56 protein-coding genes (1 of these 56 running past the window's edge) are annotated in these 55,766 nt (G+C 62.8%); 27 read left to right on the top strand and 29 right to left on the bottom strand.

From position 1 onward, the window contains the following. The 4 genes from gntA to J2T57_RS12695 all read left to right on the top strand — a co-directional run. On the top strand, positions 1-190 hold the 3' end of the coding sequence (gene gntA, locus J2T57_RS12710; protein ID WP_253478862.1) for a guanitoxin biosynthesis heme-dependent pre-guanitoxin N-hydroxylase GntA. Its footprint begins 527 nt before the window's first position; the window shows 190 of its 717 coding nt (coding positions 528-717); its start codon lies beyond the left edge, outside the window; it ends in the stop codon at positions 188-190. Continuing rightward, complete coding sequence (locus J2T57_RS12705; protein ID WP_253478860.1) at positions 187-786, top strand: DUF1989 domain-containing protein; 600 nt, start codon at positions 187-189, stop codon at positions 784-786. The genes gntA and J2T57_RS12705 overlap by 4 nt, the downstream gene beginning before the upstream one ends. Positions 787-932: 146 nt before the next feature. After that, a complete protein-coding gene (locus J2T57_RS12700) occupies positions 933-1,340 on the top strand; it encodes a CopG family transcriptional regulator (protein ID WP_253478858.1) in 408 nt (135 codons plus the stop codon). Positions 1,341-1,410: 70 nt separating this feature from the next. After that, a complete protein-coding gene (locus tag J2T57_RS12695; protein WP_253478856.1) occupies positions 1,411-2,607 on the top strand; it encodes an extracellular catalytic domain type 1 short-chain-length polyhydroxyalkanoate depolymerase in 1,197 nt (398 codons plus the stop codon). Positions 2,608-2,770: 163 nt separating this feature from the next. Here J2T57_RS12695 and J2T57_RS12690 read toward each other — a convergent pair whose 3' ends face one another. From J2T57_RS12690 to J2T57_RS12675, 4 genes are all read right to left on the bottom strand, one after another. Next, positions 2,771-3,160, bottom strand: coding sequence for a CBS domain-containing protein (locus J2T57_RS12690; protein WP_253478854.1), 390 nt, complete (start codon positions 3,158-3,160; stop codon positions 2,771-2,773). A 9-nt stretch (positions 3,161-3,169) separates the two neighbouring features. Next, the gene (locus J2T57_RS12685; protein ID WP_253478852.1) at positions 3,170-3,517 is read right to left on the bottom strand and encodes a P-II family nitrogen regulator; all 348 of its coding nucleotides are present in this window, start codon (positions 3,515-3,517) and stop codon (positions 3,170-3,172) included. Further along, positions 3,517-5,025: a DUF1538 domain-containing protein gene (locus tag J2T57_RS12680; RefSeq protein ID WP_253478850.1), complete on the bottom strand. Its 1,509-nt coding sequence runs from the start codon at positions 5,023-5,025 to the stop codon at positions 3,517-3,519. Before J2T57_RS12680 ends, J2T57_RS12685 begins: the two co-directional genes overlap by 1 nt. A gap of 75 nt (positions 5,026-5,100) precedes the next feature. After that, positions 5,101-5,661 carry a cytochrome b gene (locus J2T57_RS12675; protein WP_253478849.1) on the bottom strand — a complete coding sequence of 187 codons (561 nt, stop codon included), beginning with the start codon at positions 5,659-5,661 and terminating at the stop codon, positions 5,101-5,103. Positions 5,662-5,820: 159 nt separating this feature from the next. Here J2T57_RS12675 and J2T57_RS12670 point away from each other — a divergent pair, with 159 nt between their 5' ends. After that, positions 5,821-6,807 carry an NADPH:quinone reductase gene (locus J2T57_RS12670; RefSeq protein WP_253478847.1) on the top strand — a complete coding sequence of 329 codons (987 nt, stop codon included), beginning with the start codon at positions 5,821-5,823 and terminating at the stop codon, positions 6,805-6,807. A gap of 105 nt (positions 6,808-6,912) precedes the next feature. After that, positions 6,913-8,322 (top strand): DUF3300 domain-containing protein, encoded by a 1,410-nt coding sequence (locus J2T57_RS12665; protein ID WP_253478845.1) that lies wholly within the window; start codon positions 6,913-6,915, stop codon positions 8,320-8,322. Between the two features lie 8 nt (positions 8,323-8,330). Here J2T57_RS12665 and J2T57_RS12660 read toward each other — a convergent pair whose 3' ends face one another. From J2T57_RS12660 to J2T57_RS12635, 6 genes are all read right to left on the bottom strand, one after another. Further along, the gene (locus tag J2T57_RS12660; RefSeq protein WP_253478843.1) at positions 8,331-10,331 is read right to left on the bottom strand and encodes a TRAP transporter permease; all 2,001 of its coding nucleotides are present in this window, start codon (positions 10,329-10,331) and stop codon (positions 8,331-8,333) included. Between the two features lie 106 nt (positions 10,332-10,437). Beyond that, a complete protein-coding gene (locus J2T57_RS12655) occupies positions 10,438-11,475 on the bottom strand; it encodes a TAXI family TRAP transporter solute-binding subunit (protein WP_253478841.1) in 1,038 nt (345 codons plus the stop codon). 147 nt (positions 11,476-11,622) lie between these two features. Further along, a complete protein-coding gene (locus J2T57_RS12650; protein ID WP_253478839.1) occupies positions 11,623-12,111 on the bottom strand; it encodes an FxsA family protein in 489 nt (162 codons plus the stop codon). A 29-nt stretch (positions 12,112-12,140) separates the two neighbouring features. Next, positions 12,141-13,253 carry a nickel/cobalt transporter gene (locus J2T57_RS12645; RefSeq protein WP_253478837.1) on the bottom strand — a complete coding sequence of 371 codons (1,113 nt, stop codon included), beginning with the start codon at positions 13,251-13,253 and terminating at the stop codon, positions 12,141-12,143. Next, positions 13,250-13,903 carry a DUF1007 family protein gene (locus tag J2T57_RS12640; RefSeq protein WP_253478835.1) on the bottom strand — a complete coding sequence of 218 codons (654 nt, stop codon included), beginning with the start codon at positions 13,901-13,903 and terminating at the stop codon, positions 13,250-13,252. Before J2T57_RS12640 ends, J2T57_RS12645 begins: the two co-directional genes overlap by 4 nt. Before the next feature lie 134 nt (positions 13,904-14,037). Beyond that, positions 14,038-14,598 carry a hypothetical protein gene (locus J2T57_RS12635; RefSeq protein ID WP_253478833.1) on the bottom strand — a complete coding sequence of 187 codons (561 nt, stop codon included), beginning with the start codon at positions 14,596-14,598 and terminating at the stop codon, positions 14,038-14,040. A 322-nt stretch (positions 14,599-14,920) separates the two neighbouring features. On the opposite strand from J2T57_RS12635, the gene J2T57_RS12630 reads away from it, so the two are divergent. From J2T57_RS12630 to J2T57_RS12605, 6 genes are read left to right on the top strand one after another with little or no spacing between them, the layout of a single operon-like run. Next, positions 14,921-15,454, top strand: coding sequence for a 4Fe-4S dicluster domain-containing protein (locus J2T57_RS12630; RefSeq protein WP_253478831.1), 534 nt, complete (start codon positions 14,921-14,923; stop codon positions 15,452-15,454). A gap of 2 nt (positions 15,455-15,456) precedes the next feature. Continuing rightward, positions 15,457-17,307 carry an aldehyde ferredoxin oxidoreductase family protein gene (locus J2T57_RS12625; protein ID WP_253478829.1) on the top strand — a complete coding sequence of 617 codons (1,851 nt, stop codon included), beginning with the start codon at positions 15,457-15,459 and terminating at the stop codon, positions 17,305-17,307. A gap of 29 nt (positions 17,308-17,336) precedes the next feature. Continuing rightward, positions 17,337-18,614, top strand: a complete 1,278-nt coding sequence (locus tag J2T57_RS12620; protein WP_253478827.1) for an NAD(P)/FAD-dependent oxidoreductase — start codon at positions 17,337-17,339, stop codon at positions 18,612-18,614. 53 nt (positions 18,615-18,667) lie between these two features. After that, complete coding sequence (locus tag J2T57_RS12615) at positions 18,668-18,922, top strand: MoaD/ThiS family protein (RefSeq protein WP_253478824.1); 255 nt, start codon at positions 18,668-18,670, stop codon at positions 18,920-18,922. A gap of 3 nt (positions 18,923-18,925) precedes the next feature. Continuing rightward, entirely contained in the window at positions 18,926-19,234 is a 309-nt protein-coding gene (locus J2T57_RS12610) for a hypothetical protein (RefSeq protein WP_253478822.1), read from the top strand. Next, positions 19,234-20,217, top strand: coding sequence for an NAD(P)/FAD-dependent oxidoreductase (locus tag J2T57_RS12605; protein ID WP_253478820.1), 984 nt, complete (start codon positions 19,234-19,236; stop codon positions 20,215-20,217). Before J2T57_RS12610 ends, J2T57_RS12605 begins: the two co-directional genes overlap by 1 nt. A 175-nt stretch (positions 20,218-20,392) precedes the next feature. Here the strand turns inward: J2T57_RS12605 and J2T57_RS12600 are convergent, their stop codons facing one another. The 3 genes from J2T57_RS12600 to J2T57_RS12590 are packed head-to-tail and all read right to left on the bottom strand — an operon-like array spanning position 20,393 to position 23,178. Continuing rightward, positions 20,393-21,262 carry a DUF3299 domain-containing protein gene (locus J2T57_RS12600; RefSeq protein ID WP_253478818.1) on the bottom strand — a complete coding sequence of 290 codons (870 nt, stop codon included), beginning with the start codon at positions 21,260-21,262 and terminating at the stop codon, positions 20,393-20,395. A gap of 54 nt (positions 21,263-21,316) precedes the next feature. Beyond that, positions 21,317-22,534, bottom strand: a complete 1,218-nt coding sequence (locus J2T57_RS12595; RefSeq protein WP_253478816.1) for an ABC transporter permease — start codon at positions 22,532-22,534, stop codon at positions 21,317-21,319. Continuing rightward, positions 22,531-23,178: an ABC transporter ATP-binding protein gene (locus J2T57_RS12590; protein WP_253478814.1), complete on the bottom strand. Its 648-nt coding sequence runs from the start codon at positions 23,176-23,178 to the stop codon at positions 22,531-22,533. The genes J2T57_RS12595 and J2T57_RS12590 overlap by 4 nt, the downstream gene beginning before the upstream one ends. A 94-nt stretch (positions 23,179-23,272) precedes the next feature. Between J2T57_RS12590 and J2T57_RS12585 the strand changes: the two genes are divergently transcribed. After that, a complete protein-coding gene (locus J2T57_RS12585; RefSeq protein WP_253478812.1) occupies positions 23,273-24,265 on the top strand; it encodes a CobW family GTP-binding protein in 993 nt (330 codons plus the stop codon). A gap of 1 nt (position 24,266) precedes the next feature. Here the strand turns inward: J2T57_RS12585 and J2T57_RS12580 are convergent, their stop codons facing one another. The 3 genes from J2T57_RS12580 to fadI form a co-directional block, all read right to left on the bottom strand. Then, positions 24,267-25,679: a multicopper oxidase family protein gene (locus J2T57_RS12580; protein ID WP_253478810.1), complete on the bottom strand. Its 1,413-nt coding sequence runs from the start codon at positions 25,677-25,679 to the stop codon at positions 24,267-24,269. A 72-nt stretch (positions 25,680-25,751) separates the two neighbouring features. Further along, entirely contained in the window at positions 25,752-27,899 is a 2,148-nt protein-coding gene (gene fadJ, locus J2T57_RS12575; RefSeq protein ID WP_253478808.1) for a fatty acid oxidation complex subunit alpha FadJ, read from the bottom strand. Beyond that, the gene (fadI, locus tag J2T57_RS12570; protein ID WP_253478806.1) at positions 27,899-29,203 is read right to left on the bottom strand and encodes an acetyl-CoA C-acyltransferase FadI; all 1,305 of its coding nucleotides are present in this window, start codon (positions 29,201-29,203) and stop codon (positions 27,899-27,901) included. The genes fadJ and fadI overlap by 1 nt, the downstream gene beginning before the upstream one ends. Positions 29,204-29,433: 230 nt before the next feature. Here fadI and trxA point away from each other — a divergent pair, with 230 nt between their 5' ends. The 5 genes from trxA to J2T57_RS12545 all read left to right on the top strand — a co-directional run bounded on the left by trxA (position 29,434) and on the right by J2T57_RS12545 (position 33,519). Beyond that, a complete protein-coding gene (trxA, locus tag J2T57_RS12565; RefSeq protein ID WP_253478804.1) occupies positions 29,434-29,760 on the top strand; it encodes a thioredoxin TrxA in 327 nt (108 codons plus the stop codon). 219 nt (positions 29,761-29,979) lie between these two features. Then, the gene (locus J2T57_RS12560) at positions 29,980-30,417 is read left to right on the top strand and encodes a PAS domain S-box protein (protein WP_253478802.1); all 438 of its coding nucleotides are present in this window, start codon (positions 29,980-29,982) and stop codon (positions 30,415-30,417) included. A 122-nt stretch (positions 30,418-30,539) separates the two neighbouring features. Beyond that, the gene (locus J2T57_RS12555; protein ID WP_253478800.1) at positions 30,540-30,695 is read left to right on the top strand and encodes a hypothetical protein; all 156 of its coding nucleotides are present in this window, start codon (positions 30,540-30,542) and stop codon (positions 30,693-30,695) included. A 160-nt stretch (positions 30,696-30,855) separates the two neighbouring features. Then, positions 30,856-32,607, top strand: coding sequence for an AMP-binding protein (locus J2T57_RS12550; RefSeq protein ID WP_253478798.1), 1,752 nt, complete (start codon positions 30,856-30,858; stop codon positions 32,605-32,607). A gap of 12 nt (positions 32,608-32,619) precedes the next feature. Next, complete coding sequence (locus J2T57_RS12545; RefSeq protein WP_253478796.1) at positions 32,620-33,519, top strand: bile acid:sodium symporter family protein; 900 nt, start codon at positions 32,620-32,622, stop codon at positions 33,517-33,519. Between the two features lie 38 nt (positions 33,520-33,557). Here J2T57_RS12545 and J2T57_RS12540 read toward each other — a convergent pair whose 3' ends face one another. The 3 genes from J2T57_RS12540 to J2T57_RS22435 form a co-directional block, all read right to left on the bottom strand. Continuing rightward, entirely contained in the window at positions 33,558-34,130 is a 573-nt protein-coding gene (locus J2T57_RS12540; protein WP_253478795.1) for an outer membrane beta-barrel protein, read from the bottom strand. Between the two features lie 83 nt (positions 34,131-34,213). Then, on the bottom strand, positions 34,214-34,609 hold the full coding sequence (locus J2T57_RS12535; RefSeq protein ID WP_253478793.1) for a fluoride efflux transporter FluC: 396 nt from the start codon (positions 34,607-34,609) through the stop codon (positions 34,214-34,216). After that, the gene (locus J2T57_RS22435) at positions 34,606-34,995 is read right to left on the bottom strand and encodes a fluoride efflux transporter FluC (RefSeq protein ID WP_253478791.1); all 390 of its coding nucleotides are present in this window, start codon (positions 34,993-34,995) and stop codon (positions 34,606-34,608) included. The genes J2T57_RS12535 and J2T57_RS22435 overlap by 4 nt, the downstream gene beginning before the upstream one ends. Before the next feature lie 193 nt (positions 34,996-35,188). Here J2T57_RS22435 and J2T57_RS22430 point away from each other — a divergent pair, with 193 nt between their 5' ends. From J2T57_RS22430 to J2T57_RS12515, 3 genes are read left to right on the top strand one after another with little or no spacing between them, the layout of a single operon-like run. Further along, positions 35,189-35,656 carry a magnesium and cobalt transport protein CorA gene (locus tag J2T57_RS22430; protein WP_253478789.1) on the top strand — a complete coding sequence of 156 codons (468 nt, stop codon included), beginning with the start codon at positions 35,189-35,191 and terminating at the stop codon, positions 35,654-35,656. Between the two features lie 30 nt (positions 35,657-35,686). Next, positions 35,687-36,685, top strand: a complete 999-nt coding sequence (locus J2T57_RS12520) for a metallophosphoesterase (RefSeq protein WP_253478787.1) — start codon at positions 35,687-35,689, stop codon at positions 36,683-36,685. 22 nt (positions 36,686-36,707) lie between these two features. Further along, positions 36,708-37,127, top strand: coding sequence for a PA2779 family protein (locus tag J2T57_RS12515; RefSeq protein WP_253478786.1), 420 nt, complete (start codon positions 36,708-36,710; stop codon positions 37,125-37,127). Here J2T57_RS12515 and J2T57_RS12510 read toward each other — a convergent pair. Continuing rightward, positions 37,120-38,115 (bottom strand): hypothetical protein, encoded by a 996-nt coding sequence (locus J2T57_RS12510; RefSeq protein ID WP_253478784.1) that lies wholly within the window; start codon positions 38,113-38,115, stop codon positions 37,120-37,122. The two genes, J2T57_RS12515 and J2T57_RS12510, sit on opposite strands and share 8 nt — an antisense overlap. 101 nt (positions 38,116-38,216) lie before the next feature. On the opposite strand from J2T57_RS12510, the gene J2T57_RS12505 reads away from it, so the two are divergent. After that, the gene (locus J2T57_RS12505; RefSeq protein ID WP_253478782.1) at positions 38,217-38,930 is read left to right on the top strand and encodes a DUF502 domain-containing protein; all 714 of its coding nucleotides are present in this window, start codon (positions 38,217-38,219) and stop codon (positions 38,928-38,930) included. Here J2T57_RS12505 and J2T57_RS12500 read toward each other — a convergent pair. Continuing rightward, positions 38,927-40,111 (bottom strand): lytic murein transglycosylase, encoded by a 1,185-nt coding sequence (locus J2T57_RS12500; RefSeq protein ID WP_253478780.1) that lies wholly within the window; start codon positions 40,109-40,111, stop codon positions 38,927-38,929. The genes J2T57_RS12505 and J2T57_RS12500 overlap by 4 nt on opposite strands. Positions 40,112-40,493: 382 nt before the next feature. Between J2T57_RS12500 and J2T57_RS12495 the strand changes: the two genes are divergently transcribed. Beyond that, the gene (locus J2T57_RS12495) at positions 40,494-41,111 is read left to right on the top strand and encodes a TRAP transporter small permease subunit (protein ID WP_253478778.1); all 618 of its coding nucleotides are present in this window, start codon (positions 40,494-40,496) and stop codon (positions 41,109-41,111) included. Between the two features lie 2 nt (positions 41,112-41,113). Next, positions 41,114-42,475, top strand: coding sequence for a TRAP transporter large permease (locus tag J2T57_RS12490; RefSeq protein ID WP_253478777.1), 1,362 nt, complete (start codon positions 41,114-41,116; stop codon positions 42,473-42,475). On the opposite strand, the gene J2T57_RS12485 is transcribed toward J2T57_RS12490, so the two are convergent. Both J2T57_RS12485 and J2T57_RS12480 read right to left on the bottom strand, forming a co-directional pair. Next, the gene (locus J2T57_RS12485; protein WP_253478775.1) at positions 42,463-45,555 is read right to left on the bottom strand and encodes an efflux RND transporter permease subunit; all 3,093 of its coding nucleotides are present in this window, start codon (positions 45,553-45,555) and stop codon (positions 42,463-42,465) included. The genes J2T57_RS12490 and J2T57_RS12485 overlap by 13 nt on opposite strands. Beyond that, a complete protein-coding gene (locus tag J2T57_RS12480) occupies positions 45,552-46,703 on the bottom strand; it encodes an efflux RND transporter periplasmic adaptor subunit (protein WP_253478773.1) in 1,152 nt (383 codons plus the stop codon). Before J2T57_RS12480 ends, J2T57_RS12485 begins: the two co-directional genes overlap by 4 nt. Before the next feature lie 77 nt (positions 46,704-46,780). Here J2T57_RS12480 and J2T57_RS12475 point away from each other — a divergent pair, with 77 nt between their 5' ends. Beyond that, entirely contained in the window at positions 46,781-47,452 is a 672-nt protein-coding gene (locus J2T57_RS12475; RefSeq protein ID WP_253478771.1) for a TetR/AcrR family transcriptional regulator, read from the top strand. 53 nt (positions 47,453-47,505) lie between these two features. Here J2T57_RS12475 and J2T57_RS12470 read toward each other — a convergent pair whose 3' ends face one another. Next, positions 47,506-48,594 (bottom strand): TRAP transporter substrate-binding protein, encoded by a 1,089-nt coding sequence (locus J2T57_RS12470; RefSeq protein ID WP_253478769.1) that lies wholly within the window; start codon positions 48,592-48,594, stop codon positions 47,506-47,508. Between the two features lie 221 nt (positions 48,595-48,815). Between J2T57_RS12470 and J2T57_RS12465 the strand changes: the two genes are divergently transcribed. After that, positions 48,816-49,745 carry a malate dehydrogenase gene (locus J2T57_RS12465; protein WP_253478767.1) on the top strand — a complete coding sequence of 310 codons (930 nt, stop codon included), beginning with the start codon at positions 48,816-48,818 and terminating at the stop codon, positions 49,743-49,745. Between the two features lie 52 nt (positions 49,746-49,797). Next, positions 49,798-51,306 carry a patatin-like phospholipase family protein gene (locus J2T57_RS12460; protein WP_253478765.1) on the top strand — a complete coding sequence of 503 codons (1,509 nt, stop codon included), beginning with the start codon at positions 49,798-49,800 and terminating at the stop codon, positions 51,304-51,306. A gap of 56 nt (positions 51,307-51,362) precedes the next feature. Here the strand turns inward: J2T57_RS12460 and J2T57_RS12455 are convergent, their stop codons facing one another. From J2T57_RS12455 to J2T57_RS12435, 5 genes are all read right to left on the bottom strand, one after another. Beyond that, on the bottom strand, positions 51,363-52,046 hold the full coding sequence (locus tag J2T57_RS12455) for an MliC family protein (RefSeq protein WP_253478763.1): 684 nt from the start codon (positions 52,044-52,046) through the stop codon (positions 51,363-51,365). Positions 52,047-52,080: 34 nt separating this feature from the next. Beyond that, the gene (locus J2T57_RS12450) at positions 52,081-52,248 is read right to left on the bottom strand and encodes a hypothetical protein (RefSeq protein WP_253478761.1); all 168 of its coding nucleotides are present in this window, start codon (positions 52,246-52,248) and stop codon (positions 52,081-52,083) included. 32 nt (positions 52,249-52,280) lie between these two features. Then, positions 52,281-52,700: a calcium:cation antiporter family protein gene (locus J2T57_RS12445; protein ID WP_253478759.1), complete on the bottom strand. Its 420-nt coding sequence runs from the start codon at positions 52,698-52,700 to the stop codon at positions 52,281-52,283. Positions 52,701-52,809: 109 nt separating this feature from the next. Continuing rightward, on the bottom strand, positions 52,810-54,330 hold the full coding sequence (locus J2T57_RS12440; RefSeq protein WP_253478757.1) for a TolC family protein: 1,521 nt from the start codon (positions 54,328-54,330) through the stop codon (positions 52,810-52,812). Positions 54,331-54,340: 10 nt separating this feature from the next. After that, a complete protein-coding gene (locus tag J2T57_RS12435) occupies positions 54,341-55,606 on the bottom strand; it encodes an FUSC family protein (protein WP_253478755.1) in 1,266 nt (421 codons plus the stop codon). Positions 55,607-55,766 lie beyond the last annotated feature (160 nt).

The following is a 55,766-nucleotide window of genomic DNA, read 5'->3' as shown; positions in this document are numbered from 1 at the left end:
CGAGAAGCTACGAGAGGATGGGCGCTATGGGAAGATGCAATCCGCCACTCGGTCACGCGATATCGACTTGCAGGGATCCGTGAATCCCAACCTGGCGGATTTCGGCGATGCGAGCGAGGCCAGGCAATACAGTGGCCGTGAGGTGGAGGTCGGTTGGCAATGCCCTTACGATTTCAGAGAGAAGTCGTGAATGCCGATACGGCGACGGTAAGGATTCCGCCCTGCTCAGCACGGACAGTCGAGCTTTCCCTGGGCCATGAACTGGTGATTATCGATCCCGAAGGCCAGCAGGTAAGTGACTTGGTGGCTTTTGGACGTCCGGACAGTGCGGAGTACCTCTCTTCAGGGCGTTCTCTTGATTACGCCTCACGGCTGTGGCTCACCACGGGTGATGTGCTGTACTCGAACCGCAGCCGGCCAATGTTCACCATCCTGGAGGACACCTGCGGCCGGCATGACTTTACGTTGACCCCCTGCTCGAAAGATACCTTCAAGCTCATCTATGGGGAGAGCGAGGGGCGCCCGGGTTGCGAGGGCAATCTGGTCTCCGTACTGGCCCCTTACGGTATCGGTGTCGATCGCATTCCCGTCGCGTTCAACGTCTTTATGCATGTTGAGATCGATGCCACAACAGGGGAGTTCCGCGTGCGACCGCCACGCAGCAACGCAGGGGATTTTGTCCGCCTGCGGGCTGAGATGCCCCTCGTGGTGGCGATGACTGCATGCTCCGCTGGGCAGTCGAACAACTTCCGCTACAAGCCGATTGATTTTCAGGTCGTGCGCTAGTGTTCCGCAGCGCGCAATGGCTCCTTACCTGATTTGCTGAAGCGCTCTCCGGGCGCCTCGGTCTTCCCTTTTACGTGCCAATTTCCCCGCAGGGGTTGCAAACCCTCCCAATACCATCCATATAGATGGTCTATGGAGGTTTTCTCATGACTGAAATACGTGGAAAGGGCGGCGAGTCCGAGAAGATCACGATCAACCTGGGGGCAGTCGACCTCGGCCAGATCGACCTGCTGGTGCAGGAGGGCTTCTATTCGAATCGCACCGATTTAATCCGCACGGCGATTCGCAACCAGTTGGCCGGCCATGCCGACGTCGTCAAACAGACCGTAACGCGCAAGGCCTTTGTACTGGGGCTGCAGCACTACAGCCGCAAGGACCTGGAGGCGTTGCGGGATGCCGGCGAGCGGGTGCAGATCCAGGTGCTGGGCCTGGCCAGCATCGCCGATGACGTGTCGCCCGAATTGGCTCGTACGACCATCGAATCCGTCACCGTGCTCGGTGTGCTGCAAGCCAGCCGGGAGGTCAAGGCCGCGCTGGCCGATCGGATGCGCTGACACTGCGCTCGCCTGAACTGGAACTGTCGATTCTCTGGGGGAATCCCCAACCAAACTGGAGCCATTAGCGATGAATCAAGCCATGCTCGCTGGAATGCATGAAGCCACCCGTCTGACGCGGGCCGGCCAGCTCAACGAAGCCACCGCCATGATCCAACGGACGCTGCGCGGCGAGGCCGCGGCCGACCCGGTTGCCCAACCGGAGGAGCACTGGGCGAAGGCGCCCATTGAAGGCAGCTTCCGCGTCGTCAACGACGGCGGGGCCGAGCCGTCGGCAAAAACGGAACGCACGGAACGCCGCCCGGTTTACCCTTTCGATACTCGCGATAGCCTGTTGCAGGGCTTTGAGCTGCCGTCCCTCCGGCCTCAGCGGCGGCGCCATGCACCGACCGACCTGATCCCCGACGGCGGACGCTTCATCGACGGCAGCTACGGTAATCAGGCGGGGACGCGGAGCTACAAGCTGTACATCCCCAGCAGCTACCGCGGCCAGGCGCTGCCACTCGTGCTCATGCTGCATGGCTGTACCCAGGACCCCGATGACTTCGCGGCCGGCACACGCATGAATCACCTGGCGGAGGCCCAGGACTGCCTGGTGCTATACCCGGCGCAGTCGCCTGGCGCCAATCTGCAGAAGTGCTGGAACTGGTTCAGGAACGGCGATCAGCAGCGCGACGGTGGCGAACCGTCACTGCTCGCCGGCATGACGCGGGAGGTCATCACCCGCTATGGGCTGGACCAGCGCCGGGTCTACGTCGCTGGCCTGTCCTCGGGTGGGGCGATGGCGGCGATCCTGGGCGCTACCCACCCCGATCTTTACGCCGCCGTAGGCATCCATTCCGGACTTGCCGCCGGTGCCGCTGGTGATTTGCCGTCTGCCTTCGCTGCCATGCGCCAGGGTGGCGCAGGCTTCGGCCCGGCTGACTATCGCGTACCGACCATCGTCTTTCACGGCGATAGCGACACCACCGTGCACCCGCGCAACGGCGAGCTGGTGATTGCCCAGGCGACGGCGGGTGCCACCACAGGCGGAAAGCCCAGGGTCAGCAAGCATCGTGGTCAGGTGCCGGGAGGCCATGCCTACACGCGCGCCGTCTATGTTGATCCCGACGGGGGGGTGTTCATGGAGCATTGGCTGATCCACGGCGCCGGTCACGCCTGGGCCGGTGGCAGCGACAGTGGCTCCTACACCGATCCCAAGGGTCCCGATGCGACGTGCGAGATGCTGCGGTTTTTCTCTCAACAGGTCCTGGCCGCCGCGTGCTGAATGAATACTTTTGACGTCAATAGTTGCGTTGAGCGCCTTGAAGGAAGCGCCGTTATAGAGCGGGGCAGGTGGAGACCAACATGGTGATACCCGATTGCATGCACTTGTTGTGTCGAAGAAATTCGGCAAAAAATAACGGAGCTTGCAACCGGGTCGACCCCGACTACTCTTCCGCCAGCTCGAGGATGGGCCGCACGATGTCATTCATCGCGATAATGCCCTGAAGCTGGTTGTTCTCGAGAACGATAATGCGGCGGAAATCGTGATTCACCATCAATCTCGCTACATGCTTGACATCCAGTTCGGCGGAGACGGAGATCACCGGCTTGGTGCAAACGTCGTAGACGTTGATCAGGTCAATATCGCCTTCTTCTGCAACAATAGTGCGCAGGATGGTCGTGTAGGTGATGATGCCGTAGGCGTCATGGGCGTTCTGCTTCTCCACCACGAGAGACTTTACGCCCTTGCTGCGCATTGCCTGCATGGCCTGCCTGATCGTGGCCCGCGGTGAGATGGTGACCACGTCGGTTTGCATGATGTCCTTGACTAGCATGGCAACTCCCTAGAGTTGATCGAGAATACGTGATTCGAACTGCTCGACCTGGGCCAGATCGATACCGGCAATGTGCTCGATGGGCACGGTAAACACCACGCCCTTGCTGCTTGATGCCAGGTCCAGGTCCCGGGTCATCCGTTTCAGCACGGCAACGGACAGCTTCCGTTCCAGCACGAAGACCAGCGCGGACTGACTGCCTTCGTAGGTCAGCCCGAGAAAGGTCTTTTTCTCTTCCCCACCCATGCCCCGGGCGTCGAGGATAGTGACACCGCCAGCGCCCGCGCTACGCGCGGAGTCGATGGCCTGCTCCTCGAGATCGTCGGCGAGTATGGCAACCAGTACGGCAAACTTCATCACGGTACTCCCTTCGCCCGCGCGGCGAATTCAACGGCGATAGCATAGAGCATGACGGTCACGATTGGGAAAATGGAGGCAAAGGCGATCAGACCGAAGCCATCCAGTAGTGGATTGCGACCATCGAGGTGTGTGGCGAGTCCAATCCCCAGCGCTGTGACCAGCGGCACGGTCACCTCCGATGTCGTGACCCCCCCCAGATCATAGGCCAGCGCCACGATGTATTTCGGCGCAAGAAAGGTCAGGATGATCACCAGCGTATAGCCAGTCATTATGTACAGATGGATGGAGTCGCCGCTGATGATGCGATGCACGCCGATGGTGATGCCAATGGCGACGCCAAGCGCCACGAGCAGGCGAATGACGTTGCCCTGCAACTTTCCCTTGCCTGCCTCCTCGGCCTTCTGGCCAATGGCAATCAGGGCCGGTTCGGCCATGGTGGTGGCAAAGCCGATGCAGAAGGCGAACAGGTAGATGTAGAGAACCGCCTCCAGCGAAATCAGCTGCTCCGCCATGCTCTGCCCAACGGGAAACAGGCCGAGTTTGAGGCCGACTACGAAAGCATAGAGCCCGACGATGACGAGAATGAAGCCGGCGACCACCTTCTCCAGGTGAGCAATGCGCTTGCGAATCACTACATACTGGAAAAACAGGATGACAATGATGATCGGAAGCACGTCCCGCAGCATGGAGAAGAGGTCTGTCACCATGCCTAGCAACATGCTTCCAGCCACGGGTGCGACGGCCTCGTCAACGGTCGGATCCATTGCGAGATCGTTTCCGCCCAGTTCGCCCGCGTCGCCAAAGGTATATACAACGATGCCGTAGAGCTGCACCGAGATCATCGGCACCATGACGCACAGTGCCACCAGCCCGAAGCCGTGACTGAGCGCATTCCTGCCGCGCAATGAGGTCGCCAGACCGATACCCAAGGCTGCAATGAGGGGCACGGTGACGATATTGGTGGTCACGCCCCCGGAGTCATAGGCAAGCCCGACAATTTCCGCGGGCGCGAAGAATGTGACCAGCACCACCAGCACGTAGCCGATGATCATGTACCAGTGCAGGCTGTGGCCGAGGACGATGCGCACCACCCCCAGGGCCACAACGGCACCGACAGAGGTCGCCACCAGCAATCGCAGCGTAAAGGCGTTGATTCTGCCTTCGCTGATCACCTGGGCCTGCTCGGCTACCGCGATCAGGGCCGGCTCGGCGATGACCGCAGCGAAGCCGAGGAAAAAGCCGAAGATCATCAGCAGCGGCAGTGAGCCCTTCTTGGCGAATGCGTTGGACAGGTTCTTGCCGATGGGGAAGATACTGAGTTCCAGGCCCTGCAGGAACAGGGCGATGCCCAGCACAACGACCAGCAGCCCGAACACGATGGACAGCAGGTCCGGCGGAACCTGCCGCATAATGGCGAACTGAAAGATCGCCACCACGATAATGATGGGGAGCAGATTGCGAAATGCGTGCCCGAGAATCCCGCCGAATGCCTTGAGCTGTTCCAAGTCTATGCCGCTTGCGCGTCGTGACGCTCCATGGAGTCCGCAGCCGACGATAGCACAGGGTGCGGGCTCAATGGATCAGCGATTGCCTCCGAGCAGACTCATGCGCTGCATCACTCCGTCACGCCGCACCTTCCAGTGATACAGGGCCGCACTGATGTGAATCACGGCAAGAACGAGGATCAGCCAACCGACGCGTCCGTGCCAGGCGAACAGCGTCTCGGAGAGCGCCGGATCCCTGCCGATCAGGCCTGGCAGGTTGAACTGGAAGAACTGCACCGGATAGCCACCGGATGCCGTCGCTAGCCACCCGAGTACAGGCATGGTGAACAACAGGACGTAGAGAGTGATGTGAACGGCGTTGCTGGCCCATTTCTGTGCCGGTGGCAATGCCTGCTCGTAAGCCGGCTTGCCGAACACCAGGCGGCTGATCAGGCGCAACACCATCAGGCCGAGTATCGTGACACCCAGCGTCTTGTGGTAGGTGTAGACGAAATCTGTTCCCGCCTGCCCGAAGCGCTCCATTGCTCCTTCGAAGCCGAGGAAACCCAGGGTCATGCCGCTGGCAAGCGACAGCAGTATCAGGATCGCGATGCCCCAGTGCAGTAGCCGGTGGGGGAGTGCATAGCGTGTGCCCATATCTTCGCAGTGTCTCCTTAGCTCATGCCTAGCCATGTGATTGCAATTTGGCAGGATGGTTCGCCAATTGACTCGAGGGCGAACGGGCGAATCAATCAGTGTCTCCCTGATGCATAATGCCACCCACGAGTTTTCGCTAGCCAGTCTGGAGAATCTGCAATGCTTGCTGCGTTTTACGAAAAGACGGGTCCCGCCGCCGACGTGCTTCGAGTCGACGAAATGCCCACGCCGGAGCCGGGTGCAGGTGAAGTCCGCGTGCGTATCGCCTGGAGTGGCGTGAACCCCTCCGACGTAAAGGCACGGGCTGGGGTTCGCTCCACCACCCTGCCGTTCCCGCGCATGACGCCGCACAGTGACGGCGCCGGCGTGATAGACGCAGTGGGTGCCGGAGTGGATCAGGCACGGGTCGGCGAGTCCGTGTGGGTGTACAACGGGGCCTGGGGGCGTCCCAACGGCACTGCGGCGCAGTATTGCGTGCTGCCGGAGGAACAGGCAGTTCCCCTGCCGGCGGGTGTTGGCGGAGACGTAGGCGCCTGCATGGGTATTCCGGCGCTGACCGCTTATCATGCCGTGCACTGCAATGGTGGTGTGGCGGGACAGCGCGTTCTGGTCACCGGTGGTGCCGGTGCCGTGTCCCAGTACGCGATTCAGATGGCCATACTGGCAGGCGCCCGGCAAGTGCTTGCAACGGCGAGCACGCCAGAGAAGCAGGCGGTTGCCCGGGATCTGGGAGCCCAGACCGTTATCGACTACCGCAGGGCTGACGCGGCCGAACAGTTGCTAGCGGCTACCGGCGGCGAGGGCGTGGATCGCGTCATCGAGATCGAGTTCTCCACTAATGCAGAACTCGACCTTGCTGCCCTGCGCACGGGCGGCCTCATCGTGGTCTACGGCAGCGATCGGGCGGAGATGCCTGTGCCCTTTTACCCGGCAATACTCAAGCATGCCCTGATTCAGTTCTTCATCGTCTACACGTTACCGGCCGACGCCCGCCAGGTTGCAGTCAAGGGCGTGACCGATTTGTTGAAGTCCGGATCATTGCGGCATCCCATTGCGCATCGACTGCCCCTGTCCCGGATTGCCGAGGCTCATGACCTGGTGGAGCTTCGACGCGTGGTTGGCAACGTGGTGCTGGAAGTGAGTTGACGTCCATGCCCGACAGGCGCGTCGGGAACGCCCCAGGGGGCCTGTGGTCTGCTTCTATTCAGGCACGAAGTTCAGCCACCGGGTCCGGCGGCAGGGAGGTCGAACATGAAGCGCCTCGCTATGGTAGTCCTCTTGCTCCTGCTGGGGCCGGCGCTGGTCCACGGGTCCGACCGGAGTGATGGTGGATACAGCGAGGCCGAGATTCACCGCCTGCTGGCACCCATCGCGCTCTATCCCGACACATTGCTCTCGCAGGTTCTGATCGCCTCCACGTATCCCCTTGAGGTGGTGGAAGCCGCCCGCTGGTCTCGGGCCAATCCCGGCATGGACGGTGCGCAAGCCGTGGAGGCAGCCGGTGATCGGGGCTGGGACCCAAGCGTCACGGCACTGGTGGCCTTCCCTGATCTGATTGAGCGGATGAGCAGCGATCTCGACTGGACCACGCAGTTGGGAGACGCCTTTCTGTTCCAGGAAGACGACGTCATCAAAGCGGTCCAGGTATTGCGCCAGCGGGCTGATGCTGCAGGCGGGCTGGAGGGCCTGGATCAGGTTGATGTCATTCGCGAGCGGGAGGTGATAGTGATCCGCTCCCGTGCGCCGGATGTGGTTTACGTTCCCTACTTCAATCCGACCGTGGTCTACGGCAACTGGTGGTACCCCGCGTACCCGCCGGTCTACTGGCATCCGCCTCGCGGATACCACAGCCATGCCGGTATTTTCTGGTCGTCTGGGGTCGTGGTTTCCAGCGGCTTTTTCTTCAGCTCCGTCGATTGGGGCCGTCGCAACGTATTCGTCGTCAACATCCATCGCCCGCCACAGCCGCCGCCGGCCCGTTATCGCGCCGGATACCTCAAGCCGGGAAGTTACCATTCCTGGCGTCATCGACCCCAGCATCGCCGGGGCGTCGCCTACCGTCACACGCAGCAGGGCTGGTCCGGGTATCGAGTCACCCGCCCGCAGCAGTCGACCACACGTCGAGGCAGCCAGTCGCAACGCCGCTCTTGGGAGGCACAGGCGCCTCGGCAGATTCGCTCGGTGCCGCGCACCAGCGCGGCCCCACAGCAGCGGCCTCGTCGGTTCGAGCAGAGCCGGACGGAGCAACACCGCAGCCAGCCACGGCCGACCACCCGAGGAAACTGGTCCGGTCAACGCAGCGGTAGTCGGAACGAAAGCTCTGCCATGCCATCCCAGCGCCGGGGCAGCTCGGGAAACGCCCTGCAGGGCGGCCCACGGGTTGATCGCAGCAATCCGCTGCATGGTTCCGGCAGGCAGGGCCAGGCCCGCCGTGATAGTGGCGGACAGCGCCAGCATCGCTCCGGCGGCGCCCGTAGCGGTGGCGAGTCACGTCAGCGGCAGTGGAGCAATCGCTCGTCCGGCGGCCAAAGGGGCGGGGCCGCAGGGCAGGCGAGAGGCGGCGGCATCGCCGAATCCCGGCGTGGCAATGTCCGTCACCAGCGCCAGGGGCGGGGGCAAGGACAGCGTGGCGGTCAAAGGATACGCAGCGGTAGCCGTTAGCTACCGCTTCACCCACCCTTGCTGACGACGATGTCCACTTCCTCTACCGGCGCATCACTCAAGACTTCCTGGCGTGCCCGGTAGGCGCGGAATAGCCCGGCACCCAGCCCTGCAAGCACCACCAGCGAGGCCATCAGCGACATGGTGTTGTCGGGGTGGAACAGGGTCAGTAGCGAGATCGCGATCAGGCTCAGCCGCAACAATCGGTCCATGCTCGTATTGCTGTGGAATCTGCCCTGCAGCCCGAAGATGATCCCCAGGGTACCCACCGAGACAAGGAAGATGGCGCCCAGTTGCGCGACGCCTGGCTCCAGCACCAGCTCCGGCCGGGTGAATACCGCAAACATCATGACGATCAGCGGAATGCACAGGCCCAGCGAGTCGATCATGGTGCGCACGAATGGCGCCTCCGCAATTCTCGACGTCACCGCTGCTGTCACCGAGGTTGGTGGTGACAACTCACCGAATACGGCGACGAAGAAAGCGAAGAAGTGCACCACCCAGGGGTCAATGCCGGCGCGGATCATGAATGGCGCGATCACCACGGCCACCACGATATACGTAGGCGCCACTGGCAGGCCCATACCCACCAGGTAGCCAAAGGCAAAAGCCACCAGGACCATCAGCACCAGGTTGATGGAGGCGACTTCCATGACCAGGATGCCCACCTTCGTAGGCACGCCGGTCACCGTGAATGCTGCGGTGAGAATGCCCAATGTCGCCAGCAGGATGGTCAACTCGGCGGTGGTGAGGGCGAAAGTGTCCACCATCTTGTGGAATGGCCGGATGAGTTCCTTCGGATGCCAGTTGCGTTGCCAGATACGCTGGGCAAGGAAGAGGGTGCCAAGCCCGATGGCGAGATACACGAACACGGTCTGGGCCGATGTCATGGCGGCCTTGCGCTCGAACCCCATCAGATAGATCAGGCCGCAAACGCCGAGCAGGTAGGCGGCAATGTTTACCCAGTCCAGCATCTTCATGGGCTCGACCTTCGGCATCACGGCCTTGCGCTGGTAGCGGACCGCCAGCAGGTAGACCGCGACGCAGACGCCGAGGAAGTAGATCATGGCCGGGCCGAAGCCGCGGGCGACCACATCGAAATAACTCACCCCCATGATCTCCGCCATCATGAAGGCGGCGATACCCATCAGCGGCGGCATCAACTGGCCACCGAGGGAAGACGCCGTCTCGACTGCGGCCGCCTTCACCCTGGGGAAGCCGCTGCGAATCAAGGCCGGAATCGTGGCAGTGCCAGTGGTTGCCGCATTGGCGGCCCCGCTGCCGCTCACTGCGGCAACGGCGAAGGAGCCCACAACGGCGGTTTGCGGCAGCATGGCCGGTGACCGTGCGGCAAGCCGGGCGCTGCCCTTGAGAATCGAGTCGATGCAGTCGAAGGCGCGCAACACCGCCAGAACCAGAATGAAGGAGCCGATCAGCGTGAGCCCGAGCTGTGACAGGCGTTCGAAGACGCCGGTGCTCATTTCGATGCTGACAGCGCTGACCGCGCGATTGAACGAAATGCCGGGGTGGTTGAACAACCCCGGTATCATGTATCCATAGATGGTGTAGACCAGCAGGGTCAGATTGACCACGAAAAGCGCAAAGTACTTTCTGCGGGTGTACTCCAGCACCAGTGCGGCGATTGCGCCCCCGGCGAGATAGTCCGCCCGATCCCAGAAGCCGACCCGGAAGATACGAATGGCGTCGAACTCGCTGAGGATGTAGTAAGAGGCCCACAGACAGATGCCGGAATAGACGACTGCTGCCAGCAGCCCACCCCAATGGCCGAGCCGCGGGTAGAGTTCGCCGCGTCGTGCATCGTTCAGGAATACCAGCACGACGGTCATGGGCACCATGGCAACAGCGAGCCGGGTTGGCCCGCCGGCCCCCGTCATGTAATACCAGGAAAGGTGCGCGAAGAAATAAAGCGCTGCCACGAAGAACAGACAATGCGCGATCTTGCGGGGCAGGCTGAGGGGCTCTGCCTGCTGGGTCTCGTCCGTGCTCATGGGACGGCACTCGCGAACGGGTTACCGGGCGAAGCTGGTCCTTGCACGCCCGGCAACCGAATCGGAAGGGTCTTCAACGCATTGCTGAAGACCATGCTTGGGACGACTAGTCGGCGATCCGGTCGTCCCAGTCGCTATTCCAGACGTCACGCTCGCGCATGTACCGGGCCAGGCCGGGGTGTACCCGCACATCGTTGATGGAGGCTTCGACCCCGCGGCGCTGCATTTCCGGCATATCGTCGCGAATCTGCGCGAAAACCGAGTCTGCCCGGGCGAGTTCTTCAGCGTTTTCCTCGATGGTGACCAGCATGTTGTACATGTCTTCCTCGGACACATCCGGACCGAGGTGGAAGCCGTAGAAGAAGGGTACGAGCATCACTTCGTCGACATGCACGTCGGACTGGAACACACCGGGATCGAGGCTTACAACCTCCATGCCGGCATCACGCAAGGCCTGCACTTCCGACTCGTTGGGGTTGAGAATGGCCATATCGACGGACAACTCGGCCTCGGCCACCCAGGGCGCTACGGAGGATTCGCTGGCCGTATAGGCGATAAAGGCGTCAATAGTCCCGTCATCAAGGGAACTGCCAGCCAGGCCCAGGTCGAGTTCGCGATACTCGTGGCCGACTTCCAGCGTGTTCATGGCCCGTTCCAGCTGGGCACGCACGTCCCAGGGAGCCGGGCCGGTGAAGACCGGGCTGCCCGCCAGGTCACCCCAGCCACTGTAGTTCTCCAGATCGGATGCGCGGACCGCCAGCCCGACTTCCATGGTGTAGGCCCAGAAGGACTGTACCGGCTCGCGTTCCATGCGATCGCGGAAGCCCTCGAAGCGTCCGGTGTCATTGGCCAGTTCGTTGAATGCAATGTCCGCCCCGTAGTAGCCATCGAACTCGCCCATGGCATAGCCGCGGATGGTTGCGATGGCGCCCGGGGTGGGCATCACGTTGATGTTGAAGTTGTCCATCTCGCGATTGAGCACCGCCATGAGGTTCACCTTGGCACGATGCCCGGCCGAACCGGTGGCAGAGGTCGCCCAACGGAGCTGGGTCACTTCCTGCGCTGATGTGATCTGCGGCTGTGTGAGCAGGGTTGCTCCCATTACGGCAAGACCTGCGACGGTGGAAACAGCTAGGGTTTTCATTGATGACCCTCCTCGTCTAATCGTTATCGTCTCATTATCGTCGACACCGGCCCGTCTGTGGACCAGCCAGGAAGACGTTGACCTAGATACAAGAGATGTTTTCGTTGGATGTCAAATTCCGGAGCGTATTTGGCGCCCTTCAAAGCGCTACTGCCGGTCGATTGGTCCATCGGAATCGTCGCGCCGTTGGTATTCGCCCTCGATAACCCGGGGTTCGCCGCCGGCACCACCCTTGCCGGTGGGAGGATGTCGTCGGGTGCTCCCCTCGATCGGGCCGTAAACGACATGCACCCGCTTGAGAACCATCCCGACCAGTAACCGCCGCGTGAACGGAATCAGGCAGGCGAAACCGATGGCGTCGGTGAAGAAGCCCGGTGTCATCAGCAGCAAACCGCCGACGGCCAGGGCCACGCCTTCCAGCATTTCCAGGGCCGGCACGGTGCCTCGATCCAGGTTGGTTCGCGCGCGTTGCAGGGTTCTGATGCCCTGATGCCGGAGCAGGGCGGCACCAAGTAGCGCCGTCAGAATGCACAGTCCGATAGTGGGCACTGCGCCGATAACGCTGCCGATCTCGATGAGAATGAAAATCTCGATCAGCGGTGTGAAGAGAAGCAGGAGGAAAATGATCAGGGCCACTGCACACCTCGCCGGAGTCAGGGTCTGCGTCAGAGCCTGTAGAGTGCGGGGGTCGGATTGCCCAGCGCAGCGACAAGCAGGCTTACACCCGCGAAGAGTATCAGCACGCCGCCAACGATCGCCACCAGGTCGCCGGCCACGGCAAGGCGGACTGTGTCCATGCCCCGGGCAAGGCGCCGAGCCTGATCCCTGGAAAACACCGCCAGGGCGGCCAGCGTCGACACAGTGATCGCGGTGCCAAGTGCCATTGCCATGACGGCGCCAATGCCCACGGCCAGCAGGCCGAGCAGATTGGCGGCGGCGAGTATCAGGACCGCACCGGTGCAGGGTCGACTGCCAACGGCAAGAATGGCCCCCACCATGGCCCAGCGACTACCGTGCTGGTCCAGCGCTTGGGGTGCCACATGATGCGGGTGTCCGCAGCCACAGCCGGCGTCGTGCTGGTGACTATCCGGCGTAATGGTCGACCTGTCTGTCGAAATGGGCTGGAAGGACAGACTGCCGCGTTGTGCCGGGGCGAGGTCGCCAGCGCTGACCGGAGGTGGAGTAGCCGCGGTTGGTGCGGTCATGGCGCGGCGCCACAGGCGGCGTGCCGCCCGCAGCAGGAGCATGGCACCGAAGACGGCAAGGATCGCGAAACTGACCTGCTCCACCAGCCCCACTTGCTGCATGGCATCGCGACTCAGCCAGCCTGCGATCTTCACCAGCCCCACGACCAGCACGATTGCTGTCAGCCCCTGCAGTATCGAAGCGAGGAAAGAAAGCAGTAACCCGGTCCCCAGTCGGGCGGGATGGGTCAGCAGGTAGGCGGAAATCACCGCCTTGCCGTGGCCCGGGCCAGCAGCGTGAAAGACGCCATAGCCAAAACTGATCAGGAAAAGCCAGCCGATATTGGCCAGGGATGTATCCTGCCGAAGCTGCCGTATGCCGGCATTGAGCTGCTGATGCAGGGATCGCTGGGTGACCAGCATCCAGGTGACGGCACGCTCGCGCAGACCGGGGTTTTCCGACGCTGTGGATGTGGCGGTGGCCTGTCGGTCTTCCGCCGGTGGAGACTGGGCGAAGGGTGACTGGGCCGAGGCCAGCGGTGCCGCCAGCATCAACAGCAGCGCAATACCCAGCAAGTGCTTCAGGCGGATCATCGGCATTGCAGATTCACGCGCTGTGCGAAGTGACGGCCCAGCCCGTCGGCGCTGGCTGCACCGAGATCCACTGCCGCGGCACGGGCAATCTGTGATGGGTCGGGTTTCGGTTCATCGATGGTCACCTGGCAGGCATCTGTCGCGCCATTCAGGCTCACGGCGTCCGCTGATGGATGCAGCATCTCGATGTAGTAAACCGGGTCGTAGATCATGTAGCTCACTGAGCTGCCCCGTGCGTCAACTTGCTCCGGGAGTTGCAGGGTAAAGCGGAACTGGAGTTGTTCTCCGGCGGTGAGCTGTGCCTCTACGTTCGTCACCTCAGTGGCGCGGAGGCGCTCTTCGTCGACCTCGATGCGAGTGAGGTAATCGTAGTCACCCATGCTGGTGATCATCCGCGCAGCCATGCCGCGCAACTGCTCTGCGCGTGCATCTTCGGGATGCTCCTCGTCGAGTTCCTCAAGGAGAATCAGGGTATAGACCGGGTCAAAAACCCAGGTCTGGGTGAGGCCGCTCAGTTGTCGCTGTTCATCCATGTGCAGCTCAACGGATAGATCAATCCAGGCATGGGGATGTGCATGAAGAAGCACGGGGACGCAGAGGCCGACAATCAGCACGGCTACTAGCATCCGGCGACCGCCTTGCAGGCTCATTAGTACAGCTTTGTTCATCCGCAGAATACCCCTCGCGAAGTGCTGGCAGCGTAACAGGGTTTCATCGGAATGTCAGTTTGATAGGCGCCGAATCCAGAGTCACGATGAGCATTCCTGCGAGGCTGCACCGGAACTCAGATCATTGGCTCCGGGACATCGCTGACGGACTTCTCGATGTGACTCACATCAATCATCTCGCGCAGTAGTTGGCGCGACTGTTGATCATGCTGCGGTCCGCCCTCTCCCCGAAGCTTGTCATCCAGTTGGCGAAACGCCAGCCCCGCCCGACCGCCGGCCGCAGTAGTCACGTCGCGCAGGGCGACCCGGTTCAGGTCCGATACCAACAGCAGTCCGATGCGAATGCGCAGGATGGCCAGCACCCCGAGCAGACTCTCCCGGGATTGTTCAATTCGCTCCGGGTCGAGTCCGAGGTCGCGGATGAGTTCGCCACGCATGACATAGCGCTCTTCCAGCCGCTGCACGCGAAGCCGGGCACGGGCCTGATCTTCCAGCAACTGGTTGGTCTGGGCCGAGAGTTCGCCCTCGCGTTTCAGTGCCTGGGCGTACTGGTCCTCCCTGGCCTCCAGCAGGCGCTCGTAGTAGCGCTCCCGCGACAGGGCCCAGGCCAGCACCAGGATGAGTCCGATCAGCATGGCGCCGGAGGCAGCCAGAAGGAACGCCGTGAGGGGGTACATGTCCGGTCTCCCTAATCCATCTTTGGCCCGACTCCGGTCGGAAGATAGCACGCAGCCTGCCTGGTTAACGCGCGCCAGGTCACAGCTTGAGAAGCGATTCAGTGGCCACTTCGGGGTTATCGGCAAGTCTCGCAGGATCTGCAGTTCCGGCCTGACGCATCACCAGCCGATGTACCGGTTTTTGTGGTGGGCGAAGCGTCTTTCTGGCAGGGGGAACTTATCGTATGCTCGAAGTTCGGAGCAGTTGCAGCCAGCAACGATGTGCTGCGCCTGACTTCCTGTGCAAGGCACATAAACATAATGACATCCCGGAGGAGTGGAGATGCTTAAAGCCCTCAAGCTGGAGCCGGAAAAGTGTACCGGTTGCCTGCAATGCGAAATGGCCTGTTCCTACGAGAATACCGGCGCGTTCAACCCGGCACGCTCGCGAATCAAGGTATTCACGTTCCACGAAGAGGGTCGCTTCGCCCCCTATACCTGCACCCAGTGTGACGAAGCCTGGTGCATGCATGCCTGCCCGGTGGAGGCCATCGTGGTGGACATGGCCACCGGCGCGAAGAACGTGCTCGAGGATGTCTGCGTCGGCTGCAAGGTCTGCACCATTGCCTGCCCCTTCGGCACCGTCAACTACGAACAGGAAACCGGCAAGGTCATGAAGTGTGACCTTTGCGGCGGTGATCCGTGGTGCGCCAAGGCCTGCCCCACCGGCGCAATCACCTATGTCGCGGCGGATGACACAGGCATGGAGCGGATGCGGGCCTGGGCGCAGCAATCGCCCCAGGGTCCGGCCAGCACCAACGCGCCGCGGGAAAAGGCCATCAACGTGTACATGTCGGGTCAGCAGGGGAGTAACTAGCCATGGCTTGGACGGGAAAGGTTCTACGAGTCAATTTGAGCCGCGGCACCGCCGAGGCTGAACCGCTTAACAGGGAGTGGGCGCGGGATTACCTCGGCCAGCGCGGACTGGCGAGCAAGTATCTGTACGAGGAGATCGACCCGGCCATCGACGCACTCTCGCCGGACAACAAGCTGATCATGACCACGGGGCCGCTCACCGGCACCATGGCCTCCACGGGCGGGCGTTATTCGGTGGTCTGCAAGAGCCCGCTGACCGGCGCTATCGCCTGTTCCAACTCCGGCGGGTTCATCGGTGCCGAGATCAAGACCGCCGGCTGGGACATGATCATCTTCGAGGGCAAGGCCGACGCGCCAGTCTACCTCTGGCTGGAGAACGACAAGGCCGAACTGCGGTCCGCCAAGGAACTCTGGGGCAAGACCGTCTGGGAAGCCGACGAGATGCTCCACAAGATGCACCAGGATCCCCTGATCCGTATTGCCTGTGTCGGTCGTGCGGCCGAGGCGGGGAATCTCTACGCCGCCGTGGTGAATGATCTGCACCGGGCTGCGGGGCGCTCCGGTGTCGGCACCGTCATGGCCTCCAAGAATCTCAAGGCGGTGGTGGTCCGTGGCACCAAGGGTGTCGGCAACATCAAGGACCCGATGCGCTTCATGCAGGCCACGGAGGAGGGCAAGAAGGTTCTGCAGGAGAGCGCCGTCACCGGCCAGGGCCTGCCCACCTACGGCACCCAGGTGTTGATGAACGTGATCAACGAGATGGGTGCAATGCCGACGCGGAACATGCGCGAGGTGCAGTTCGAGGGCGCCCACAAGATCTCCGGCGAGGCCATGCACGAGCCGCGGAAGGGAGACGGCAAGCCCAACCTCACCACCAATGCGGCGTGTTTTGCCTGCACCATTGCCTGCGGCCGCATCTCCACGGTCTACAAGGGCCACTTCACGGTGGAGAACAAGCCCCAGTACTGGGGCAATTCCGGGGGGCTGGAATATGAAGCCGCCTGGGCGCTGGGTTCGGATACCGGCGTCGACGATCTCGACACGCTCACCTATGTGAACTTCCTTTGTAACGAGGACGGTATCGATCCCATCTCCTTCGGAGCCACCGTGGCTGCCGCCATGGAGCTCTATGAGATGGGTGTGATCACCAAGGAAGAGACCGGCGGTATCGAGTTGAACTTCGGATCCGCCAAGGCACTTGCCGCCGTCACCGAGCTGACCGCCCGCGGCGAAGGTTTTGGCAAGGTGCTGGGGCTGGGCTCCAAGCGGTTGTGCGAGAAGTACGGCCACCCGGACCTGTCCATGACCGTCAAGGGTCAGGAGTTTCCCGCCTACGATCCCCGGGGTATCCAGGGCATGGGCCTTGCCTACGCCACCTCCAACCGCGGCGCCTGCCACCTGCGGGGCTACACGGTGGCCTCCGAGGTGCTGGGTATCCCGGAGAAGACCGACCCGTTGGTGAGTGATGGCAAGCCGGAGCTGGTCAAGGCCTTTCAGGACGCCACCGCTGCGGTGGATTCCAGCGGCCTTTGCGTGTTCACCACGTTTGCCTGGACGCTGGACAATATCTCGCCACAGATCGACGCGGCCTGCGATGGTGACTGGTCGACCGAGAAGCTGCTGGAGGTCGGTGAGCGTATCTGGAACCTGGAGCGAGACTTCAATCTGAAGGCCGGGCTCACCGGCAAGGATGACACCCTGCCGAAGCGCCTGCGCAAGGATGCCGCCAACGTGGGGCCGGCGAAGGGCATGGTCAACGAACTCGACAAGATGCTGCCCAAGTATTACGAGATTCGTGGCTGGACACCCACCGGCGAATTGACGTCCGAGACCCGTCAGCGCTTCGGGATCTGATCCCGAAGCGCCCTCATGGAGGCACAAGCATGCGACATGTGATCGTAGGAGCGGGGCCGGCGGGTGTGGTTGCTGCCGAGTCCTTGCGCAAGATCGACGCCGATTCGGATATCGTCCTGTTGAGTGGTGAACCCGAGCCGCCGTATTCACGGATGGCCATCCCCTATCTGCTGATCGATCAGATCGACGAGAAGGGCACGCATCTGCGAAAGGATGCGGGCTATTTCGAGAGCAAGGGAATCGATGTCCGCCATGGGTGGGTTGATTCTCTTGATGCGGACAAGCATCAGCTCAAGCTCCAGGGTGGTGACACACTGGACTACGACAAGCTGCTGCTGGCGACGGGGTCGCACCCGGTGATCCCGCCGATCCCGGGTGTCGACCGGGAGAATGTCCACACCTGCTGGACGCTCGCAGACGCAAGACAAATCCTCAGCAAAGCGGGTGCAGGTTCCCACGTTGTCCTGATCGGTGCCGGCTTTATCGGCTGCATCATTCTGGAGTCTCTGGCCCTGCGCAAGACCCACCTGACGGTGGTCGAGCAGCAGGACCGGATGGTTCCCCGGATGATGAACGACAAGGCCGGTGGGCTGATCAAGCGCTGGTGTGAAGACAAGGGGGTCGCCGTTCACACCGACACCAAGGTGGAAGGGGTCGACCAGGGCACCGGCGGCCATCCGCTCGCAGTGAAGCTGGATCATGGCGAGTCCATTCCAGCCGACCTGGTGATCGTCTGTGTTGGCGTGGCCAGCAACACCGGTTTCCTGGATGGATCAGGCATCAGGCTTGATCAGGGTATCCTGGTGGATCGTCACCTGCAAAGCAGCCTGCCGGATGTCTACGCCGCGGGCGATGTGGCCCAGGGCCTGGACTTTTCCACCGGCAATTATGCCGTGCATGCGGTGCAGCCCACGGCTGCGGACCATGGCCGCGTGGTGGCAAGCAACATGGCCGGCCGCCCGCAGCTGCACCAGGGCAGCGTCAACATGAACGTCCTTGACACCCTGGGCCTGATTTCGTCGTCGTTCGGCCTGTGGATGGGCACGGATGGCGGGGATTCCGCCGAGCTTTACTCGCCGGAGCGGTTCCGCTATCTAAATCTGCAGTTCGAGGACGATCGTCTCGTTGGTGCCAGTGCGCTCGGTCTCACCGAGCATGTCGGTGTGATTCGCGGGCTGATCCAGAGTAGGGTGCGTTTGCGTGGCTGGAAGGACAAGCTCAAGGATGACCCCACCCGGCTGATGGAGGCCTATCTGGCCAACACGCAAGCCATTGGCCATAACGCGCAGGTGCTCAAGCCGGCGTGACCTTTCGGGGCGGCCTTCCGGGCCGCCCCCGACTCATCGGTTGGATTTCAAACATGCGGATACGCGTCAAATTGTTCGCCTCCCTGAGTGACCTGCTTCCTCGGGGCGTGCTCCCGCACGAAGGTTTCGAACTGGATATCGATGATGACACCACCCCTGCGCAGTTGATCGAGCGTTTGCGTGTGCCGCCCAAGCTCGCCCACCTGGTGCTGCGCAACGGCGAGTACATCAAGCCCGAGCAACGGGATCAGCCCGTATTCAAGGACGGTGACGTCTTTGCTGTGTGGCCACCGATTGCGGGCGGTTGAGCGATGACTGCCAGTGATCGGGCAGATGCCCACGTGGTGAGCAAGGATATGGGCGTTACCCATGCGGAATGCCGTCGGACGCTTGCTGCCGTGGTCCCTGACGTGGAATTGAACTGGCGTGGCGACACGGCCACGGCAACATGGCCTGATCGACGACTGGAGATCCGGCTCGGTCCCGAGCAGACCCGCCGGATTGCCAGTCTGTCCCTGCCCAGAACCGAGGTCAGCCTGGTGTTCACCGGGTTTACGGCGGACCAGCGCCAGGCGCTGCTTCGCAACTTCGATCTGCGCTTTCAACGTGGTGGTGGCTGATGAAAATCGCGGTAGTCGGGGCTGGTCTCGCCGGCCTGAGCTGCGCGCGTGGCCTGGTTGCGGCGGGGCACGAGGTGACGCTGTTCGAGAAATCCCGCGGGCCTGGCGGGCGGCTGTCCACCCGCCGGGGCAAAGGGTGGCAGGGCGATATGGGCGCACAGTATTTCACCGCCCGCGATGCCCGTTTTGCCGACGCGGTTGCCGGTTGGCGGCAGGTCGGTGTTGTGGCGCCCTGGCAGGCACGTCTGGTGAAACTCTCACCGACGCGGATCGAAACACTGGTTGATGACCAGACCCGCTGGGTGGGCGTGCCGCGAATGAGCGCCTTGACCCGACACCTGAGTGACGGTCTGACGCTGCGCAGCGGTATCAGAATCGAGGCCGTGAACGTGACAGAGCAGGGTCTCGAATTGCAGGCGGAGAGTGGCAGCGTGTTTGCCGGTTTCGAGCGTGTGGCTGTTGCCGTTCCCGCTCCCCAGGCGGTGCCTCTGCTGCAGGCGGCACATCTGCTCGCGGAGTCCGCCCGGTCGACACCGATGCACGGGTGCTGGGCCATGCTGATTCGATTGCGAGACGCGCCGGAACTCGAATTTGATGGTGCCTTTGTCCAGGACAGCCCACTGCGCTGGATTGCGCGTGACAGCAGCAAGCCGGGCCGTGAGGGCCGTGATCTCTGGCAATGCCATGCCGAGGCGCAATGGACGGCCGCGAATATCGAGCGGGAACCGGACCCCGTAGCTGACGACCTCCAGGCCGCCTTCAGGGCATTAACTCACCTGCCCGAAGAGACGGCAATCGAAATGCTCCGTACCCATCGCTGGCGCTACAGCCAGTCTGCCGAGCCTCTGCGGCAGGGCTACCTGTATGACCCGGCAACCGGCATAGGTGCCTGCGGCGACTGGTGTCACGGCGATCGGGTGGAGGGTGCCTGGTTGAGTGGGGCCAGACTGGCCGATCGAATCCTCGAATCGGGAAGTGCTTGATTCGGGCGCTGCTTTTTCCTGCTTGTGGGAATCGCCTGACAAGCATGTGTACATTTCCTGTACAGCGCTTGGTCGCTGCCGTGAAATCCGCTCCAGCAAATGGTTTGCGAGCGAAACCGCGGTTGACTGCCTGTGGATAACTCGGTGGAAAAGTATCCCGCAGGCAGGCTGTGGCCTATTCTTTCTTGCCGTTGGATAGCCGGTAGAAGAGCCCCAGTTCGCTATCCTCCAGCAGCTCCATACGGCCGGCGATCACCATGGGGTCGAAGCTGAATTCCACGGGGCGTTCGGTGCGGACTTCCACGACGTTCTCCGGCCCGCCCGGCAGACAGTAGAAGCAGCTCGGTGGTGTGCGGCTCAACAGAAAATGCTGCTGCCGGTCGCTGTTATCCAGCGGCAGCATGAAACCCTGTATACGCACGTCCTTGCCGTGCAATTCCCGGACATCACTGGTGAAGATTGGCTCCAGCAGCCCGTGGCGCCCTTCACGAGTGCCGATATCCGTCATGGTCTGCCACGGGACCACGCCTTCCACCTCGGGCAGATCCACGGCCCGCTCGGCCAGGTGTTCCATGGGATGGCCATAGGCGTCATCCGTGATGTAAAGGCTCACCTGCTTGCTGATTCCGCCACCGGTGAAGGTCAATACATCCTCACCGGGCAGGCGAGGGCGTATACGAATATCGACCCAGCCGTCTTTATCGGTGGGCAAGGATTCGTCGCTGAGCTCGTTGCCTACCAGTGAACTGATCTTGAGCTCGGCGTCGGGCAGTGGTTCGCCGTCGGCAGCCTCGAGCCGCATGCGCAGATCGACGAATTCGTCCGACGCAGCGGTGATGCCGACGACCTCGCCAAACTCCTGGAATTCCGCCATGTAGACACGGATCGTGGGAGCGGCCTGGCGGTCGCTTCCCGAGCGGACCTCGCCGCTGCCCGATGCGCTATCAGTATTCTGGGACGACCAGCAGCCGCCGAGCATGACGGTGCTGAGTGCCAGGATCCAGGCCAGTCTTTTCGGCGACAAGCGGTTCATCAGTGTCTGCATCTCTTGCTCGGTTGCTCAGACAGCGTCGTCGGCTGCTTCGTTCGTGTCGGCAAACTATCGCGCTCCCCGCTGCAGGACATCCGCCACATCAGTCCGGTAGACACGCCATGCCGGTAGCAGCGCCGCGCCCAGGGCCAGTAACCAGGCCGCTGCCATGAGCAGTAACTCCTGAGGCAGGAACAGTCGACCGGTAATGCGAAATGCTTCCGCCTGGGAGACCAGCCCGGCAAGCAGCTCTGCTCCGACGTGGGCCAGGAGTAGACCGAGCAGGGCGCCGATGGTCGCCAGGCCGAGGGCCTCCGCCAGTACTTGGGCCACGGCCCGCTTCCGCGTGGCACCCAGCACGCGCATCATGGCCAGGTCGTACTGGCGCTCGCGCATGGCATTGTATAGCACGGCGAACACGCCCAGCGCGGCGAGCCCGATCAGCAGCCAGCCAACCATTTGCAAGGTGCGCGTGCCCACGCCTACCAGTTGCATCAGGCGCGCCGTCTCGTAGGCCGGAGAGGCGGCCTGCAATGCATCCCGGGAATTGATCAGCCTTGGCAGCATTGCGGCGGCAAGCGGTGAGCGATATTGCACCAGCAGGGCGGTCAGGTAACGCTCGGCTGGCGTGTCTGTGCCCGTCCGGCTCCAGTGACCGTCAGCATCGTGGACCTCCCAGACGCTCTCCACGCTGACCAGGATCAGCCGGTCCAGGACCGAACCCGTGGGCTCGAGTATGCCGCTGACGCGATAGGTGTGATCGGCGTGGACGAACCCCGCGCCCGCCTGCTGGGACGTGATGCCGTGGACTCCATGAAAGCCGTCGCCGATGCCAAGCCCGGTCTGCCGAGCCGCCTCGGCACCGAGGACGGCACCGTGGTTGTCGGGCCAGATGTCGCCCGCTGCAAACTGGGCATCGTAGTGATCGAGATAACGGGAATTCGTGCCGACAATGCGCAGCCCCTGGTAACTGTCGCCCAGCGCCAGGGGAATCACGCCTGCAACAAGGGGGTGCTCTTCCACCCAGCGTGCGTCAGTCATGGAGATGTTTCCGGTGGGGACATCGACGTGGAAGATGCTTGAGAGAATGATCTGCAGCGGACTTCCCTTGGCTCCCACCACCAGATCAATATTCTCGGCATCCCGCTGCAGCCGCTGATCGAGCTGGTGACCGAGCAGCATGATCAGCGCCACGGTTGCGACGCCGAACGCCAGTAGCAGCAGATTCAAAGTGGTTGACAGGGCATTGCGTCGGAAGTGGCCGCCTGCGAGCGTCACCAGGTTCATGGGGTCAACTCCTGGACCGAAGGCAGCGCCTCGCGGACACGCTGATCATGGGTGGCGACCAGCAGCGTTGCCGCGCAGAGACGGGTCTCTTCCTTCAAGAGATCGAGCAGCCGCAGACAGGCACGGTCATCCAGTGCCGAGGTGGGCTCATCGGCAAGGAGCAGCGCCGGCCGGTTCATCAGTGCGCGGGCAATGGCGACGCGCTGTGCCTGACCCTGGCTCAGGGCGTCGGGGTGGCGATTGGTTAGATGGTCCAGTTCCAGGCGGCGCAACAAATCCAGCGCCCGCTCCCGGTTCGGCTCCAGGCCGGCCATGGCGGGCGCCAGCAGCAGGTTGTTCAACACAGACAGGGTTGGCAATAGATACAGGGTCTGGAATACGATGCCGATGCTGCGGCCGCGCAGGCGATCACGGTCCTGTTCCGAGAGCTGGTCGAGACGCTGTGCGCCAATCTGAACACTGCCGCTGCTCGGCTTGCGCAAGCCGGCAAGCAGCTGCAGCAGCGTGGTCTTGCCGCAGCCGGAAGGCCCGATCAGCGCCCATTGACTGCCCCCGTCCAGTGTCCAGTCGGGGAACTGCAGGGTCGTGCCGTCGGCATGGCGAAAGCCGAGGCCGGATACATGGACGTGAACGGGATGGCTCATGGGCGATTGGTTTCGGTGCCTGTGTGGGTGGCGACGGACGCCGATGCAGCTGCCGCCATTGTCACGGATGAAACCCGACGAGGAAAGGGCAGACATGCCGACAGCAACCAGTTTGATCACCGGATTTCTCGGCGCTGGCAAGACCACCGCCATCGCGCACCTGCTCAGCCAGCGCCCGGCGGACGAGCAGTGGGCCGTGCTGGTCAATGAGTTCGGTCAGGTGTCCATTGATGGCGCAGTCCTCGGTGGTGATGAAGACGTTGCAGTGCGGGAGCTGCCGGGCGGCTGCCTGTGCTGCACGCTGGGCGCGCCCTTGCGCGTGACCCTCACCCGACTGCTGCGGGACATCAAACCGCACCGCCTGCTGATTGAGCCAACCGGCCTTGGTCATCCGGCGCGGGTGCTCGATACCTTGCGGGCGCCAGGCCTGGCGGAATCGCTGACCCTGGGCGCCACGGTGTGCCTGGTGGATCCCCGTCGGCTGGGGGATCCCCGCGTCCGATCTCATCCGGTGTTCGTGGACCAGGCACAGATGGCTGACGTACTGGTTGCAAGCAAGTGCGATCTGGCGGATCCACAGGCGCTTGAGGCATTCCGGGCATGGGCTGCCGGTCACTATCCGCCGAAGCAACTGGTCACAGAAATCACCCATGGCCGACTCGATGTCGCCCTGCTTGATCGGCAACCTGGCCCGCCGCGATTCGCCCTGTTTCCCGACGCCCACGCTGCCGCCGACGAGTCGTCTGCCGAGGCGCTGCCATTCCTTGCTCTCCCCGGCCGCCCCGTGCGTCGGGACAACCAGGGCCTGGGGCGGCAGTCCTGTGGCTGGGTCTTCCATCCGCAGGACTGCTTCGATCGGGTACGACTGACCGAGTTGCTGGGGACACTGCCATCGGTGGAACGCCTGAAGGGCGTGTTCCATTGCGGCCGGGACTGGTTGCTCATGGACCGGGCCGGTGACGAATTGCGCGTGGAGCCGGTGGGCTGGCGTAGTGATAGCCGGCTGGAGGTCATCATCCGGGAAGACAATGGGATTGCCTGGGACGGTCTCCAGCGGCGCCTGCTGGCGTGCCTGTCCACCCCCTGAATCAGGCCTCGACTCGCACCACCCCCATCATGCCCGCTTCCTGATGCTCCAGCACGTGGCAGTGGAACATCCAGTCACCCGGGTTATCCGCCACAAAGGCGATGCGCACGCGCTCCAGCGGATTCATCAGCACCGTATCCCGCCACTCAACGGGTGTTGCCGCTTCACCGTCGCGGCCAAGCACCTGGAAGACATGGCCATGAAGATGGATCGGGTGATGCCAGCTGGTGCGGTTTTCCATGTCCAGCACCACGGTCTGGCCGAGGCGGGCAGTGAGTAGTGGTGGCATATGGTGATGGTGCGCCACCACTTCATTGAGCGCCCAGAATTTCCCCCGCCGCGCCAGTTCGCGAAGGTCGAGATACTCGCCGTCCAGTTCCGCACCATGCATGCCTCCACGGGCACCGCCGGTAAACACCAGTTCATGCCGAATGGCGTCGTCGAGCACGGGAACAGAGAGCGGGTTTGCCGGCAGGGCGCGACTCCAGTCGGGGGCCTGATCGCGCACCGGCGTACCCACTGCCGTGAATTCGGTCAGCGTGTAGGCCCGGGAGCGATAGAAATCGTCCACCACTGCGGCCTGTTGATCGGGGGACAGATTCACATCAATGAGCAGGTCGGCACGCATGCCCGGGCCGAGGGTCACGCGACCCGCCGGTGGGCGATGCGGTTCCACGGGATGGCCGTCGGTGGCGATTACGTGGACATCGAGATCGCCGAAGTTCAGGCCAAAGACCCGGGCATTGGCGGTATTCACGAGCCGCAGGCGCAGGCGTTCTCCCGGTAGCACGGGGGTTGGCTCGGCCAGGCCGCCGTTGACGGTAACCGTGTTGCCAATGCGGCCTGCATGACTGCGATCATGCAGGTTGCCGAAGTCCTCGCGGACGCTGGCGTCCGACTCCAGCCGCCAGTCATCCAGCACCCAGAGTAGTTCCCGGTCGATGCGGATGGGCTCACGCTCTTCAACGATGAGCGCACCCGTCAGGCCGCGGCCGAGCTGTTCGCTGCTCGAGGCATGGGGGTGGTACCAGTAGGTGCCGGCGTCTTCCAGCGGAAAGCGATACTCGAAGCTCGCTCCGGGCGCGATGGCGGCCTGGGTGAGGTGTGGCACCCCATCCATGCCGTGGGGCAGCCGGATGCCATGCCAGTGAACCGTGGTGGGTTCCGGCAATCCGTTGTCCACACGGGCAACCAGCGTTTCTCCCTGCACCGCCCGGATTACCGGACCAGGCACGCGCCCGTTATAGGCCCAGACATCGGTATCCCCCCAGCGGCGGCCCACCACATTCACCGTGGTGGGAGCCGGTCTGAGGTTGTAGCTGCGGATATTGTCGGCGGCAGCAGCACCGGGCCACGCTGTGCCAGTGGCGGCGAGTGCCAGCAAGGGACTTTGCAGGAACTGTCGGCGTTTCATGTCAGCAGGAGGCTCTCGATCATATGGTTGCGAAGCAATCATGCCACGAATTCATCCGCTGACCGATTCTCCCTAGCGTGCCCAGTCGTCGTGGAATTTTTCGTTGTTCTCAGCCATGCGTGTGAGGATCCCTGCCGGCGCATAGCGTTCGCCATGGGCCTGACGCAAGGCTTCCAGCCGCGTGACGATATGGCCTGCGCCATGGCTGTCCATGTAGCGGAACGGGCCACCACGGAACGGCGGGAAGCCGATGCCGAAGACCGCACCGATATCGCCGTCGCGCAGGGAGCGGATGACGCCTTCCTCGTAGCAGCGGGCCGCCTCGTTGACCATCATGAGCACGGTGCGTTCGACGATGACATCTGCAGCCATGGCATTGCTTGGCTCGATGTCCAGCAACTTGTACACGCGTTGGTCCACCGGCCGGCGGCCCTTGCGGCTCCTGGTGCCGTACAGATAGAAGCCCTTGCCTGCTTTCTTGCCGCGGCGGCCATCCTGCAGCAGGCGCTCCGCCGTGGCCGCAGGCTTCATGCGATCACCGAAGGCCTCGTGCAGAATCGGGCCCACCTTGGCGCTGACATCCAGGCCGACTTCGTCGAGCAAGGCGAACGGCCCGACGGGGAAACCAAACGCGAGCAGCGCCTCGTCGACCCGATCCACCGCAACCCCCTCGCTCAGCAGGTGGCTCGCCTCGTTGATATACGGGGCGAGTATGCGATTCACATAAAAGCCGGCGCCGTCGCGAACCACGATCACCGTCTTCCCCTGGCGCCGACCGAGTTCGACCGTGGCGGCGATGACCTCGGGCGCGGTGTGTTCCGTCGCGATGACCTCGAGCAACGGCATCTTCTCCACCGGGGAGAAGTAATGCATGCCGATCACGTTCTCCGGTCGCTCGGCGGCCGCGGCTATGCTGGCTATGGGGATGGACGAGGTGTTGGTTGCGAAGATCGTACCCGGACCGCAATGGGATTCAACATCCCGGACCATGCCGTGCTTGAGATCCAGGTCCTCGAAAACCGCCTCGATCACCATGTCCACCCGGGAGAAACCCGAGTAGTCCGTGGTCGGGGTGACCCGTCGCAGCTGCAGTTCGGCCTCGAAGGGCGTGATGGAGCGGCGCTTGAGCCGTTCGTTGATCAACCCGTGCAACGTCTTCATGCCCCGGTTCAGGCCATCTGCACCAATGTCCTTCAGGCGGACGGGCAGATTGGCCCGTGTGGCGGTCACGAAGCTGATGCCCGCGCCCATCAGCCCCGCACCAAGCACCGCCGTTCGCCGTACCGGGCGCGCCTCCACCTCGACATCGGTGCCGGCATCCTTCTTCATCGCCACCGTTGCGAAGTAGATGCCCATCAGCTGCCGCGCCTCCGCAGTCATTGCCAACTCGCCAAAGCGCGTCGCCTCGAGTACCAGTCCACGATCCTTGCCACGTTGCAGGCCATGCTCGACACACTCGAGAATTCTCGGCGGAGCGGGGTAGACGCCGCGGGTGCGGTTGGCAACGGTCTGAGCCGCCTTCTTGAAGATGAGCCGCTTGCCCAGCGGATTGGTCTCCAGCAGGCGTTCCATCCAGGTTCGCCGGCGCCGCTTGCGTCGCCCTTGTGCCAGTTCCAGCGCGAGCTTTGCTGCTGCCTGCTCCAGGATGGTGGCCGGCACCACGTCGTCCACCAGTCCGATCCGCCGGGCGCGGCCTGCGCCTACCTGCTTGCCCGTGAGCATCATGTCCAGGGCATTGGCGATGCCGACAAGGCGCGGCAGGCGCTGGGTGCCGCCGCTGCCGGGAAGCAGTCCGAGCTGGACTTCAGGCAAGCCAAGGGCGGTTTTCGGGTTGTCGGTGGCGACGCGTCCACGGCAGGACAGTGCCAACTCCAGCCCGCCGCCCAGGCAGAGCCCGTCGATGGCTGCCACCACGGGCACGGGAAAGCGCTCGATCCGGTCAAACAACGCCTGGCCGCCTCGCGCCAGCTCCGTGGCTTCGTCCGCCGTGGAGCAGGCAGCCAGCATGCGGACATCGGCGCCCGCGATGAAAGAGCCGGCCTTGCCGCTGGCAAAGATCACGCCCTTTACCGTTTTGTCGCGCTCCAGCTCATCGAAGACAGTCGCGGCCTCCTGCATGAGTTCCGCCTTGAGGACGTTCATGCTCTCGCCGGGGGTGTCGATGGTCACCACGGCGATGCCATCATCCCGCCGGCTGAGTGTCAGTGCAGCGTCAGTCATCAGGCCACCTCCAGCGTCATGGCGGCACCCAGCCCGCCGGCGGCGCATGCAGTTGCCAGGCCGACGCCGCCGCCCCGACGACGCAGTTCGTGCAGTGTCTGGGTGATCATGCGTGCGCCGGTTGCTGCGAAGGGATGACCATAGGCCAGGGAACCGCCAAGCACATTGAATCGCTCCGGGTCGACCTCACCGATGGCTTCGTCCCGTCCCAGGACGTCGCGCGCAAAGCGCCGGGATGGCCAGTTCTTGATGTTGGCCAGGGTTTGAGCGGCAAAGGCCTCGTGCATGTCCACCAAAGTGAGGTCCTGCAGGCGCAAGCCGGCGCGATCCAGTGCTACGGGCGTGGCATGGCTCGGGCCCATCAGGCCATCATTGAATGGGTCGATCGCGGTGAAGGCCCAGCTGCGTATGTATCCGAGGGGTTCGAATCCGAGTTCCCGGGCGCGGGTCTCGCGCATTAGCAGAATCGCGGCGGCGCCGTCAGTCAGGGGTGTGGAATTGGCAGCGGTCACTGTGCCATGGCGGCGATCAAACGCCGGGCGCAGCGCGGCGAGCTTCTCCAGGGTGGAGTCGCCACGAACGTTGTTGTCACGCTCCAGCGGTTTGTCGTAGGGGGGCACGATGGCCGTCATGACCTCGGCCGAGAGTCTGCCGTCTTCCCAGGCGCGATTGGCCAGCTCATGGGAGCGCAGGGCAAGCTGGTCCTGCTCGTCCCGCGAGATTCCATGGTTTTTTGCCATCTGTTCGGCGATATCGCCCATGCCCAGTTGCGTTGAATAGTCGCGGACGGCCGGCGCCGTGGGCAGCAGATCACGGGGGCGAACCGTACGGAGCAGGGCAAGTCGCTCGCCCAGGGAGCGCGCCTTGCTCAATCGGATGAGCGCGCGGCTGAACGTCTTGCCCACCTGAATGGGCAGTACCGACGCCGAGTCGGCGCCGCCAGCAAGGCCAATGTCGATATCGCCGGCGAGGATGGCGCCGGCAATATCCGCCGTGGACTGAAAGCTGGTGGCGCAAGCCCGGCTCACGCTGTAGGCGTCGGTAGTCGCTGCCATGCCAGCGCCAAGAACCACCTCACGGGCGATATTCGGTGCTTCCGGCAGGATGCCCACCTGGCCGAATACCACTCGCTGGATGAGTGCCGGGTCCAGTTCGGTTCTCGCAAGTAGCTCGCTCACCACCAGGATGCCGAGTTGAATCGCGTTGAGATCGCGATAGGCGGTGAGTTGCCGGGCGAACGGCGTTCGCAGCCCGGCGATGATCGCGACCCGCTCGGCGCTGTTGCTGCGGTTGACTGTCGCCACGGTAAATCCCCTTGTGTCCCGGCGCGAATGGCTGACGGTTTTCCTCGCCGTCCTGTGGCTGGTTCAAGTCGGCAATTCACCAGTACGGTAGCGTATTGTCAACTTCAGGGCCTTGTTCATCGGTGTTTGATAGACGAAAAGCATCATTAGCATTCAAAAGAAACAATTCAGTAATAACGTCCCGGTTCGTACAATACCGGCGGTTAAAAACAGCGGAGCAGTCACGAACTATGGCAGAAGCAATCGTACACACCACCGAAGAGCGCTTTGATGAAGACGTCCTGCAGGCGGAGACCCCTGTGCTCGTAGACTTCTGGGCTGAGTGGTGCGGACCTTGCCGGACTCTGGCTCCGCTGCTGGACGACGTGGCGCAGACCTATGGCGAGCGGATCCGCGTGGTCAAGGTGAACATCGATGAAAATCAGGCGATTGCGCCGCGATTCGGCATCCGGGGAATCCCTACGCTGATGGTTTTCAAGGATGGCGCGGCGCAGGCGACCCGGGTGGGTGCGCTCTCCCGGCCGGAACTCGCCGCCTTCGTCGATTCGAATTTATAGGTGATCTGTAAGGCATAGCTGATTCGGCCGGCGATAGCCGGCCTTTTTTGTTTTCGGATGTGAGTTGCCATGTCCCTATCGGTCAGGCCTTTCGCTGTTGTATGCTCCGGGTCCGGGGCGTTGCACAGCATGGGCTGAACTCTGCCCCATCTTTGCAGTCAACGAAACGGTGCTGGACGTCTGTCCGTCCGCTTGCATCCAGCAAGGCGACCTGAGTTTATGAAAGATCTGGAAACGATTCCGCACGAACTGTTGCGTCTGCTCGTAGACGCCTCCAATGACGGTATCGTGATCGCCGAACAGGAAGGCGATGACAACGTCCTGATCTACGTGAACCCGGCCTTCGAGCGCCTTACCGGTTATACAGCCGAAGAGATCCTCTACCAGGACTGTCGATTCCTGCAGGCGGGCGACCGCGACCAGAAAGGGCTGGATGAGATACGGCGCGCCATCGGTCGTGGTGAAGCAACCAGGCAGGTGCTGCGCAACTATCGCAAGGATGGCTCGTTGTTCTGGAACGAACTCAGTATCACGCCGGTGTACAGCGAGCAGGACGAGTTGACCTACTACATCGGGATCCAGAAGGACGTCACTGCGCAGAAGGAACTGGAAGACCGGTTGCGTGCCCTGGAAGGCCCCGCGGCGGACGACGCCTGATGGTCCTTAGAGGACGCAGGCTCCAGCTTTAGAGTGACAGCGTAACCCCACCTCAACCGAAACGCCCGCTTTGTTCCATGGGAACGGCGCGGCGCCGATTAGCCGTCAATAACGGATCTTGCATGAGCATCGTGGACATCAATCTGAAAGAACTGGATCGACGCCGCCTCGAGGAACTACGGGAGGCGGTGGAGCAGGAAATCGAGAACCGGCGCTTCGAGGAGCGCCTGCTCTGGGAAGTGCGACGGCAGTCCCGCGGCGAGGCCCAGGCAGGCTGATAGCCCTGCATCTTGCATTTGTGGGTGATTTCATCGCATCGTCTTGCATAAGCAGACGGCGATGAGGGTTCGCTGCAGGCAACAGCCATTCCCTCCTTCGCAATCAACCGGTTGACGCGGCGTCTTGCGTCAACGGGATAAGAACAATGGAGGAGCGCGAATGGCCATGGCGTCGGCCTACGATGATGCACCCTGGAAACAGCATTTCCCGGACGGTATTACCGAGACGGTCGAGCACCAGCCCCATGCCAGTATTCCGGCGCTGGCCGCCGAGACGGCACGCCTCCATGGTGATCGCCTTGCCTTCACCACCTGCATGCCCAACGGTATGTCGGGGAGCCTGCGGTTTCGTGAGGTGGAGGCCCTTTCCGATGGCTTCGCTGCCTATCTGCGGGAGGAGCTGGGCCTCGCCCAGGGGGCCCGGGTCGCCGTGCAGATGCCCAACTGCCTCAGCTATCCGGTGGCGGTGCTGGGCATCCTCAAGGCCGGCTGCGTGCTGGTCAACGTCAATCCGCTGTATACCCCCCGCGAGATGTCGGCCCAGTTCCGCGATAGCGAAGCCGAGGCGCTGGTCATCATCGACCTTTTTCTCGACAAGCTTGAGTCGATCATCTCTGAAACCTCCATCAAGCATGTCGTGGTCGCCGGCGTTGCCCAATGGTTTCCACCCGTGGTCGGCGGCATTCTCCGGCTGATACTGAAGTACTGGCAGTGTGTCATTCCCGATCACAATCTGGACGTAGTGAGGCTGGATACGGCCATCGAGCGGGGCCGTGCGCAGCTCGATCACGTCCAGGTGACCGACTACTGGCACGAACTCGCGCATGGCGACACCGCATTGTTGCAGTACACCGGTGGTACCACCGGTGTGAGCAAGGGTGCGGTGCTGACCCACGGCAATCTGCTGGCGAATCTGGCCCAGGTCGATGCCACGGCGGGGGAGTTCATCGAACCGGGCAGCGAGTGCGTGCTGACGGCGCTGCCCCTCTACCATATCTTCGCTTTCACGGTGAATTTCCTGGCCTTCTACATGAAGGGGGCCCACAACGTGCTGGTGCCGAGTCCTCGGCCGATTCGTAACTGTCAGCGGGCGCTGGAGAACTATCCGATCAGCTGGATTTCAGGTGTAAACACCCTGTACAACGCTGTGTTGAACGAGGAGTGGTTCGCTCTGTATCCCCCGCCCAGCATGAAAATGGCCATGGCCGGGGGGACGGCCCTGCATCACGCCGTTGCGGAACGTTGGACGCAGATCGCCGGGTGCCCGATTGTCGAGGGCTATGGCCTGACGGAAACGTCCCCCGTGCTGTGTTTCAACCCGATTCGCAACCCGTTGCCGGACTCCATCGGCATTCCCGTGCCGGGCACGCGGGTCCGGCTGATCGATGAACAGGGCGAGTGCGTGCCGCCCGGTGAGCCTGGCGAGCTCATCGTCCAGGGACCGCAGGTCATGACCCGATACTGGAACCGGCCAGAGGAAACGGAGCGCAGTTTCCGCGATGGCTGGTTCTGTACCGGAGATATCGCCGTGATGGACGAGAACGGTTATTTCCGCATCGTTGATCGGAAGAAGGATCTGATCCTGGTCAGCGGTTTCAACGTGTACCCCAACGAGGTGGAAGACTGCATTGCCCGGCTGGATGCGGTGCAGGAGTCGGCGGTGATCGGCGTGCCGGATCGCCAGACGGGTGAGGCTGTGCACGCCTATGTGGTTCTGCGGGCACCGGGGCTTGGTGAGAAGGACATCCGGGAGCACTGTCGTTCGGAACTGGCAGCGTACAAGGTGCCGAGCCGTGTCGTGTTCGCCGAGGATCTGCCCAAGACCCCTGTCGGCAAGGTATTGCGGAAAGACCTGCGGGATCGCGCCCAGCCGGGCGACGAAACCACGCCATCTGACGAGCGCGTTGCCTGAGGAGCCCCGGCCATGCTCAACCCCGTTGAGGAGACCCTGCTCGGTCTGATGATGGTGGTCATCATGCTGGGCATGGGGGCGTCATTGACGTTCAAGGATTTCCGTCTGGCGATGCGCCATCCACAGGCCATCGGCGTCGGTTTTGCCTCCCAGTATCTGTGCATGCCGTTGCTGGCATTCTTTCTGGCCCGCTTTTTCGGCCTGACGCCGGAACAGACGGTTGGGCTGGTGCTCATGGGGTGCATGCCGGGGGGCACCACGTCCAATATCTTCGCCTATTTCTCGAAGAGCCTGCTGGGGCTCAGCATCCTGATGACGGTGTGTTCCACCCTGGCTGCCGTCGTACTGGTGCCGGTATGGATGGAAGTGCTGACTTCCGGTATTGATGAAGCCTTCCGGATTCCCCCTGGCGAAATTATCTCCCTGCTGTTCGTGCTCCTGATTCCGACCCTGGTGGGTATGTGGCTACGGCGGCGCAACGCCAACCTTGGCGCAGTCATCGAGCTGCTGGGAAGTCTGCTGGGGCTGATCGTGATCGTCTTTCTGCTGGCAACCTGGATTCCGCGGAACTGGGAGTTGCTGCTGACCACGGGTTTCGGCGTTTACGCGTCGGTGATTCTTCTGGGGCTGACCGGCTTTGCCTTCGGTTACCTGTTCGCACGCTCGCTGCGTCTCAATCCACAGAAAGCGCGAACGGTGTCCCTTGAGACAGGCATACAGAACGGCCCGCTGGGGGCGCTGATCGTGATCATCGTCTTTGCGGGTGATACCCAGCAGCAGATCTTGTTGATGCCGGTGATGTATTCGCTGTTTATCGTCGTCAACTCGACGTTCGTTACCCTGCTGTTCCGCTTCTGGACCAACCGGGAGGAACTGGCGCGGGATCGTGCCAAGGTGGAGCCGACTCGGTAATGCCGGGCCGTCCCTGGCCGTGATGTCCTGGGGATGTGCTAGAAACGGTAGCGGAAACCGAGCAGCAACTCGTCGAAGTCACCCACCGCCAGCTCGCCGCCGGCGGAGAACTGCGGTGCGAACTCGTAGAACGCATTGCCGAAGACCTGGGCATTGGTATGGCTGTCCACGCGGCCGACGCGCAGCCCGGCGGCGACATCCCAGGCCGGTGGCAGGGCGGCCCGGACACCACCCTCGAGGCGGAAACCGGCATCGTCGGCGTCACCGGCATCGTAGAGCAGGTCGGCAGCGCCGTAGACGTCCAGCTGTTGTTCCGTGGGTACGCGAAAGCCCAGGCCGAGAGAGAGAATATCCCGGTCCACACTCACCCGACTGCGGTCGCCGGGTGGTCCGGTACGACGCGAGAAGGTGTTGCTCTGGATGCCGCCGCGAACGAACAGCAGATCGTCCAGGGCGTAGCTGCCCCGTACCTGAATGCCCGCATCGCTACTGCCAAAACGCCCTGGGGGGTCGACAATGGAGACACCGCCCTCGACGTAGCTGTAGGTTGGGTCCTGGCTCATGGCCAGTGTGGGCAGGAGCAGTAGCAGGGCGCCTATCGTACGCTTCATCAGTCGCCTCCTTGATGGTTGAAAGGCGCTGCGAATCATGCCTGATAGGGGGTGCGCCTGCCACTGTGTCGAGGTTGCGACAGTCAGCGAATCGCGTTGTAGCGCCCGGCGAATACCCAGCCGGTCCAGCACGCAGCAATGGACAGCAGGACGGTGGCCAATACATAGCCGGCCGCCTGCGCTGTATGACCCGCCTGCAACAGGCTCACGGCTTCCGCGCTGAATATCGAGAAGGTGGTGAAGCCGCCGCAGAAGCCGGCCATCAGAAACTGGCGATACCGCTCGTGAATGGCGAACCGTGCGTTCTCTGCAGTCAGTACCGCCAACGCCCCGATGATCAGCGATCCCGCCACGTTGACGGCAAGCGTGCTGATTAGTTGGGGTTCCAGGCCGGCGACGGCCAGTAGATCCCGAACGCCGTGTCGGGCCATCCCTCCCAGGGCGCTGCCCAGCGCGACCATCATGACAAGCCTGTTCATGTGGGCCCCGATATCCAGAGCCCGGCGACCGCGTAGCCAACGGCAACCGCCGTCAGGCACGCAAAGACGGTGGTCGTGATGTAGACGGCAGCAGTCAGTCTCCTGCCGCCGTTTGCAAGCACTACGGATTGCAAGGAGAAGGTGGAGACCGTGGTGTAGCTGCCGCAAAGCCCCACCACCAGTAGCCAGAACAGCTCTGGAGGCAACCAGCCGGGGGCTTCGAGCAGCGGAATCAGCATACCCAGCAGCAAGCTGCCACTCACATTCACCACCCATGTCCCTACGGGAAATCCGGCAGGTGTGTAGCCCACCAGCCAGAAACCGACCAGGCTGCGAAGTGCGCCGCCCGCAGCGCTACCGAGGGCGATGGCAAGATAGCTGAGCACGATGGAAAGAGTTCTCCCTGGGTTGTTTTCCGCAGTTTTGTGATGGTAACCGCAACCTTGTGCGATACAAGGTATAAACGCCGCCAAAATGCTCTGGTGAGCGTCTTGCAGATATGCCAGTATGCCGCCGTTTTCGCGATGTTTAAGGTCGCGACCAGGGCAGGTTGCGTGATTACGCGGAGGCAGGGCAGAAGTGGACGACAAGGGCCAGCTGGAGTATCGGAGGGGCAGGCTGGTGCTGCCGGAAGGTATCGTGGACTGGCCGCCGGGACAGGTGGCGCGATGGCTGTCACGCGTACCCCTGGCTGAGCGTGGCCGTGCCTTCAGGGCATTGCCCCTCAACGTGGCAGCCGCAGGTTTTCTTGCCATGGAACCCAAGTACCGGGTGGGTCTGATCTCTGCCCTCAATCCGTCCAATGTCCGCTATCTTTGCGGCATCGCCCGGGACGAGCATCTGCTGGAGACTCTGGAACTGGCGGGTGACGATGTGCAGGCCAGCCTGATGCAGGCTTTGCCAGACTGGCGCAGAGCGCGCATCGTCGAGCAGTTGCAGCAGCGCGTGGCGGCGGAGAAGAAGGGCAAGGATAAGGATCGCGGCAAGCGGGATCGGCCGGACTGGTTGAGCCGGCTCGTGCGCGTGGTTCGCCACAAGGACCGATGAACCGACTCATGGCATCCGGAGGGTTTCACCATGGCGCAGGAGCCGCCGGATCTGTTTGCCCATCTCGATGGACGAGTGCCTGCCGAGCAAGTGCGGCGCCGTCTCGACCGCGAGGGGCCCGGTGGCGAACCCGTGGTGGACTGGCGGCACCGGCGTCTGCATCCGGAGAACTGGGGCGTAACCCGCTCGATGCTGACGGCGGTGCTTCGGGCCACCGGGCTTTACGAGCGGGGTCGCCGCAACGCACGGCGGTTCCGGTTGCGCCGGCGCCGACTTGTGTTGCCAGGCCTGGCGCCCGCGCTGGATGGATACCGTCTGCTGCAGCTGAGTGATTTGCATCTGGATGTGGATCACACCTTTGCCCGGGAGCTGGCCCGTCGCATAGCCGGGGTGACCTCGGATAGCTGCGTTATCACCGGGGATTTCCGTTTCAGTACCGATGGACCCATCGAGCCCATGCTGCGTGCCATCGACGTATTGCGCCCGGCGTTACCGCAGAGCGTTTATGCCGTGCTGGGCAACCACGACTCCATCACCATGATTCCGCCGTTGGAGGCAAGGGGCATTCGGGTTCTGTTCAACGAGAGTGCATTGATCCACCATCAGGATGGTGTGCTGGCCCTGGCCGGGGTGGATGATCCCCACTATTTCGACTGTGCTGATCCGCGGCGGGCCGCAGCCGGACTGCCTGCGGACGTTCCCCGCCTGCTACTGGCCCATTCCCCGGAATGCTATGTCGAGGCGGAGGAAGCCGGCTTTGATGCGATGCTCTGTGGCCACACCCACGGCGGCCAGATACGCCTGCCCGGTGACGTGGCGGTGCTGACCAATGCCCGTTGTCCTCGGCGGTACTGCCATGGTGCCTGGCGGTACCGACGTCTGTATGGCTACACTTCTGCGGGCACGGGGTCGTCGGTGCTCGATGTGCGCTTCAACTGTCCGCCGGAAGTCCTGTTGCATGTTCTGCGACCGGCGTCGCCGCAAGGCGTCGGCTTGTCTTCCGCGGACTCAGGTTCCATAGTTCGCTAGTTTCCCCAACTCAGGAGTCGCCATGTTGCCCCGTTCCGGTTCATCGTTGACCCGCGGCATTGCCGCAAGCCTCGCCCTGCTGTTCGCACTCATGAGTATCATGATGCCCACGGTTCACGCCGGGATGATTGGCACCGCCGATTACGCCTCCAGCGCAGCCGTGGCGGAACAGCGTGCCGATGTACGCGCCCTGTTGGCCAGGGATGACGTTCGTGAGCAGCTCATCGCCTGGGGTGTGGACCCGGATGACGCGGCCGAGCGCGTCGACAGCCTGACGGCCGATGAGCTTGCACAGCTCTCCGAGCAGATGGAGTCCATGCCCGCAGGCGCGGGTGTCGGCAGCGTGGTCGGCGCGGTGGTGTTCATCTTCCTGGTCCTGCTGATTACCGACATCCTCGGTGTCACCGACGTCTTCCCCTTCGTCAAGAAGACAGTCAACTGACCTGACGCAATCGCTCGTCCGTCTGATCCTCGTCACCGGGAAGGAGCCTGGTGGCGACGTGACTCAGGCCGAGCAACAGAAACAGCTCCAGTAACATCTGCAGGACTATCGCGGCGGATGCTGTCGCCGCGGCACCGCTGGCCAGCGCCACGGGCAGCACCACAAACGAATTCCTTGCATTCAGGCTGATCAGCAGCGTCCGCCCCGGTGCGGGCCGCAGCCGCACCGCCCGGGCGATCAGCACAGCGATTGCTGTCGCGCCGACTGCGAACCCCAGGTATACCCCGGCGACGGGAAGCAGCCAGCTCTGCCAGGCGCCCACCAGTGCCGATAACTGCGAAGTGCCGATCAGGCCGAGAACGACGACAAGCAGCCATTTACCGATGCGGTCGAGCTGGTGGGCGGTAAGCCTCAAGCCGCTGCCGGGTCGCAACCGCTGGAGCACCATGGCAACCCCCAGTGGCAGAAGCACGATGGCGGAAAAGACAATGAGCAACCGCATCGGCTCGAATGCCGCGAGCGCGGCGGAACCTGCCAGCAGGTAGATCCACACCGGCAGCATTACCAGTTGGCCGATCAGCAGCATGGGTGTGCTGAGTACCGCCACCTGGACGCTGCCCCGGCTCAGCTTGCTGAAAGTGACGAACCAGTCGGTGCAGGGCGCCAGGAGTACCAGGCAGACGGCCAGCTGCAGGCCTGGGTCGTCAGGAACCAGTAAAAGCAGGCCGCCCACCAGCAAAGGCAGACAAAGGAACTGCGCGAACGCCGCAGCCAGCATGTAACGCTTCGTCTGGGGCAGTCGTTGCTGCGCGACCAGGGGCACCTGCAGAAACGTCACGAAGAGCAGTAGCGCCAGTGTGGGCCAGAGCAGGCTGTCCGCCATGGCAACGGTGCCGGGGAGGGCAACACCGATTGCCAATCCGGCGAGTGGGGCGAGGGCGTAGGCCCCGAGGTCTCGCCACTGTCGTTGTCTGTCCCGCTGGCTCATTTTCGTGGGCTTCCTGGTGGGCTGGCATTACGCCGGTCATCATCGTGATTTATGCTGTGCTTGAACTGCCGGGCGCTGCTGTCCCCGGCCACGGGAGGACCATGCGAGGGCAGAGCGGCGAGACAAGGCGCGGCGGTATCCGTGCCCAACGTTATCTCATTACGGGTATTCTGACCGTGATTCCCCTGTGGATCACGTGGTGGGTTTTCAACTTCCTGTTCAATCAGCTCTCCGGTCTGGGCGCGCCCCTGGTCAGGGGGGTCGCGCGCTTCATCGACCCCCAGTTGCCCATGGTGGCGGAATTCATCGACCGCCCCGGTTTTCAGGCCGCCATGGCTTTCCTGCTAACCCTGTCGGCGTTGTACCTGCTGGGCTGGCTTGCGACCCAGGTGATCGGAAAACGGCTGATTGCGTTCTTCGATGGCGTTATGGAGCGTATCCCCCTGGTGGAGCGCATCTACGGGTCCACCAAGCGCCTGCTGACAGCATTGCAGGAGAAGCCCGAATCGGTGCAGCGGGTGGTATTGATCGCCTTTCCGTCTCCCGAGATGAAAGCTGTCGGCTTTGTCACCCGGACCTTTCGCGACGCCGACACCGGCGAGGAGCTGGCCGCCGTCTACGTGCCGACCACACCGAATCCCACCTCCGGCTACATGGAAATTGTGCCGCTGGCCCAGGTTGTGTCCACCGACTGGACGGTGGACGAAGCCGTGTCGTTCATCATTTCCGCCGGTACCATCACGCCCGGCGAGATCAACTATCGCCATAGCCGCGGCAGGGCGCACCCGATGACGCCGGGCAACGGCACAGACTAAAGCGTTCGTAACTGCTCCAGCAGTCTCGGGTCAGGGTAGCCGTCCGCGGGCAGGTCATTGGCGCGCTGGAATGCCCGCACCGCCGCGCGGGTCTGTCGACCCAGGATGCCGTCCACCGGGCCGGGGTCGAAGCCCTGGTCCGCCAGCCGTTGCTGCAGCTCCTCGACATCGTCCCGCCGCAAGGGATCGGAATCCGCCGGCTCCGAGGTCTGCAGGCCTGGCTGGCCCGAGAGTTGGTCGGCCAGCAGGCCTACCGCCAGCGCGTAGGACGTGGAGGTGTTCCAGCGCATGATCACGTGGAAGTTGTGATAGACAAGGAACGCTGGTCCGCGATGGCCGGCGGGTAGCAGCATGGCAGCCTCCATGTCGGCCTGGGGTAGCGCCCCGCCGTCGACCCGGCGCACGCCGAGATCGGCCCATTCGGCGAGTGGGCGCCGGCTGCCGATATCGGCAAGGCCATAGTCGAAATCGTCTGGAAGAGACACCTCCCGCCCCCAGCGCTCTCCATCACGCCAGCCCATGTTGCGCAGGTAATTCGCGCCGGTGGCCAGGGCGTCCTCCAGGTTCTGCCAGGGGTCCGAGCGGCCGTCACCGGTGGCGTCCACCGCGTGCCGTTCGAACGTGGCGGGCATGAACTGCATGTGCCCCATGGCGCCGGCCCAGGAGCCCCGCATTTGTTCGGGTGCCATGTGCCCTGCATCGATCAGGCGCAATGCCGCCATCAACTGCTCGCCGAAGAAGCGGGCACGACGCGGATCGCAGGCCAGTGTCCCGAGGGAGTCGAGCACCGGCATGCTGCCGAAATGGCTGCCGAAGTTTGTCTCAAGGCCCCAAAGCGAGACCAGGTATTCGGGGCGTACGCCGTAGTCGGCATGCACGCGCTCGAGTAGCGGGCGATACTCTTCGAGTCTTTCCCGGCCGGTTTCAAGCCGGGTGTCGGAGACCCGCGCAGCATAGTATTGCCAGAAAGTCTGCACAAATTCCGGTTGTCGACGATCCAGCTCCACCACCCGAACCTGGCGTTCGATGGGGCGAAGCGCGCCGTCGATTGTCGCGACGCTGATGCCCTCTCCGGCCGCCTGGTCCGCCAGCCGATCAACGCAGGCGCGAAACTCCTCTGCCGTCACCGTGAAGGGTAGGAACAGCAGGGCGAGCAGCAGCGAGCGCAGGACGGGATGCATGCGATACCTCCGGGGGTGGGTGCGGTCCTCGGCCGTATGGTGCGGACTTTGCAGAAGGCATTGCAAGCGGCGCGGATAAGTCGCTGAGTCGGGCCTGGCTGCCCCGTCGCGGGGCGGCGACAGTGCAGGGTGCACCTATTGCTCTATCTGCATCCCGTCATGATCTATCGCGGTCAGGTCATCAGGTAGGCGCGGCCGCGGTAAGTTCGCGTTTCTTCGAACGCGTTTGCCCCGCCTCGTCCCCACCGTTATCATGCCGCATACGCGTGTTCTTGCCGTTGTTTCGATGCTGGATCGCGCTGCCGGTGACCCCCCGCGCGGTTTCCACCAGGCATAACTATCAGTCAGTGGTTTCGGTTTCCGGGCAGACTCAGTCGATTGCATGCGATTCTTCCTGCGCGTTTCCTCCATCATCGACACGGTCAATGGCGCCATCGGTCGCCTGATGGGCGCTGCCGTCGTGGTATTGGTGTTGCTGGGCGTGATCAACGTGGTGGGGCGCTACCTTGGCGCACACCTGGGCATGCAGCTCAGCAGCAACGCCCTGCTGGAAGGGCAGACCTACGCCTATAATCTGATTTTCCTGCTGGGTGCTGCCTACGTGCTCCGGCAGGACGGTCATATCCGCGTTGATATCCTTTACTCGTCTTTCGGGCCCAAGCCAAAAGCGTGGATCGATCTTTTTGGCGCGTTGCTGTTCCTCATCCCGTTTTGCGCGCTGGTGGTGTGGCTGTCATGGGATTACACACTGCGCTCCTGGGGCTGGACCCATTTCCCCCATGGCTGGCCCGACGTTGAACGCATGGAGCGCAGCCCCCAGCCCGGTGGGCTGCCCCGTTACCCGATCAAGACGGTGATCCCGCTGGCGTTCTTCCTGCTGATGCTGCAGGGCGTGAGTGAGGCCATCAAGCGGATTGCCTGGCTGAGCGGTGTTCCCGGCTCGCCGCTGCCCGGTCGACCGGAAGCCACACGCCCACCCAGACCGGAGTCCACCGCCTGATCATGGAATATATTGCGCTGTGGATGTTCGTCTGCCTCTTGCTGTTCATGCTCTCCGGCTATCCGGTGGCCTTCAGCCTGGGTGCGACGGCTGTTGTTTTCACCCTGATTGGTAGCGATCTACTGCACGGGCTGAATGTGCCCGTTCCCTGGGATCCCGCCTTCCGCTTTGCCCGGCTCAACGCCTTGCCAGGGCGAATATTCGGCTCGGTCATGGACAACTACACCCTGGTAGCCGTGCCGTTTTTCGTTTTCATGGGCGTCATGCTGGAGAAGTCGGGCCTGGCGGAAGATCTGCTAAAGACCATGGGACGGCTGTTCGGTCGCATGCGTGGCGGGCTCGCCATTTCGGTTGTGGGTGTGGGGGCGCTCCTGGCTGCCTCTACCGGGGTCGTCGGGGCTTCGGTGGTCACCATGGCGGTGCTGGCCTTGCCCGTCATGCTCAAATACGGCTACGACCGCTCCCTGGCTGCGGGCACCATCGCAGCCAGTGGCACCCTGGGGCAGATCATTCCCCCGAGCATCGTGTTGATCATCCTCGGCGATCAGATGGGCGTGAACGTGGGCGACCTGTTCCTGGGTGCTTTCCTGCCGGGTCTGGCCTTAAGTGGCCTTTACGTGCTCTATATCGCCATCTATGCGTACTTCAAGCGCGATGTGGCGCCAGCCATGCCTGCGGAATCCGACGATTTCCAGGTGCAGAATCTGGCTCTGGCGGTATTCAAGAGTCTGCTGCCACCGCTGGCCCTGGTGGCCGTGGTGCTGGGCAGCATCTTTCTTGGTATCGCCTCGCCCACGGAGGCTGGTGCGATGGGTGCCTTCGGCGCCAGCCTGCTGGCGCTGCTGAACGGTCGCCTGACCTGGACCAACCTGTCCGCCGCAACAGCTGCCACCGTGCGGCTCACCAGCATGGTGTTCATTATCCTGGTGGGGGCAACGGCCTTCGCCATGGTGTTCAGCGCCCTGGATGGCACCTGGCTGGTCAAGGACTTCCTCGAGGGCCTGCCCGGTGGTCAGTGGGGTTTCCTGTTCTTCGTCATGCTGACCATCTTCATACTCGGCTTCTTCCTCGACTTTATCGAGATCACCTTCATCGTGGTGCCGCTGGTAACGCCGGTGGCTATCTTCTTCGGCTTTGACCCGGTGTGGTTCGCCGTGCTGATCGCCATGAATCTGCAGGCCTCGTTCCTGACGCCACCCTTTGGGTTTGCTCTGTTCTACCTCCGGGGGGCGGCGCCGGCCAGCATCACCACCTGGCATATCTACCGGGGCATCGTGCCTTTCATCGGCATCCAGTTGCTGATGCTGACCGTTCTGGTGGTCTTCCCCGATCTGGTGCTCTGGCTCCCGGCTCAGGCCAACTGACGGCGGTTTTCGTCCGCCGGATGTCCGTCATCAGGAACACGCCCGCGCACTGTGGGGCGTGCCACCAGCAGTCGGTAGGCTGCCGGCGTGGCCATGAAGGCGATCACCGTGGCGAGGAGCAGGCCACCCCCCACCGTCTGCGCGAAGGGGGGCCAGAAATCACCCGCCACGAACATCAGCGGACTCAGACCACCCACTGTCGTGATGGTCGTGGAAAGAATATGCCGACTCGTGGTTCCGGTGATGACTGCAGCCATGGCGTCCGGGTCTCCCGCCCTGGCTCTCTGGTTTTCATCCAGCGCCGCGATGAGAATGATGGTTGCGTTGATGGCCACACCCACCAGCCCCATGACGCCGACGATAATGACGAAGCCAAAGGCGTGCCCTGTCAGATAAAGCGCCAGTAGTCCCATGCCCAGAGCCTGGGCCCCGGCAGCGAAGACGATGGCCGCCCGTCGAAACGAATTGAATGTCAGCGTGACCACGGCAATCATCAAGGTTACGAGCATGAGCACTGAACCCAGCAGCCGGGTCACTGCCTCGTCCCGTTCCGCCGCCTCGCCGCCGGTCTCCAGTCGGTAGCCAGGCGGAAGAATCAGCGCGTCTTCCAGAAGGCGCTCCAACTCCGCCATGGCAATAGCCGGAAGGGTGTCCGCTTCAAGATACCCACGAATGACTTGCACCCGCTCACCGTTGCGTCGCTGGATGCTGCTCCAGGCCGGCTCCATTCCCAGGGTGGCCACGGATGCCAATGGAATGCCGTCGCCACCAGCCGTGCCCATGAGCAGCAGGTCTCCCAGGGCTTCGCCGTGATCGCGCCACCCCGCCGGGTAGCGCACCTGCACGGGCAGTTGCTCGGTTTCCTCCAGTAAGAATCCACCGTCCAAACCGGAAAGGGCGGCACCGAGCTGCGCCGACACCAGCGCTGGGTCGAGCCCTGATTCCCTGAGCAGTTCCTCGTCCAGTGCAGCGACCAGCTTGGTGGCATCCTGCGTGACAAGACTGCGAACGTGAGTGACCTGGGGCAGCTGCCGCATGAGCAGGGCGATCTGGTCCCCCAGGTCTGCCAGTGTGGTCAGCTCGTTGCCATAGACGCGCAACTCGAGCGGCGCCTCGAAGGGAGGGCCCTGTTCATATTTGCGCACGATGATCTGGGCATCTGGCAACGCGGCATCGAGACGGCGCTGCAATTCCGGAACGATGCGCTTGGTCGCGGCCTGGGATTCGGTGTCGACGATGCCATGGGCGAAGGCAGGATTGCCGTCATCGGTTGGTATCTGGTTGTAGTACACCATGGGCGCATTGCTGCCCACTACGAACCAGGTGTGACGCACTCCCTCGAATTCCCGAATCACCGCGGCCGCCCGCTCCGCCGCGGCACGTGTCTGATGAATGTCGGCGGTGGCGTTGAGTCGTAACTCCAGGTGGAACTGGTCGCGGTCAGCCGGGGGAAAGAAGGCCACGGGGATTGTTGGCATCATGGCGATGCCGATGACGGGCAGGCTGAAGGCTGCTGCCAGGGTCACCGCTGGCACCTTCAGGCCTGCTCCGATGAGACGGCGGAAGGCGTCTGCAACCCACGACTGTCCATTTTCTCGCACCGTCGGTTGCGGAAAGAGCTGCGTCAGGGCGGGAACCAGAAGCAGCGCGACCAGGTAGGAGCTCGCCAGGGCCACGATCACTGCCATTGCCAGCGGCCCGACAAACTCGCCGGCACCGCCCGGAAGCAGAACGATGGGCATGAAGGCGAGGATGGTGGTCAATGTGCTGGCTAGCAGCGGAATCGCCAGTCGTCGCAGTGTCATGGACGTTGCGGCAAACAGGGAATTGCCGTCCGCCAGGCGCTGGCGCAGGGCGTTGGTAACCACGATGGCGTTATCCACCATCAGCCCTAGCGCAACGATGATGCCGGTCACGCTCATCTGGTGAATTTCCAGCCCGGCCAGGGGAAACAGGGCGAGGGTCAGCAAGGCGGTGGCAGGGATGGCGAGCCCCACGGTGATGGCGCCGCGCCAGCCCAGCGTCAGAAACAGCAGGGCCACGACGATGGCAAGACCAGCGAAAAGACTTCCCACCACCTGGTTCAGCCGTTCGCTGGTGTAGCCGGCCTGCTCGAAAACCAGTGTCGCCTCCAGGCCGGCGGGAAGGCTATCCTCAAAGTCGTCCAGCATGGCCCGAGCGCGTTCCATCCAGCGATCCACGCGTTGACCCGCACCCATTCGGGCGCCTACCAGCACCACGGTGCCGCCATCCAGCATGGCGTACTGTTCGGCCGGCTCAAGCAGACCACGGCGTAACTCGCTGATGTCGGCGAGCCTGACCGTTTGCCCCTGGCGCGTCGTGATACCAACGTCCCGCAGGCGGTCAAGACTCTCGAAATCGCCAGCCAGTTCGACGCTCCCCCGCATCGATCCACCGGTCAGTTCGCCACCGCCCCGGCGGGCGTCGGCCGCTTCCAGCCCGCGTGCAATGGTGTCGGGAGAAAGGCCGAGCCCTGCGACGCTCGGCGGGTCCAGTACAACTTCCACCACTTCCCTGCTGGCACCGAAGCGATTGGTATAGTCGGTGCCGGGAAGGGAGCGGAAGCGGTCTTCAAGCAGATCGGCGTAGCGCCCGAGGATCAACGGGTTCGCCGGGGTATTCAGGGTCCAACCGATAGCCACGACGGCCGTAAAGGCGTAACTGCGATCATCGACCAGCAGCGGGCGCTGGCTGCCGGCGGGCAGAGCAGCCTGGGTATCCGCGATCCGGTCACGGATCCGGCTCCAGATGGGCGCGACGTCTGTAACGTCGTCGGCTAGCTCGATGGAAACCACCGACAGACCCTGCCGGGAGGTGGACTGCAGGGTCTCCACTTCCGCGATGGTACGGATGGCGTCTTCCAGCGGCTTGGTTACAAGCGCCTCGACCCGGGACGGTTCGGCGCCCGGATAGGGCGTCAGGACGGTCGCGTTGCGGCCGATGAAGCGCGGGTCTTCCTGCCGTGGCAGCGTCTCGATGGCCGTCATGCCGGCGACAATCACCAGACCGATCACCATGGCGACAAGACGGCGATTGAACAACAGTTGCACCGGCTTCATGGGGTTGCCTGTCGCAACAACTGGACGCGTTGCCCAGGCACGATACGGTGCGCGCCCTCGGTGATGACCAGCGCACCGCTATTCACGGTTCCACGTACGAAAACGTGGCTACCGTTGCCATGCAGATACTCGACGCTGGCACGGCGGACGATGGCGATGCCATTGCTGTCTGGTTCCGCAACCAGCAGGCTCCATAGCCCCCGTTCGCCGGACGCCAGTGCGGTCGTGGGGACCCAATAACCTGGCTCTTCAATAAGGGTTTCGGTTTTCCATTCAACCAGTTGACCGGGGATCAGCCCATTGCCGTTGTCCACATCCACGATCAGTGTCGCGGTCTGGCGGGACGCGTCGATTTCGGGGATCAGGGAGCGGACCGTCCCGGTGAAGTCCTGCCCCCGGCTGTTCAGGGTCACTGTCTCGCCGGCCTGAACCAGGGCCGCAGCCTTGCTGGCCGGAACGCCGATAAGCGCCTCCAGGCGACGATGGTCCATGAGTTGGAAAGCCGGTGTACTCCCGGCGAGCATGGCGCCGAGTTCTATGTGCTTCTCGGTAATGCGGCCAGCAAAAGGCGCGCGCAGGGCGCTGTCGTCGATGTCTGCGTCAACGCCAGCCAGGCCCGCATGCAGCCCGGACAGCATGGCTTCCATCCGCCTGCGCTCCGTTCGACTGCGGTCCAGCGCTTGTCGGGTATTCAGATCGCTTTCGCGGAGGCTTTGCTGCCGGTCTTCCTCCAGCCGGGCGAGCTCCAGAGCGATTGCCGTCTCGTCCAGTTGCGCCTGGATTTCCGCACGCCGGGCAAGCAGACGCCGGGTATCCAGGCGGGCCAGGATCTGTCCTTCGCTGACGGCATCGCCAAGGGCGACTTCAATGTCGACCACGCGCCCCGCCGGTTCAAACGCCAGGGCCACTTCCCGGGCGGGATGGAGCCTGCCGGTGAGGCGGGCGGTGGTTGTGAACCCGGACTCCGGTTGCAGTGCCAGAGTGGAAACCGGCAGCAGCGCTGCCTCGCCACTGCTGTCGTTGTGGTCAGCACCGGCTTGCTGCTGCAGGGCCTGTATACTGAGTGCTGTGATTACGATGATGAGCAATACACCGCTGGTGGAGGCGAGGGCGCGAAGCAAGCGCTTGAATCCGGGGCGTCCTTCCATGACGATCGCGTGCCTTTATTAATGAACGATTGGGTTCAGATAGGATAATACGTGTACGCCAGCGTTCAAGAAAAAATATGACGAGAAAGACACATTCCACCGCTAATTCACCGAATCGTCGCCGCGCAGGCCGCCCAAAGGATGCCGACAAGCGCGACGCCGTGCTTGCAGCGGCAGTGCGTCTCTTCTTCCAGCATGGTTTCGATGGTGTGAGTGTTGAGGCGGTTGCGCGGGAGGCGCATGTTTCCAAGGTCACGGTCTACGGGCACTTTGGCGACAAGGAGTCGCTATTCCGTGAAGCGATCAGTCGTGAGACGGCACAGATGCGGCGGTCGATTTCACAGTTGCCGGAGGATGCCGAGGGACTGCGGAGCACGCTGATCGGTATCGGCATGGGCATGATGCGTTTTCTCATGCGACCGGAGGTTCTCGCAGTGGAGCGCGTCATCGCCGTTCAAGGTCAGCAGCATCCCGAGCTGGTTCAGGCCTTTTTCGAGGCCGGTCCCTGGGCGGTCTGCAACTGGTTATGCCAGCAACTGGAGGCGCTGCAGCGGCAGGGGCTACTGGTGATGCCTGATATTCTGTCGGCTTCCGATCAACTGGTGGGCATGTGGCAGGGCATGCTGATCAAGGAGTTGCGGATGGGTATTCGCCCGGTGCCGGACGAAGAGGCCTTGCACGCCCATGTGTCGGCAGCCGTGGATACTTTTCTCCGTGCCTACGGCGCGCAGAGCGCGGCCCGGAAATAACGGGGGTGCCACAAGGGCACCCCCAAAGAGTCATCCTCCGAACTCCGCAGTGATCAGGAGTGGTCGTACAGGAAACGCTCGTATGCATGGGTGGTGCGGGCATTCCAGCCGCGCACGATATCCCGATGCTGTGCCCAGTCCTCGTAGATGGTGCGATACATGCTGGAGGCTTCCATATCCTCTTCGTGTACCACCCGGGCGCCTTCGCGGAAGGCGTCCATCACGGACTCGGGGAAGTCCTTGACCTCGATACCGTGCTCTTCCACCAACTCGGTCAGTGCGACCGGGTTCTTGGCCTGGTACTGCGCCGACATCCAGGCGTTGGATTCGTAGCAGCACGCACGGATCTGGTGCTTGATATCGTCCGGCATGTCGCCCCAGACGTCCAGGTTGAAGTAGAAGCCCAGCATGGCGCTCGGCTCGGCCCAACTCGGCATGTAGTAGTAGCGGGCTACGCGGTGCATGCCAAGGATCTGGTCATCAAAGGGACCGACCCACTCTGCGGCGTCCAGCACTCCGCGCTCCATGGCGGTGAACACTTCGCCGCCGGGTAGTTGCTGGATGTTGACGCCGGCCGCCGCCATGACCCGGCCACCATGCCCCGGGAAACGCATGCGCAGCCCGCGCAGATCGTCGGGGCTGTTGATCTCCTTGTTGAACCAGCCGCCAGTCTGCGCACCGGTGTTGCCGCCGGGATAGGCGATCATGTTGTCCCGGGCATTGAGTTCGTCCCAAAGGGCCTGACCATTCCCGGCAATCATCCAGGAATCCTGTTCCGGCAGGGTCAGACCGAAGGGGATTGCGGTGTAGAAGCCGTGGGCCGGCGTCTTGCCGATGAAGTAGTAGGGTGCCGTGTGGCAGCACTCGAAGGCACCGTTGGAGACTGCATCGTAAACCTCGAACGGCGAGACCTGCGCACCGGCGGGGTAGGTACGAACGGTCACGTCACCGTCCGTCATTTCCTCGATACGCTTGGCGAAATACTGCGCAGTGCCATACAGGTTGGTCAGCGCCTCCGGCCAGGAAGTCACCATTTCCAGGCGGAACCGGCGGTTCTGCGCAAATACGTGGGGGGAGAACACGGTACTGGCCGCAACCGTGGCGCCTGCACCCGCCCCGGTGAGAAATCTGCGTCGCTTCATTGCTTCCACTCCTCGATTTTCCGTTGTCGTCAGGGGCGGGCGTTATCCATCGTCCGCGCCAGATTGCTGCGCGAATGTCCAGAACATTCAACGCGTGCGGTGATTGTGGCACCACTCGGCGCAACGGTCCATCCGTGCACATGGCCTTCGGATCCGCTGCGTTTGGTGGCCGCTCAGCCGCCATCGTATGCTGACCGAAAAAGGGCATTCGAGGGCATGCAATGAAAGTATCCGTCATCGGGCTGGGCCGCGTGGGCTCCACACTCGCCTACACCCTGGTGCAGCGCGGTCTCTGTGACGAACTGGTGCTGTACAACCGCCGCCCCGAGGTCGCGCTTGGCGATGCCTACGACCTGGAACATGCCGCCTCGTTCACACCCTGGTTCACCCGCATCCGTGCCGGCGATCTGGATGCCACCGCCGGATCGGACATTCTCGCGTTCTGCGCCTCCGCCAGCCTGCCTGACGGTGCCAGCGACCGGCGGTTGCTCGGTCCCGCCAACGTGGGGGTGCTGGAGTCGCTGTTGCCGCGGCTTGCAGAGCTGAGCCCCAAGGCCTGCCTGATCATGCTGTCCAATCCGGTGGATGTTCTGGTCTGGCACGCAGTGCGACTAACGGGCTATCCCGCCGGGCGGGTGCTTGGGACGGGAACACTGGTGGACTCAGCCCGCTTTCGCAGCATGCTCTCCAATGCGGTGGATATTCACCCGGACGACGTTCGAGCGTACATCCTCGGCGAACATGGCGAGGCGCAGTTCCCAGTGCTCGCCATGGCACAGGCTGGCGGGGAGTACCTGGGCGATCACGCCGCCACCCGGGCGGCCTATGAACAGGTGCTGCAGGCCGGCTATCGCGTATTGCAGAACAAGGGCTACACCAATTTTGCAGTGGCCATGGCCACTGCCCTCATTATCGAAGCCATTGTGCAGGACAGCCGTCGCACTATCCCGGTGAGCATCCGCCTGCGGGACTACTTCGGCATCAGTGACGTCTGCCTGAGCGTTCCCGCAGTGATCGGGGCTGGCGGCGTGCGTCGCGTGCTGCGCCCCCGGTTGTCGCAACAGGAGCTTGAGCAACTCCGCAGTGCCGCCCAGGTGGTAGCGGCGGAGACCCGTCGTGCAGGCAAGCAGCTCGCCGCCGATGAGCCTTAGGGAAGCGCTGAAGTATTCACGCCGCTGCGTTAGAGAGACACTGAGAGGCATCATGAGTAACTGCGCCGCAGCAATCAACGTCTCCGAACGCTACGCGTGGGAACGCTTTCTGCCCCAGTTCACGTGCAACTTGCTGCTGGGCTTGATTCTGGCGTTAGCACTCACCGCATGCACAGCAAGAAATGTGGGCCCTATCAATGAGCCCGCTTCCGGCTCGACCCAGGAAACGGCGCGTTTTATCAATGATTACGGGGACGACGGTTCCCTGATTGTCGGCGTTGCCTTTTCCGGTGGCGGAACAAGAGCAGCAGCATTCGCCTACGGGATCATGTCGGAATTGGATGCGATCAGTATCGACGAGATCCCACGAAAAAGGACGGTATCAGACAGCATTCGAATGGTGTCAGGCACGTCAGGCGGCGCGGTGGCAGCGGCTTATTTTGCTTTTCGAGGCCCTGATGAATTTCATCATTTTCGCGAGCGCTTTCTGCTACAGGATATCGAACAGAGCTTGCATACCTCGTTGGCTTCTCCTGCAAACTTAGTGCGGGCTCTGGGTGGAGGCATGAATGATCGCGATGGTTTCGCCAAGTGGCTTGATGACGAACTCTTTCATGGGGCAACCTTTTCCGCGTTCGACTCTGACCTCGCCCCGCTTCTCTGGCTGAACGCCACAGACATCTCTCATGGGGTACCTTTCCTGTTCACCCACGAGACCTTTGCTGCATTATGCAGCGATCTCGATCAAGTTCGGATTGCCGATGCTGTTGCGGCGTCAGCCGCTCTTCCGGTGGCATTTTCGCCAATCGACGTCAGGGCATACGGACCGGACTGCGACTACCAGACACCCAGTTGGAAGGCGCGCGCGCTGACGGATCCGCATGCACCCTTGCGCTTGAATGCTTACGCCCGCGCCCTGGAGTCTTACCGGGGCGACAACAGCCTGACGCTGATTCGTATCCTTGATGGGGGCATTACCGATAACATCGGCATAACGGGTCTCGCGCTGGCTCGGGCAAGTGCAGAGACACCCTATGGTCCACTCACGGAAGTGCAGGCGGTAAACCTTGAGAGGCTGCTGTTCATTGTGGCGGATGCAGGCAAGGCACCGAAACCCGCCTGGGTGATGATCGACCGAAGCCCCAGGCTGCGGGAGATCGCGCCTGCGCTAACCAACGCCACCATCGCAGCCTCGGTTCGGAAGGGGTTCGATGCTCTCGGCCTGGCTGTCAGAGACTGGCAGCAGGACATCATCAGATTCCGCTGCGGTCTGACTGAGGAGCAGGTGCGCGAGCATCGTGGGTCGCTCGATGGCTGGAACTGTTCGGATGTCCAGATCGCGGTCGAACTGCTTTCTTTTCGCGACATTGAGCCATCGATGCAGAGTCGGTTGAATCAGATACCCACACGGCTGGTACTGACGGAGGAGCAGGTTGACCTGGTGATCAACGCTGGACGTGAAGCGGTCCGCAAGAACGCAGCCATCCAGACTACGGTGGGTGACATTCGTCAAGGGTCTGATCTGAACGACGAGAATTCCGATTACGACGGACCGCCTTGAGGCGGCGCTGATCGATCGGTTCCGCGTTGCCATAGACGCCCGGCAAGGCGGTGGGTTCAGCGCAGAAAACGTCCGCAGGCCTGAAGTGTCTGCCCGTTGATCCCCAGACTGACTGTGAGCGGGAATGTCCATCCAACATTGGTGTCCTGACAAGGCGCGGAATCGAGCGTGACTACGACGTCCTTACCACCGGATTCAGCGCGATAGCCCGCTTGATCGGCCAACACCTCGATGTCCTCGAAGACCTGGTGAAGGGCGCCATGGTCCCGGGTCAGGATCATCAGCATCTCTTCTTCAATGACCTCGACGTGCCAGCCCGGCTCGTTACCCACCGCCCTGAAATCGACACCCTGGAGCATGGCCCGGGTCCAGGGAGACAAGCTGTCGCGCGGCGAACAATCGATGCTTTCAGTGCCAGCCGTGGTCAGTCGTGCCTGATCGGAACCCCGGGTCCAGAATTCGATGTCACCGTCGTCGAATCGGGCCCCCGACGCTGCGGGCACCTCATACAGTTCGACCCTGCCCCAGGGCAAGGACAGGGATACCTGACCGTCGGTCTCGAAGGCCGCGTCCACGGCCACATCACCGCACTGGAAAGAGTGCCATTCTCCAGCCAGTGGTCCCGAATTCGTGTCCTGTGCGCTGCCAGTGACCTCGACTTCCGTGGGCGGGTTCTGCGCCTGCTGGCCGGTGCAGGCCACCAGGAACGCCACTGTTATCACCAACCAGAACTGTTTCATTTGATGGACTCCATTACTGGTCATTGGAGCATTTTCAGGGTATGCCCGAGATCGTCAGGAATGCAGCAAATATCACCAGGTGGATCGCACCCTGGAGCACGGTGGTCCGACCCATGGCCAGGGTGATGGTGGCCATGAACAGGGAAAGTACAAGTAATACGATGTGTTCAGCGTCCAGCCCGAGTGCCAGCGGTTTGTTCAAGATCAAGGTCAGTAAAGCCACGCAGGGAATGGTCAGGCAGATGCTGGCCAGGGCGCTGATACGGTAAAGTCCGGTAAGACCAGTGCAAGTACGGCCACCGTACCCAGCAAGCCCAGAGCCGCCGTCGCCCCTCTTGCGCGGAACTCCTGTTCTCGATAGCGCAGCCCGCCGACGAGCAGACTCAGTCCGACGATGCCGTTGAGCGTGATCATGATGGCGGCAAACACGGTATCGCGGGCAATGGTGATGATACCCGGTGGGGCATTGAGCACCACCGTCAAAATCAGGGCAACTTCAATGACAGTGACCGCAACGGCCAGCACCACGGCACCAAACGGGTCGCCGAGGCGCAACGCGATAGTTTCAGCATGATGCACCGAGGAGAATACTGCGCCCAGGAGCAACCCAATGGCTGGCGCCGCCAGCCACAGTGAGGCTGGGTTGGCGCCCATCAAGGCAACTGCCCCGGCGAACGAAAGGGCCACGAAGGGGACCAGTAAGGTCCAACGCGAAGTGATGGCTCGCCCAATGCGCCCGCGCCGAATGCTCATGAGAGCACTGTCAGAATTCGGCCGGAACATCGCGGTTTGTGAGCTGGCCAGTGGCAAAGGCAAGGGCCGTAGCGGCGGCAAACGTATCGGCAAAGGCTTGCTCGCGGAGGAGTCGTGCGTCGTTCAGCGCGATCTTTGACTGACTCACCTCGGCCAGCGTCGTCAATCCGTTCTCGTAGAGTCCGAGGGCCGTTTCGTAGGTTTCCTGCCCGGCGTCGAGCAGTGGGCCGGAGGCTGTGTAGGCGGCCAGACTGCTATGCAGCAGGCTGTATGCATCGACGATTTCCTGGGCGGCCACATTGCGGATTTCCACAAGATCCTCTTCGGCGGCTTCCGCTTGCAGTCGCGCCTGGGCCTCCCGGGTCCGGCGGCGCCCACCGTCAAACAGGGGCATCGTGAAAAGGATTCCGGCCACGCCCTCGTCATATGCTCGATTCATCGAGGCTTGCCCGCCGAAGCGGCTGTCACTCAGGTTGAAGCGCCCCATCACCCGTCCGACCTCGGCGACAGCCGCGATCCTCGGTCGAGACTCAGCTGCCACGAGATCCACTTCGGATCGGGTCGCCCGCACGCGGGCCAAAGCGGTCCGAATATCGGGCCGCCGGGTCAGAGAGACCTCGATCAATTCGTCGAGCGGTATCGGTACCTCTGCCGGCAGCTGCCGATCGGTGAGATCCGCTACCCGGATCGGGGTCGTGGATGACAGTCCCATGGCATGCATCAGCGCCGACCGGGTTCTTTCTTCCCGCCGCTCGGCCACTGTCAGGTCGAACTGTGCTCGGGCCTCGATTTGCCGGGCCTGAGCCACCTCGACATTGATCGCCAGGCCCTCCTCAAGCCTGCCCTCAGCGACCCTGAGCAGGGTTCGGGCGTCCTCCAGTCGTTCCTGGTCGATGTGGGTTTCCGCCCGTGCGGCAGAGAACTGAAAATAGGCTTGACTCACCTCGAATATGACTCGTTGGTGGGTGCCGTGAAAGGCGATATTGCTGGCGATGGCTGTCTGTTCCGCGATCTCCATGGCGGCATCGCGCCTGCCGAAGTCGAACAGCAGCCATTCCACCGCAAGACTGGGTACCACCTGATATCCGGTTGCGGTCAATGTCCCCGACCCGATTCCAAGCTCCGGAATGTCCGATTCGAACTGCGACATCCTTGCACCGCCCGCGAGCACGTTGGCGGACAGTTGCGGCAGATACGTGGACTCGACGACATCCACCGAAAGAGCGGCTTCACGAGCGCGTAGCCATGCGGCCCGGGTCGCCGGCTTGGTGCGCTGTGCAATATCGATAAGCTCGGCGAGGGTGTAGCTCCGTTCGGGATCGATGTCGATCGGCCACTCGGTCGGCTGTTGCCGGCGCACGAGTGCGGGTGCCGGATCCTCTGACGGTGATGGATCGGCGGGAAGCGAGAAGTCCGATGCACCGGTTTCCGTTCGCGCAGTTTCCACCGGTGTCGAGGGGTCGGGAGAGGTCATGTGGGTGGCCTGCTGCGTGCAGCCCACTGCCATTGCACAGGCCGCGACAAGTGCCATTCGATGAAGCTCAATTCCCATTGGCTTTCCCTTCCCCTGTCAGGATTCCGGCCAGAACTCGTGCGCGGTCGTGTATGGCGTCACCCGAGTCGATGGCTTCGTCCGGGTCTGACGGTCTGTGGTCGACTGATGCCTCAAGGGTGGCGGCGAGTCCCGTAGTGTTCATCCCACCGAGCAGCGGCAGCAACCGCGCCAGCTCCCCGACGGTGGCGAGTCGTCTGGTGGCCCCTGTCTGTGCGCCGGCGAGGGGCGTGGGCCACTCGAAGCGCATGACCTCCTGGGCGTGGCGTGCAGCACCGATATGCCGGTGAACGGACTCAAGGCGATTCTCACCCCGGAGCACTTCGGCTATTGCCTCAATCGCGGCTTCTGTCTCCTGGTCGCGCGTGTCACTGGCGCGCTCCGGCCAGAGCGACGAGAAGACCAGCCCCATGATGCTGATTCCCACGAGTATGCCGAGCACGCGGTAGCCCGCATCCGAGAGATCGTAGTTGGGACCGAAGTCCATGGGTGATCCGGGCAGAACGCAAATGAAAAAGGCGAGGGCTATCTGAAAGCCCGCGTACTGCACGCGGTATGATCCGGTGGCCACCCAGCCCGCGATCAGACTGCCCATGGCAATGAGCAGGAAGAGGTGTCCGGGGTCCCACAGGTGCGGCATCACGAAATACACCGCGAAGGCTCCCATGGCCGCGCCGATCAGGCAGCCGATAATGCGCAGGGTACTCTTGTGGAAGGTCTCGCCGGAGGTGCCGAGCGCGACGACGAAACAGGTGACCATCGCCGTGTGAATCTCGAACAGACCAATGCTGGTGTACAGGGCGTAGGTCAGAAAGACGGCGAGCAGCACCTTGAGCGCAAAGCGGGTGTATACAGGATTCTCGAAAGCATCCGGCTTCAGAAATGAATCCTTTGGCTCGGACGCTGCTGGTGCTGTTGGTGGAACCGCCTCCCGGGCGGCGGCGAAGGAGCGGGCGGCCGCGGCAACCGGTCCTTCACCTGCGGGCAGAGACGGCGCTGCTCCCTCGGCCATCCGGCGCAGCGCAGGTGCGAGTTCGGGCTCGGGCCGGCCCACCGCAACAGCCGCCTGAGCGGTCGCAACCAGCTTGAAGCTCGCCGTCAGCTCGGCCTCGAGCCGCGCTTGCTCTTCGTGCGAAACCTGAGCGAGCAATCCCGCCATCTTGATGTACTTTTCAGCCGCCGCATTGCCGTCCTGGAGCAGTCGGTTGGTCGGGCCCGGATCGCCACCCTCGGCGAGTCTCGCAGCCTCGAGCAAACGCTCTCGCAGCCGCGCGCGCGCCAGCCGCAGCGGGCTGCGGCCGGCGAAGACGTTGAGGGCGACGAGTGTCGACTTCCCGTGTTTAGGCCCATCCGAAACTAGAGGTTTCCGGTTGGTTTAACTGCCGGTATTCGGCAGGCGTCAAATCCCCAAGCGA

Source organism: Natronocella acetinitrilica (assembly GCF_024170285.1).
In the GTDB taxonomy this organism is placed as follows: Bacteria; Pseudomonadota; Gammaproteobacteria; order Nitrococcales; family Aquisalimonadaceae; genus Natronocella; species Natronocella acetinitrilica.
This window is presented reverse-complemented; position numbering and strand designations above follow the sequence as displayed.

Excerpts from the sequence above, each read along its gene's own strand:
- J2T57_RS12490 (WP_253478777.1), top strand. The coding sequence starts at position 41,114 with ATGGAATATATTGCGCTGTGGATGTTCGTCTGCCTCTTGCTGTTCATG.
- J2T57_RS12515 (WP_253478786.1), top strand. The coding sequence starts at position 36,708 with ATGTTGCCCCGTTCCGGTTCATCGTTGACCCGCGGCATTGCCGCAAGC.
- J2T57_RS12445 (WP_253478759.1), bottom strand. The coding sequence starts at position 52,700 with ATGGGCGCCAACCCAGCCTCACTGTGGCTGGCGGCGCCAGCCATTGGG.
- J2T57_RS12620 (WP_253478827.1), top strand. The coding sequence starts at position 17,337 with ATGCGACATGTGATCGTAGGAGCGGGGCCGGCGGGTGTGGTTGCTGCC.
- J2T57_RS12640 (WP_253478835.1), bottom strand. The coding sequence starts at position 13,903 with ATGAGCCTGCAAGGCGGTCGCCGGATGCTAGTAGCCGTGCTGATTGTC.
- J2T57_RS12520 (WP_253478787.1), top strand. The coding sequence starts at position 35,687 with ATGGCGCAGGAGCCGCCGGATCTGTTTGCCCATCTCGATGGACGAGTG.
- J2T57_RS12685 (WP_253478852.1), bottom strand. The coding sequence starts at position 3,517 with ATGAAGTTTGCCGTACTGGTTGCCATACTCGCCGACGATCTCGAGGAG.
- J2T57_RS12495 (WP_253478778.1), top strand. The coding sequence starts at position 40,494 with ATGCGATTCTTCCTGCGCGTTTCCTCCATCATCGACACGGTCAATGGC.
- J2T57_RS12645 (WP_253478837.1), bottom strand. The coding sequence starts at position 13,253 with ATGATCCGCCTGAAGCACTTGCTGGGTATTGCGCTGCTGTTGATGCTG.
- J2T57_RS12555 (WP_253478800.1), top strand. The coding sequence starts at position 30,540 with ATGAGCATCGTGGACATCAATCTGAAAGAACTGGATCGACGCCGCCTC.
- J2T57_RS12630 (WP_253478831.1), top strand. The coding sequence starts at position 14,921 with ATGCTTAAAGCCCTCAAGCTGGAGCCGGAAAAGTGTACCGGTTGCCTG.
- J2T57_RS12690 (WP_253478854.1), bottom strand. The coding sequence starts at position 3,160 with ATGCTAGTCAAGGACATCATGCAAACCGACGTGGTCACCATCTCACCG.
- J2T57_RS12700 (WP_253478858.1), top strand. The coding sequence starts at position 933 with ATGACTGAAATACGTGGAAAGGGCGGCGAGTCCGAGAAGATCACGATC.
- J2T57_RS12480 (WP_253478773.1), bottom strand. The coding sequence starts at position 46,703 with ATGGAAGGACGCCCCGGATTCAAGCGCTTGCTTCGCGCCCTCGCCTCC.
- J2T57_RS12455 (WP_253478763.1), bottom strand. The coding sequence starts at position 52,046 with ATGAAACAGTTCTGGTTGGTGATAACAGTGGCGTTCCTGGTGGCCTGC.
- J2T57_RS12695 (WP_253478856.1), top strand. The coding sequence starts at position 1,411 with ATGAATCAAGCCATGCTCGCTGGAATGCATGAAGCCACCCGTCTGACG.
- trxA (WP_253478804.1), top strand. The coding sequence starts at position 29,434 with ATGGCAGAAGCAATCGTACACACCACCGAAGAGCGCTTTGATGAAGAC.
- J2T57_RS12600 (WP_253478818.1), bottom strand. The coding sequence starts at position 21,262 with ATGCAGACACTGATGAACCGCTTGTCGCCGAAAAGACTGGCCTGGATC.
- J2T57_RS12550 (WP_253478798.1), top strand. The coding sequence starts at position 30,856 with ATGGCCATGGCGTCGGCCTACGATGATGCACCCTGGAAACAGCATTTC.
- J2T57_RS12590 (WP_253478814.1), bottom strand. The coding sequence starts at position 23,178 with ATGAGCCATCCCGTTCACGTCCATGTATCCGGCCTCGGCTTTCGCCAT.
- J2T57_RS12610 (WP_253478822.1), top strand. The coding sequence starts at position 18,926 with ATGACTGCCAGTGATCGGGCAGATGCCCACGTGGTGAGCAAGGATATG.
- J2T57_RS12510 (WP_253478784.1), bottom strand. The coding sequence starts at position 38,115 with ATGAGCCAGCGGGACAGACAACGACAGTGGCGAGACCTCGGGGCCTAC.
- J2T57_RS12485 (WP_253478775.1), bottom strand. The coding sequence starts at position 45,555 with ATGAAGCCGGTGCAACTGTTGTTCAATCGCCGTCTTGTCGCCATGGTG.
- J2T57_RS12560 (WP_253478802.1), top strand. The coding sequence starts at position 29,980 with ATGAAAGATCTGGAAACGATTCCGCACGAACTGTTGCGTCTGCTCGTA.
- J2T57_RS12615 (WP_253478824.1), top strand. The coding sequence starts at position 18,668 with ATGCGGATACGCGTCAAATTGTTCGCCTCCCTGAGTGACCTGCTTCCT.
- J2T57_RS12655 (WP_253478841.1), bottom strand. The coding sequence starts at position 11,475 with ATGAAAACCCTAGCTGTTTCCACCGTCGCAGGTCTTGCCGTAATGGGA.
- J2T57_RS12675 (WP_253478849.1), bottom strand. The coding sequence starts at position 5,661 with ATGGGCACACGCTATGCACTCCCCCACCGGCTACTGCACTGGGGCATC.
- J2T57_RS12535 (WP_253478793.1), bottom strand. The coding sequence starts at position 34,609 with ATGAACAGGCTTGTCATGATGGTCGCGCTGGGCAGCGCCCTGGGAGGG.
- J2T57_RS12470 (WP_253478769.1), bottom strand. The coding sequence starts at position 48,594 with ATGAAGCGACGCAGATTTCTCACCGGGGCGGGTGCAGGCGCCACGGTT.
- J2T57_RS12670 (WP_253478847.1), top strand. The coding sequence starts at position 5,821 with ATGCTTGCTGCGTTTTACGAAAAGACGGGTCCCGCCGCCGACGTGCTT.
- J2T57_RS12545 (WP_253478796.1), top strand. The coding sequence starts at position 32,620 with ATGCTCAACCCCGTTGAGGAGACCCTGCTCGGTCTGATGATGGTGGTC.
- J2T57_RS12660 (WP_253478843.1), bottom strand. The coding sequence starts at position 10,331 with ATGAGCACGGACGAGACCCAGCAGGCAGAGCCCCTCAGCCTGCCCCGC.
- J2T57_RS12665 (WP_253478845.1), top strand. The coding sequence starts at position 6,913 with ATGAAGCGCCTCGCTATGGTAGTCCTCTTGCTCCTGCTGGGGCCGGCG.
- J2T57_RS12465 (WP_253478767.1), top strand. The coding sequence starts at position 48,816 with ATGAAAGTATCCGTCATCGGGCTGGGCCGCGTGGGCTCCACACTCGCC.
- J2T57_RS12540 (WP_253478795.1), bottom strand. The coding sequence starts at position 34,130 with ATGAAGCGTACGATAGGCGCCCTGCTACTGCTCCTGCCCACACTGGCC.
- J2T57_RS12580 (WP_253478810.1), bottom strand. The coding sequence starts at position 25,679 with ATGAAACGCCGACAGTTCCTGCAAAGTCCCTTGCTGGCACTCGCCGCC.
- fadJ (WP_253478808.1), bottom strand. The coding sequence starts at position 27,899 with ATGACTGACGCTGCACTGACACTCAGCCGGCGGGATGATGGCATCGCC.
- J2T57_RS12440 (WP_253478757.1), bottom strand. The coding sequence starts at position 54,330 with ATGGCACTTGTCGCGGCCTGTGCAATGGCAGTGGGCTGCACGCAGCAG.
- J2T57_RS12605 (WP_253478820.1), top strand. The coding sequence starts at position 19,234 with ATGAAAATCGCGGTAGTCGGGGCTGGTCTCGCCGGCCTGAGCTGCGCG.
- J2T57_RS12505 (WP_253478782.1), top strand. The coding sequence starts at position 38,217 with ATGCGAGGGCAGAGCGGCGAGACAAGGCGCGGCGGTATCCGTGCCCAA.
- J2T57_RS12460 (WP_253478765.1), top strand. The coding sequence starts at position 49,798 with ATGAGTAACTGCGCCGCAGCAATCAACGTCTCCGAACGCTACGCGTGG.
- J2T57_RS12475 (WP_253478771.1), top strand. The coding sequence starts at position 46,781 with ATGACGAGAAAGACACATTCCACCGCTAATTCACCGAATCGTCGCCGC.
- J2T57_RS12585 (WP_253478812.1), top strand. The coding sequence starts at position 23,273 with ATGCCGACAGCAACCAGTTTGATCACCGGATTTCTCGGCGCTGGCAAG.
- J2T57_RS12500 (WP_253478780.1), bottom strand. The coding sequence starts at position 40,111 with ATGCATCCCGTCCTGCGCTCGCTGCTGCTCGCCCTGCTGTTCCTACCC.
- J2T57_RS12595 (WP_253478816.1), bottom strand. The coding sequence starts at position 22,534 with ATGAACCTGGTGACGCTCGCAGGCGGCCACTTCCGACGCAATGCCCTG.
- J2T57_RS12635 (WP_253478833.1), bottom strand. The coding sequence starts at position 14,598 with ATGTACCCCCTCACGGCGTTCCTTCTGGCTGCCTCCGGCGCCATGCTG.
- J2T57_RS12625 (WP_253478829.1), top strand. The coding sequence starts at position 15,457 with ATGGCTTGGACGGGAAAGGTTCTACGAGTCAATTTGAGCCGCGGCACC.